Here is a 40,745-nt window from a genome sequence, read left to right on the forward strand (position 1 = left end):
GATCCCGCAGATGCGCGCGCTGCGCTCGACCATCTTCTCGGTATGGCTGGCGTATTCGGTAGTGTGGCTGGCTTACGGCCTGCGCCTGATCTCGGCTTCTCTGCTGCAGGTGGGACCGGAACTGGAAGAGGCCGCACGCGCGGTCGGTGCCCGGCGCGGGCAGGTGACGCGCGATGTGACGCTGCCGCTGGTGCGCTTCGGCATGCTCGGCGCCTGGCTGATGGTATTCCTGATCTTCGAACGCGAATACTCGACCGGCGTCTACCTGCTGTCGCCCGGCACCGAAGTGATCGGCGCCATGCTGGTTTCGATGTGGGCCTCCGGCGCGGTCGACCTGGTGTCGGCGCTGTCGTTCATCAACATCGTGCTGGTGGCGATCGGCCTGGGCATCGCCCTGCGTTTCGGCATCAAGCTCCACGACTGAATGATTGAATAATTGATGAGGCCGCGGTGCCATGATGGCTGCCGCGGCGCACGAAGGGAAATGAACATGTCCGAACTTACCGTCAACAACCTGTACCTCGACTACGGCAGTGGTGCCAGTGCCAACCCCATCCTGAAAGGCGTGTCGATGGAATTGCAGCGCGGGGAAGTGGTCGCGCTGCTCGGCCCGTCCGGCAGCGGCAAGACCACGCTGCTGCGCGCCGTCGCCGGCCTGGAAAGCCCGAAGGCCGGCACGATCCGCATTGGCGATCGTGTCGTGTATGAGGGCGAACGCGGACTGGAACTGCCGGCCGAAGAACGCAACCTCGGCCTCGTGTTCCAGTCGTATGCGCTGTGGCCGCACAAGACCGTGTTCGACAACGTGGCCTACGGCCTGAAGCTGCGCAAGATGAGTGGCAGCGAGATTTCTGAACGGGTGAAGAAGGTCCTGCTGCAACTCGGCCTTGGCCATCTTGCGGACCGCTTTCCGCACCAGCTGTCCGGCGGTCAGCAGCAGCGTGTCGCGATTGCGCGCGCCCTCGTCTACAACCCCCCGGTGATCCTGCTGGACGAACCCTTGTCCAACCTCGACGCCAAGTTGCGCGAAGAAGCGCGCGCCTTCCTGCGTGAACTGATCGTGCGCCTCGGCCTGTCGGCGCTGATGGTGACGCATGACCAGAGCGAGGCGATGGCGATCTCCGACCGCATCCTCCTGCTCAACAATGGCAAGATCGAGCAGCAGGGTGTGCCGCAGGCCATGTATGAGGCGCCGGATACCTTGTTTACCGCGGAATTCATGGGTAGCAACAACCGCCTGCCGGGCCAGGTGCTGCGGCGCGACGGACAGCGCGTGACGCTGCAGGTCAATGGCACGACGATGTATGGCACGGCACGCGGCAGCAACCTGAATACCGATATCACCACCATCATCCGCCTCGAACAGGTGCGGGTATCGGATACAGAGACTGCGAATGCGATCAGGCTGCCGCTGTCGACCTGCATGTATCTGGGCGACCGCTGGGAATGCCTGTTCCATAGCGGTGCTGGCGCCGATATCAGCCTGCGCGCCTATACGCCGTTCAGGCTGCAGCCCGGGGAATACTGGCTGCATCTGCCGGAGGAGAAATTGTGGGTGTTTTAATCCATTGACAACACAAGAGAAGGCATCCTTCCCCGCCTGATGCCTTCCATCCCTCCATCCCTTGCGTTTCCCATCGAGGCTGGTAAGCCGGTAACGGCAGCCTCGATCCCCGGCTTTCCCCCGGATGAGGAGGACGTCCGGGCGACGCTTGCCGTAGCGGCGTATCCCGAGACGCAAGCTTGCCGTAGCGGCGTATCCCGAGACGCAACAGTGTTGTCGAAAATGCTGCCGGCCTGTTCGCTGTTTTCAAAACGAGGCGATAATGCTTGCCTCCGTGTCAAATTCAGTTGCAACCCGGCTTTCATGCAATTTCTGAAACGATCCAATCTGCTTCCGGTCCTCGAAACCTTGTCCCTGGGACTGGTCGCAGCCCTAATCTGCGTCTGGCTCAATACACCCCTGCCCTGGATGATCGGTCCGCTGTTCTTCACTGCGGCGGCACGCATGGCGGGCAAGAATCTGCGCAGTCCGGTGAAGCTGCGCGAAGCCGGGCAATGGGCAATCGGCACCGCGCTCGGCCTGTATTTCACGCCTCAGGTGATTACCGTGGTGGCACACAATGTCGGCTTTATCGCGGCCGGCGTGGTATTTGCCATTCTGCTCGGCGCCCTGTGCGCATGGGTGCTGCACAAGCTGTCGGGTGTGGACAAGACCACGGCGTTTTTTGCGATGGCGATCGGCGGGGCTTCCGAGATGGCGACCCAGGGCGAACGGCATGGCGCGCGCGTGGACCGGGTTGCGGCCTCGCACAGCCTGCGCATCATGATGGTGGTGGCGATCATCCCCTTTGCCTTCAAGTTTTCCAATGTCCATGGACTGGACGCCTATGTTCCGGCTGCGCGCGTCGTTCACTATGGCGGACTGGCACTCCTGATCGTGCTGACATCGATCTGCGCGATGATCTTTAAGCGGATGGATGTGCCGAATGCCTGGGTGATCGGGCCGCTGGTGGTGACCATCGCGCTGACTGCCTCCAGCATCACGCTGTCGGCGCTGCCCGAGTGGATGGTGCATCTCGGCCAGTTGCTCATCGGCGTGTCGCTCGGCACGCGCTTCACGCCGGAGTTCCTGCACACTGCGCCGCGCTACCTGATCAGCGTTGCAATTTGCACGCTGCTGGCGATGCTGCTGGCGGCCGGCTTCGGCCTGGCATTGGCTGCGGTGAGCGGCATTCACCCGGCGACGGCCATGCTGGCGACTTCACCGGGCGGCATCGCGGAAATGAGCCTGACAGCCAAGACCCTGCAGCTTGGGGTGCCGATCGTGACCGCCTTCCACGTCTCGCGCCTAGTCATCCTGGTGCTGGTCATCGGTCAGGTGTTCAAGCTAGGCAAAGGCTGGCGCAGCCGCAGCAAGGCGGCAAACCTGTAAGGGCGAAGTTCGCCTTTACGAGTTACTAGTCCACGCAATTTACGTACGGGCAACATTGCCGGGCTCGATTGCCGACGAATTTCCGCTTTTTTTCGCCCCGGCTTGCGGCAGAACGAAAAACGCGCGACCATGCGGCCTTCGCTGGCCCGGATTGCGGCTACACTTTCTCAAAGAGTTCGTTTGCAAGTGCTTCGCTTGAAAACGCATTGCCCGGGACGAAACCCATCATTCGCGATAAAAGACGTCTGCTTCGATGCGCACCGGGTTTGATTTCGGCCGCGTCTTGCGCGAAGCCTTTTTCAGACATCGCCAACGAACGCATTTTTCATCGAACTCGCTGAAACCCCGAGCGCTGAAAACAGTCATACGGGACCTGTCTATCGATTTGCATTTGCCAATGAAACCAGTTGCCCCCGGCACCATCGTCTTCCACCGCCATCGCGGCTATGGCGTGATCACCGCCGTCAATTTGCTGACCGGTTGGGTATCCGCGCGCTTCGGCAGCGAGGTGCGCACGCTCGATCTGAATCTTTCATCCGACGAACTGCAGCATGCCGATGGCGAACCAATCCGCTTTCGGCGCACGCCGCCGGACCGCATGCCTCATGCGCGTCTGATGGCCATGGTGCGCGAGCTGCATCGTGCCGGCTATGAGCGGCTCTATCTCTACAGCTGGCCCAAGCCTTCCGGCCTGCACTGGCGCTGGCATTTATTCACCGGGCCGCGCAACTGGATCGAACGTCCCTGGCGCGAAGGCTGGTATGGCTCGGGCGCCGATTACAATTTCAATCCGGTGATGGGCTGGGGCGATGCGCCCGGTATGTCGGCGCAGGAGCTGGCGGGCATGTTGGCCCAATTCGATCCGCAGGGCCTGGCCCATGCGCTCGGGCGCGACGAGGACCATACCCGCTGGTTCGATGAAGTATGCGAAGCCTTGCTGCCGAATTATGCGTACACGATAGGCTGGGATTTCCGCGACGGGCCGACGCCCGAGTTTCTGCCGGTGATCCCGGTACGGCGCGGCGTGCCTGCGTATGCCGGCCCGCCCTTGCCCTGGCCACCAGGCTGGACCAAGCTGTGGACCGGCCGGCACACTACGCTCAGAACAAATCCCTCTGGCGTCCCATACGACGCCGTTCGTTGATCTGCACGAGCGCCACTTCGCGCGGGCCGGGTACCAGCTCGATGGCGTCGCCGGCGCGTACTGCGCCGGTCTCTACCACGCTCAGGTAAAAGCCGCTGATCCCGCCCTGCAGCATCAGTTTTGCGGCATGGGAAAATCCCATCTTTGCATTGAACTTGAAGCAGGGCTGGCGCGGCTCGGTGACTTCCAGGATGGCGCTGCCGATCAGAAGCCGGTCACCGACCCAGACATCTTTTTCCAGCAATCCCTGCAGCGTCAGGTTTTCCCCCATCGATCCGGGCGGCAGGGCTTCTTCCCGCTTGAGGGCGGCCAGGCGCTGCGCCATCCAGAACGGGTAATGCTCCGAGGGATAGGCGTACACCGCCTTGCGCAATCCGCCGTGGACAGTCAGGTCAGCCTGCTCGTCACCTGCCAGTCCCAGCTTTCCGACCGCTACGGGCCCTTCGACCGGGCGCTTATGAATGCCGGTCACGATGCGATGGGTATGGCTGGACTGGGTGATGAACAGTTCGCCGACGGAAGCGGTGTTCACGCTGAGGACTTTCATGCCACCTCCGCCACGGTCTGCCTGGCCGACCTGTGGGCCGCTGCGCGCGAGACCAGCATGGCCGCAGCCATGAAGGCTGCGCCGATGTAGGACAGCCCGGCCGGCCCCTGGGCAGACACGACCAGGCCGCCGACGAAGGCGCCCGCAGCCTGCCCGAGATAGATCGCCGACGAATTCAGGGACACCGACGCCGAAGCCAGCGAAGGCGCCATCGCGACCAGGCGCGCCTGCTGCGAACTGTTCACCGAAAAGCAGCCGAGGCCCCACAACAGGATCAGCAGCACCGTCAGCAGCAGCGAGCCGCGGGTGAACGGCCACAATGCAATGGCGGCGAACATGCAGGCCATCGCGATCATGCCGACCCGTACCGGGCCGATGCGGTCCATCATGCGCGCGCCGGCGAGATTGCCGATCACGCCGGTGCTGCCGAAGCAGAGGAAGACCAGGCTGATGGTGGTGGGCGTGGCACCGATGAACTGCTTCAGGATCAGCGCCATGTAGGAAAACACGGTGAACATGCCGATGGCCTGGATGGCGGTTACCGAAATGGCCAGCAGCAGGGACCGGTTGTCGAACAGGGTTTTCCAGGCGGCGCGGTTCATCGGCGCGATATGCAGGCCGGCTGGAATCTGGCGCCATACGGCCACGGCGAACAGCGCTGACAGCACGCCCACCAGCCCCGTGGTCGGGCGCCATCCGATATGTGCGCCGAGATAGGCGCCGAGCGGCGTGCCGGCCACGGCGGCGATCGACCAGCCGAGGAAGACCATGCCGATCGCCTTGCCCCGCGCTTCCGGCGTCACTATCAGTCCGGCAGTGGCTGCAGCCTGGGCGGTAAACAGGGCAGCGCCGATGGCGGTCACCATACGGACCACCAGCAGGCTCTGGTAACCCGGAGCGAGCGCCGCCAGCACATGCGTTACCGCATAGAGCGCTAATGCGGCAGTAAGCAGCTTGCGGCGATCGACAGCGCTGGTCCAGCTAGCGAGGAAGGGCCCGCCGATGCAGACGGTCATAGCGAAGGCGGAGATCAGCATGCCGATCTGCGCCGGCGATGCTTCCAGACTGGCGCTAAGTTCGTTCAGCATGCCGGGCACGATCATCGCGCCCGTGCCGATGGCGAAATTACCGAGTGTCAGGGACCACAGTCTGGGCTGCATGAACGCTCCTTGAAGGTATTACTGGCCATTTGGCAAGGAGCGGCTAGTGTAGTGCCTGTGCGGAATTGTTGCTGGCGGCATGCAAAACCGGCAATGCCGTCCAGCACCAAATGCTACTTCAGCGCCTCTGGGTTCAGAATGTTTTTCGGCGCGCCGTTGGCGAAGTCGACCACGTTCTGGAAGGCGGCGCGGAAGTAGAGTTCATAGCTGTCCTGTTCCACGTAGCCGAGGTGCGGTGTCGCGAGCACGTTCTCCATCTGCAGCAAGGGCGAATCGGCGGGCAGTGGTTCGGTTTCGAACACGTCGAGCGCCGCGCGGCCGGGACGCCCCTGGCGCAGGGCAGCTTCGAGCGCGCCGGCTTCCACCAATTCGGCGCGGCTGGTATTGACGAACAGGGCGGACGGCTTCATGCGTGCGAGGTCGGCTGCGGTGACGATGCCGCGTGTCGCGTCGTTCAGGCGCAGGTGCAGGGACAGCACGTCGGCCTGCGCAAAGAATTCCTCCTTTGATGCCGCCGCCTGGTAGCCATCCTGCTGCGCCTTTTCCCGGCTCGGCTCGCGCCCCCAGACCAGGACTTTCATCCCGAATGTCTTGCCGTAGCCGGCCACCATACGCCCGATCTTGCCATAGCCCCAGATGCCGAGCGTCCTGCCCTTCACCACATTGCCGAGGAGATTATGTTCCGGCAGGAGCGAGGAAGCCTGCCAGGCGCCTTGCTTGAGGTTGGCCGCATAGGGGACAATGCGCCGGCTGGCGGCCATGATCAGGGCCCAGGTGAGTTCAGCCGGGGCGGTGGGGTCGCCCACGCCTTCCGCGATCGCGATGCCGTGTTCGGTCGCGGCCGCGACATCGATATGCCCGCTGACCTTGCCGGTCTGCGACAGCAGTTTCAGATTCGGCAGTTTGGCGAGCAGGTCGCGGGAAAAGGCGGTGCGCTCCCGGATCAGCACCAGCGCTTCATAGTCGCGCAGGCGCACGGCGAGCTGGCCAACGCCACGTGCCGAACTGGTCAATACCTTGACCTCGTGGCCTTGCAATAATCGAAAGCAGTCCAGATGGCGGACGCTGTCCTGGTAGTCATCGAGAATGGCGATTTTCATGGGCGTTTGTTTGTTTATGGCAACTTCAGTAAAAAAAGGACGTGTGTGCTAATAAACGGAATTCCCTACTACAAAACTCAACTATTTTCACTACATTTTTGTTACAAATCATTGAGATAGGGTAGTGCGACGTGTACAATCGGCCCCTTCTTCTCGCATTTTTTTGCAGGATTGCGAGCCCATTGGCCCTGAGCATTATCCATTTATCGGGCCTCGCGGTCACCACATCTGACCGCCTATCGACATGACCGCCGTACCGCTGGCGACGCGCCAGACGCATTTGACGACGATCCTGCCGTGCCGGGACAAGAGCAGAATTCTTTATTGGCATTGGAGGTAGTATGAATCAGCCCCTTATGGGTGGTGTTGCAGCAGTGAACCCACCTTCCTACGTTAAACAGCAAAAACTGATCAACTGGGTAGGCGAAATCGCCGCGCTTACCAAGCCGGACCGCATCTACTGGTGTGACGGCTCCCAGGAAGAATACGATCGCCTGTGTGCCCAGATGGTCGCTGCAGGCACCATGAAAAAGCTGAACGAAGCCAAGCGCCCGAACAGCTATCTCGCCTGCTCCGACCCGTCCGACGTCGCACGCGTGGAAGACCGCACCTTCATCTGCTCGCAAAAGCAGGAAGACGCCGGCCCGACCAACAACTGGATGGCTCCGGCCGAAATGCGCGCCACCCTGAACGGCCTGTTCGACGGCTGCATGCGCGGCCGCACCATGTATGTGGTGCCGTTCTCCATGGGCCCGCTCGGCTCGCCGATCGCCCACATCGGCGTCGAGCTGTCCGACTCCCCCTACGTCGCCGTCAACATGCGCATCATGACCCGCATGGGCAAGGCTGTGTATGACGTGCTCGGCACCGACGGTGAATTCGTCCCCTGTGTGCACACGGTCGGCAAGCCGCTGGCTGCCGGCGAGAAGGATGTGGCTTGGCCGTGCAATCCGACCAAGTACATCGTCCACTATCCCGAAACCCGCGAAATCTGGTCCTTCGGTTCCGGTTACGGCGGCAATGCGCTGCTCGGCAAGAAATGCTTCGCGCTGCGCATCGCTTCCACCATGGGCCGCGATCAGGGCTGGCTGGCCGAGCACATGCTGATCCTCGGTGTCGAGTCTCCGGAAGGCAAGAAGCACTATGTCGCCGCCGCTTTCCCGTCCGCCTGCGGCAAGACCAACTTCGCGATGCTGATCCCGCCGAAAGCCTTCAACGGCTGGAAAGTCACCACCATCGGCGACGACATCGCCTGGATCAAGCCTGGCAAGGATGGCCGCCTGTATGCGATCAACCCGGAAGCCGGCTACTTCGGCGTGGCCCCCGGCACCAATACCGCGACCAACTCCAACTGCATGGCTTCGCTCGGCGCCAACACCATCTTCACCAACGTCGCGCTGACCGACGACGGCGATGTCTGGTGGGAAGGCATGACCAAGGAAGCCCCGGCACACCTGATCGACTGGCAGGGCAAGGACTGGACGCCGCAGATCGCCAAGGAAACCGGCCGCAAAGCCGCGCACCCGAACGCCCGCTTCACCGTGGCCGCAACCCAGAACCCGGTAATCGATCCGGCCTGGGACGATCCGGCCGGCGTGCCGATTTCGGCCTTCATCTTCGGTGGCCGCCGCTCCACCACCGTGCCGCTGGTGACCGAGGCGCGCAACTGGGTCGAAGGCGTCTACATGGCTGCGACCATGGGCTCCGAGACGACTGCCGCCGCAACCGGCCAGCAGGGTGTGGTACGCCGCGACCCGTTCGCGATGCTGCCCTTTACCGGCTACAACATGAGCGATTACTTCCAGCACTGGCTCAACATGGGCAAGAAGATCGCCGCCTCATCCGCTGAATTGCCGAAGATCTATTGCGTGAACTGGTTCCGCACGGATGAAAACGGCAAGTTCGTCTGGCCGGGTTTCGGCGACAACATGCGCGTGCTGAAGTGGATGCTGGACCGCATCGAAGGCAAGGCTGGCGGTGTCGAGCATGTGTTCGGCATCACCCCGCGCTTCGAAGACCTGAAGTGGGATGGCATCGACTTCACCCGCGAACAGTTCGACCGGATCACGTCCATCGACAAGGCAGCGTGGCAGGCGGAACTGAAACTGCATGCGGAACTGTTCGACAAGCTGAAACACAACCTGCCGACGGAACTGGTATCGACCAAGGCGGAACTGGAGAAGCGACTGGCAGCCTGATGCAGGAACGCGCCTCCGCGCATTGCAGCACGGGGGTGGAGGAGACAATATAAAAAAGCGCGGCAGGGCAACCTGACCGCGCTTTTCATTTTCCGGCCGGCCGAAGCAGAGTGTAGGCTACCTCTGCCACGGACAGCGCCGGCTCACCGGTACAGGACTTCAGGCAGCCACAGGCCGATTCCCGGGAACATGTAGAGCAATACCAGTGCAATGATCTGGATCGCCATGAAGGGCATCATGCCGACAAAGATCTGGTTCAGCGTCACATGCGGCGGCGCCACGCCTTTCAGGTAAAAGGCCGACATCGCCACCGGTGGCGACAGGAAAGCGGTCTGCAGGTTGAGCGCCACCAGCAGGCCGAAGAACAGCGGGTCGATGTTGAAGTGGGCCAGCAGCGGCACGAAGATCGGCATGAAGATCACGATGATCTCGGTCCACTCCAACGGCCAGCCGAGCAGGAAGATGATGACCTGGGCCAGGATCATGAACTGCACCGGCGTCAGCTCCATCGACTTTACCCATGCGTTGACGATTTCCTGGCCGCCAAGCAGGGCAAAGGCGGCGGAGAAAATGCTCGAGCCGACGAACAGCCAGCACACCATGGCGCTGGTTTTTGCCGTCAGCAGCACCGATTCCTTCAGCACTGAGTAATTCAGCCTGCGGTAGGCCGCAGCCAGCAGCAGTCCGCCGAGCGAGCCCATCGCCGCCGCTTCGCTCGGCGTGGCAAGGCCGAACACGATCGTGCCGAGCACCGCGAGTATCAGCAGGGCAAGCGGGAAGAACGAACCAAGCAGCATCTTGAATACCTCGAGCCGCGCGAAACTGAGGAAGGCATAGAGAACCAGGAGGGCGGCCAGCCCGATGCCGAAGGCGATCCAGTAGGCTTGCGGCGCAGGCTGAGCATTTGCTGCCGCCTCCGGTGCGCCGGCAGCGGCCCCGCTCGGATCCTTGCCGTCGGATGTCTGCTCCGTTGCGGCATCGGCCTTCGCTGAACCTTCAGCGGGAGGCTCGGCCAGGCCCCCGCCTTCTGCCGGAGGTTCCGCCAAGCTGCCATCGGCCGGTGGCTCGGATAGTCCGCCATCCTGCTGCGCATCCGGCTCCTGTGCCCCGACACCCATTTCCACCAGACCGCTTTCCGCATGTTCCGCAGGTGCGGTCACGATGCGGTAAGTGAACCCCATCACGAGTGCAAATGCGAGTGCCGGCAGCAGCGCGATGCCGAGCTGGGACAGCAGGGTGGGCATCGGTACCGCGGCATTGCGTCGGCCCTTGAGGGCGCCGAGCAGGCCGGCGACGGCGTTGCGGCTGCCGCCACTGCGCATGATCGTATCGGCATGGGTTGGCAGCTTCACTTCCCGTTCCGCGGCGGAAAGCGGCGGCGCGGCCTCGGGCTTGAGCTTGGTGACGATGATGACATAGGCGACATACAGCGCCGCCAGCATGATGCCCGGGAAGAATGCGCCCGCATACAGCTTCACTACCGACACGCCGGCAGTGGCGCCATAGACGATGAGCAGCACCGAGGGCGGGATGAGGATGCCGAGGCAGCCGCCGGCGGTAATCGCGCCGGCCGACAGCCGGATGCTGTAGCCGGCCTTCAGCATGGCGGGAAAGGCAAGCAGGCCCATCAGCGTGACGACGGCGCCGACGATGCCGGTGGCAGTGGCAAAGATGGCGCAGGTGACGATGGTGGCGACGGCCAGCGAGCCGGGCATCCTCGCCATCGCCAGGTGCAGGCTCTTGAACAGCCGGTCGATCAGGTTGGCGCGTTCGACCAGGTAGCCCATGAAGACGAACAGCGGCACCGAGATCAGCACATCGTTGGACATGACCGAATATGCACGCTGCACCATCAGGTCGAGCGTCTGCTGCACCGCGATGTCGGGATTGACGCTGCGGTAGGCGAACCAGGTAAACATGACGCCCATGCCCATCAGCGTGAACGCGGTCGGAAAGCCGAGCATGATGGCCACCACGATCAGCGCCAGCATCAAGAGGCCGAGGTGGCCGTTGGTCATCTCCGAAGGCGACGGCATCAGCACGAACAGCCCGATCACGATCAGGACCATGATGCTCAGCCCGAACCAGACTTCCTTTCTCATTTTTTGCCCCCTGTCTTTGTCTGCCACGAGCCGGTCGAGCCGGGCGATATCCTCATCCTTCACGTGCACCATCTCCTTGAGCTTGTCGACGTCCACTTCCTCGACGTCTTCCTCGCGCGAAGGCCAGTAGCCCTGCTTCAGGCAGATGATGCAGCGCACGATCTCGACCAATCCCTGCAGCAGCAGGATGGCGCCGGCGATCGGGATGATCGTCTTGAACGGGTAGATGGGCGGGCCGTCGGCGGTGATGTTGGAATGCTCGTTGATGGCCCAGGATTCGGCGGCGTACTGATAGCCCGCCCATACCAAGGCAACCACGCCGGGAATGAAGAACAGGATGTAGAGGGCAAGGTCGAGCCCTGCCTGCAGGCGTGCCGGGAAAAAGCCGTACAGCACGTCGCCGCGCACATGGCCATTTTTCGAGAGTGTATAGGCGCCGGCCATCATGAACAGTGTCCCGTACAGCATGATCATGGCGTCGAATGCCCACGGATGGGGATTGTTGAGCGCATAGCGCGAAAACACTTCCCATGACACGAGGAAGGTGAGCGCCACGATCAGCCAGGAAAAGACACGGCCGACCGCAGTGCTGAGTTTGTCGATGAACAGCAAGAGCTTTTGCATGATGGAAGATCCCCTGGATTGATACGAGGCGGCATGCCGGCCGCCGTATCGACATGGCTGTCTGTCGGCATTGCGGCATTCATGCTCTGCGCGGCCTGTTTCCGCCTCCAAAAAAACACCATCCAGGGTGGCTGGATGGTGTGTCTTCTTCCGCTATCCTTTTCCGCGTCAGGCTTTCTTCGGGGAAGTCTTCTTGCTGCCGAAATAGTGGTTGTAGGCCATGCGGCGGTTGACGTTCGTATCCATGTCCCAGCGGGTGGCGCGTTCGGCAAAGCGGCGCTGCGATTCCAGGATTTCCTTGAACAGCGGATTTTCCTCCGCCTTCTTCTGCACCACCTGGTCGTAAGCTTCGAGCTGCTTTTGCAGCACCGCATCCGGGGTCTTGTAGAACTTCACATTGTCCTTGGTCTGCATCTCGAGGTAATCCTTCGAGTAGCGGTCGATCGCTTTCCAGGCCATGTCGGCGGACGCGGCTTCGGCGGCGTTATCCAGAATGGCGCGCAGCTTGCCCGGCAGGGCGTCGTACTTGGCCTTGTTGTACAAGACCTCGAACTGTTCCGCGTTCTGGTGATAGCTCTGCAGCATGCATACCTTGGACACGTCAGGGAAGCCGAGCACGCGATCGGAACTGGCATTATTGAATTCCGCCGCGTCGAGCAGGCCGCGGTCCATCGCCGGCACGATTTCGCCGCCGGGCAGCGCATTCACTGCCGCGCCCAGGCCGGTGAATACGTCGATCGAGATGCCTACGGTACGGAACTTGAGGCCCTTCATGTCTTCGGGCTTGGTGATCGGCTTCTTGAACCAGCCCAGCGGCTGGGTCGGCATCGGCCCATACGGGAAGGACACGACATTGGCGCCGATCGCCTGATAGACCTTCTGCAGCAATTCCTTTCCGCCGCCATACTTGTGCCAGGCCAGCAGCATGTTGGCATCCATGCCAAAGCCCGGGCCCGATCCCCACAGGGCAAGCGCTTGGTTCTTGCCATAGTGGTACACCATCACCCCATGACCGCCGTCCAGCGTGCCTTTCGAAACCGCTTCCAGCAGCCCGAAAGCCGGCACCACGGCGCCGGCCGGCAATACCTCGATCTTGAGTTCGCCGCCGGTCATGTCATTGACCTTCTTCGCGTAGTCGAGCGCGTATTCGTGGAAGATATCCTTGCTGGGCCAAGTGCTCTGGAAGCGCAACTGGGTCGGGGTCTGCGCGGTCGCAATCATCGGGAAGCTCAGCGCCGTGGCCGTGCCGGCGGCAGCCTTGCCGATAAAGCGTCGGCGGGAAGGGGCGGGGCGCTCGCTTGCGCGGTCCGCGGCTTTTCCAGTCTTTTTCATCATTTGTCTCCTAGTATGGTTTTGATAGTTTGATTATCGTCGTCCGTTTAAATGCACCTTCTTTTGATGGATGACAAAAGGACAACGTTGCAAGAATGCGCTTCTGGTTTTTCAAGTCAAGCCGCGGCGCAGCATTTTGGTGCAGGCACCGATATTGCTCGAAGGACAGGAAGAAAGGGCAGGAAACGGGGAGCGGGCAAGCAAGGAATTCGTACGCCTGCCGCCTGTTTTTATGCAATATAAAAAAGAAGTGGATACTTACAGCAGAGTGGCTTACCTGCGTTCGCATGAAATGCGTCGGGATGACGGCTGCCGGTCAAATAACGCTCCGGCATCCCGGCCAATGTCAGCGCAGCCCCCAAAGGTGCGCTTGCCAGCCAATGCCATTTTGTCTACCGTTCTCAATTTTTACGAGGAAGCTCTTATGGCCGCAAGCAGCCTGTTGGCGCTGATCGATGACATCGCAAGCCTCCTGGACGATGTTTCCGTGCTGACCAAGGTCGCCGCCAAGAAAACCACCGGCGTCCTTGGCGACGATCTTGCCCTGAATGCGCAACAGGTGACGGGCGTGCAGGCCGACCGTGAATTGCCGGTGGTGCTGGCGGTCGCCAAAGGCTCCCTCAAGAACAAGCTGATTCTCGTGCCGGCGGCGCTTGCCATCAGCGCCTTTGCCCCGTGGGCGGTAACGCCGCTGCTGATGCTGGGCGGCGCCTTCCTCTGCTACGAAGGCTTTGAAAAGCTGGCGCACAAGTTTTTGCACAATCAGGAAGACGATGAAACGCGCCATGTCGAGCGGGTGGAAGCGCTGGCCGACCCCAAGGTCGACGTGCTCGCCTTCGAACAGGAGAAGGTGAAGGGCGCCATCCGCACCGACTTCATCCTGTCCGCCGAAATCATCGCCATCACCCTGGGCGCCGTGGCGAACGCATCCTTTGCTGTTCAGGTCGCGGTCATGGCGGGTGTCGCCCTGCTCATGACGATTGGCGTCTACGGCGTGGTAGCCGGCATCGTCAAACTGGATGACGCCGGCCTTTACCTGAGCCGCAAGGAGGGCCGCGTCCAGCGCAGCCTCGGCAGAGCCATCCTGCGCGCCGCGCCTTACATGATGAAGAGCCTGTCCGTCCTGGGCACGGCAGCGATGTTCATGGTGGGCGGCGGCATCCTGATGCATGGCATACCCGCCGCCCATGAATTCCCCGAACACCTGGCGCAGGAAGCCGCCGCCATTCCGGGCATCGGCGGCATGCTGCACGCCCTGGCGCCGGTACTGCTCAATGCCGTCGCCGGCATTGTCGCCGGCGCACTGGTGTTGGCGGGCGTAAGCATCGTCGGCCGCGTTTTCCGGGCGGTGAGAGCACAGTCATGAAAGGCGCGGACAAGCTGTTCCGTCATCCCTTGCCGGGAATTCCGAAAAAAAAAGCGCGCCAAGGCGCGTTTTTTGCCTAGGCCGGCCCCGGTCAGAACCGGTATTTCACGCCGACCGAGACATTGGTCGACCGGTAATTCTCGTCCAGCATGTCATAGCGATAACGCTCGACTTCGCCGCGCAGCATGAGATTGCGCTGAATTTCATAGTCGAAGCCCATGCCGAAGAACGCCCCGGCCGCGCGCTCGCCCCGGCCCCGGGCATCGGCATCCGCGCCGGCAAGGTTCAGCCCGAAACGCGCGAAGCCCGACCAATCCTTGGCAAAAGGCAGGAAGCCGAGCGCATGCAGCCCGACGCCGCCCCTGATGCCGGTTGAGAAAACGCCTGCCGAATACGGATCGGCCCGGCCTAGGTCGAAATACACCATTTCGGTGGCAAAACTGGGGGTGAAGCGGTATCCGGCGTGTACCTTGAACCCGGTACTGTTGCCGCTGCAGTGAGGCATGCCGGCGCAATCCGAAAAGACGTTGCGGCCCATGGAAGCGCCGGCGTAGTAAGCCTGTGCGAAGGATGCGGAAGACGCGGCGAACAGGGCAGCGCCGAAGAGGAATTTTTTCATGATGGTTCAGGAAAAAAATGCTGCGCCGGAGAACGGCCGGTTGTCGGTAATTCAATTATAGGGAGGCAAAAAGGCCGCAATCCTATTTGTCCCAACATTTCGGATAAAAATCTTTCAAGTGAGGGCTTGCTAGGACGCCGGGCGCGATAAGTTCGAGAATCGGGTGTTGTATTCCGGTGTCGGTTTCATGTCAGAGCAGGGCCGACGCCGACGCCGAAAAATGTTGAGCGGATTCGTTGCGGACTGGTACCATACACGTCCATTGAAAACATTTGCCGGCGGTTGCCAACAAATTGGCGCAACAACCGCCTGTTTTCATTCCCATAGCAAGCAAACAACATGAAGTCTGAAAATACAGCGGTATATGATCTGGGCCTGCAGAAAGAGGTCGCGGAACTGATTGTGCAGGCGCTCAATCTGGACGTGGAGCCGGACGCCATCAATCCGGATGATCCGCTATACGGCGACGGTTTGGGGCTGGACTCGATCGACGTACTTGAGGTTGCATTGATGGTATCCAAGCGTTATGGCTTGCAGCTGAAGGCCAACAACGAAGACAACCATCGCATTTTCAGCTCGCTGCGCAGCCTCACCGAATACATCAGCGCGCAGAGATCCGCCTGATGTCGCAGGTGTTTCGGTCCGGCCGGTGGATCGCCGGCATGACGCTGGCAGTCGCTTATGCGCTGCTTGCGCACTACACCAACATCGCGCAAACCGAAACCCTGGGCACCGCCGTCGCACTCGCGCCGATCGTGCTGGCCGCGCTTTCGATGGCCTGGCATGCGCGCCACCGGGGCGTCATGCTGTTCCTGTTCCTCCTCGCCTGCGTTGCCCTGCTGCTCGCATGGCATCCACTGGAACATCATTTCAACCAGATTTACTGGATGGAGCATGCGGGAACGCAGCTCTTCCTCTGCACCCTGTTCGGACGCACCTTGGGTCCGGGCCGGGAACCGTTGTGCACCAGCTTCGCGAAAACAGTGCATGGCCCGCTCACGCCGGCGCTCGAACGCTATACCCGGCAGGTGACGAAGGCATGGGTGGTGTTTTTCAGCCTCATGTCAGCGACCTCGACCGCCATCTTCTTCCTGGCGTCGCTTTCGACCTGGTCGGCCTTTGCCAATTTCTTCACCGCTCCGCTGATCGGCCTGATGTTCGTCGGCGAGTACCTGGTGAGGCGTCGCCGGCATCCGCACATGCGGCATGCGCACATCCTGGACGGAGTAAAAGCCTTCTGGAAAGCATCTGCCGGTTAAGCCCGCGTAGCCGCGAATCAAGTCCTCATCATGCCCACTTTTCCCCTGATTACCCATGAGCACGCCGACAGCGTGTTCGCCTGGCGCGACGGCCATCCGCTCAGCGCGGCGCGCTTCCTGTCCGATGTGATGCAGCTTTCCCGGCAATTGCCCGCGGGCCGGCACATGCTCAATGCCTGCCAGGACCGCTACCGGTTCACGGTGGGACTGGCGACAGCCCTGGTCGGCAACAAGGTCAGCCTGCTGCCGTCGACGCAGACGCCGGAAATGATCCGGCAACTGTCGCAGTTTGCGCCGGATGCGTTCTGCCTGACCGATAGCCGCGACTGTGCGATCGCGCTGCCGCAAGTCCATTTTCCGGACTTCAGCGAGCAGGACAATAGGAGTACGGAATTCAGCGTGCCGCACATCGACGCCGATCAGCTGGTCGCCTATGTCTTCACTTCCGGCTCCACCGGCACGCCGGTCCCGCACCGGAAAACCTGGGGCGCGCTGGTGCGCAATGTGCAGTCCGAAGCCCAGCTGTGCGGCGTGAACGATGGCCGCCCGCATGCGGTGATCGGCACCGTGCCCGCACAGCACATGTACGGCTTCGAATCGACGGTATTGATGGTGATGCAAAGCGCGAATGCGCTGGTGGCCGGGCAATTCTTCTATCCGGCCGACATCTGCAGCCTGATCGCTTCCGTGCCGCACCCGCGCGTCCTGGTGTCGACGCCGGTCCATATGCGCTCGCTGATCAGCGCCGGGCTGGATGTACCGACCGTGGATCTGATCCTGTCGGCGACCGCCCCCTTGTCCCTGCCGCTGGCGCAGGAGCTGGAAGCGAAACTCCAGGCCCCGTTGCTGGAAATCTACGGCAGCACCGAAACCGGCCAGATCGCCGTCCGCAATTCCACCCGCACTCAGGAATGGACCCTGTTTTCCGGCGTGCGCATGCGCCAGGAAGGCGAAGTGACCTGGGCTTTTGGCGGCCACGTGGAACAGCCGACGCCGATGAATGACGTGATCGAGATGGTCGGCGATGACCGCTTCCTGCTGCACGGACGCATGGCCGACCTCATCAATATCGCCGGCAAGCGCAATTCGCTGGCTTACCTGAACCTGCAACTGAATTCGATTCCCGGCGTGCTCGATGGCGCCTTCTTCATGCCGGATGAAACGGCGCCCGATGGCGTGACGCGCCTGACCGCCTTCGTGGTGGCACCGCAACTGACAGCGCCAGCACTGATGGCAGCCTTGCGCGAGCGCATCGATCCCGTCTTCCTGCCGCGGCCCCTGCACTTCGTCGATGCGCTGCCGCGCAATGCCACCGGCAAGCTCCCGCGCGAAGCCTTGCAGGCGCTGGCCTTTTCCCGGGCCGGACAAGCCACGGAAGGGAATGCGGCATGAGTCCTGCGATGACTCGCGGCCAGGCCATGCTCCCGATTGCGCCGGAGCATCCGGCCTACGCCGGCCATTTCCCGGGCATGCCCATTCTTCCGGGCGTGGTTCTGCTGGATGAAGCACTGCACGCGGTCGGTGCGCTGATCGGCGCGGACTTGTCGGCCTGCGAGCTGGGCAGCGTGAAGTTCCTCAGTGCGGTCAGGCCGGGCGAACCGCTCGCAGTGCGCCACGAGATGCAACACAGCGGCACTATCCGCTTCGACATCTTCAGCGGGGAACGCAAGGTGGCAAGCGGTGCCATTCGCACTGCCTGTGCCGGATAGACAGCAATGATTTCTTCCGACCGGAACAGCGCCGCCTGGCTGCAGCGTCCCGAACGCAGCAACATGCTGATGCTGCGCATCATGACCTGGATTTCGCTGCGCCTCGGCCGGCGCGCCGGCCGCACGGTGCTGCATCTGATCGCCGGTTATTTCCTGCTGTTCGCCCCGGCCAGCCGCGCCGCCTCGCGCCACTACCTGCGCCGCATCCTGCAGCGCCCGGTGCGCTGGCAGGATATCTACAAACATTTCTTCTGGTTCGCATCCACCATCCACGACCGGGTGTACCTGCTCAATCAGCGCTTCGATCTGTTCGACATCAGGGTGCATGGCGAAGACCTGATGCGACAGGCCGTAGCGAGCGGCCAGGGCCTGTTCCTGTTCGGGGCGCACATGGGGAGTTTCGAAGTGATCCGCGCCATAGGCCGGCGTCATGCCGGACTGCGTGTGGCGATGGCGATGTATGAAGAGAATGCGCGCAAGATCAATGACATGCTGGCGGCGATCAACCCCGACGCGAAACAGGATGTGATCGGCCTTGGCCACATCGATTCGATGCTGAAAGTCAGCGAGCAGATGGAGCGCGGCACGCTGGTCGGCATGCTGGCCGACCGCAGCCTGGGCAATGATGCGATGCTGCCGGTGTCGCTGCTCGGCAGCTCCGCGCAGCTGCCGCTGGGGCCGTTCCGCATGGCGGCGATCCTGCGCAAGCCGGTGATCTTCATGACTGGCCTGTACCTCGGCGAGAATCGCTACGAAATCCATTTCGAACAACTTGCCGATTTCTCCGCGATCCCGCCGGGACAGCGCCAGACGGAAATCCGGCGCGCCATGACGCGCTATGCGGAATTGCTCGAACAATACTGCAGGCAGGCGCCTTGCAACTGGTTCAACTTCTTCGATTTCTGGCAAACTGCGCCTACCACCGGCAAAGAGGATTGACATGATTGCTGCATCATTGCGGCCGGGCCTGCAGCGCAGGCTGGCTTCCCTGGCATTGTCGCTGGCCGTGCTCGCGCCTGGCCTGGCCCTGGCTGCCGACTGGGATATCGACCAGCTGATGCAGTCGCTGGCCAGGACCAGGTCAGGGCGCGCCGGCTTCACCGAGAAGAAATATCTTTCCATGCTCGACCGGCCGGTCGAGTCCTCCGGCGAGCTGACCTATATGGCACCCGACCACCTCGAACGCCGCACCCTCAAGCCGCGGCCGGAAAACATGATCATCGACGGCAATGTGCTGGTCATCGAGCGCGGGAAGCAAAGGCATACGGTGCAGATGCAGGACTATCCGGAGCTGGCGGGATTCATCGACAGCATTCGCGGCACCCTGGCCGGCGACCGCAAGGCCCTTGAGCGTTCGTTCAGATTGAAACTGGAAGGCCCGGCGGAACGCTGGACGCTGTCGCTGACGCCGGTTGACGCCAGGCTCGGAACCAGCATCCACCTGATCCGCATCACGGGCAACCGCGACAATGTGCGCAGCATGGAAATCATCCAGACCGACGGCGACCGCTCGGTCATGACGATCGAACGGATCGCATCCCAATGAAGCAGCCCGGTTCGCAAGGGCGCCGGCTGCCCATCGCGCTCTGGCTGGCCGGCGTCATCATCTGCTGCATCGTCATCGCGCGCACCACCTTCACCGCCGACCTGTCGGCCTTCCTGCCGCAGACGCCAAGCAAGGAACAGCAGGTCTTGCTCGACCAGTTGCGCGACGGCGTGGTATCGCGCCTGATCCTGATCGGCATCGAAGGCAGCGATGCAGCCAAACGCGCCGCGTTGTCGAAGGACATGGCAAAGCGCCTGCGCGGCAGTTCCGCCTTCGTAACCATCAACAACGGCGAGCCGGTCAATAACGAGCGCGATCAGGCTTACCTGTTCGGCAACCGCTACCTGCTCAGTCCCGTCGTGACGCCGCAGCATTTCACCGTGGACGGGTTGAATGAAGCCATCGGCAATACCATCGACCTGCTGGCCTCACCGGCCGGCATGCTGATCAAGCCGCTGCTGCCGCGCGACCCGACCGGCGAAACCATCGAGCTGTTCAACCGGATGAATGGCGGCAACCGCCCGCAGATGAACAACGGCGTCTGGGCTTCGCGCGACGGCACGCGCGCGGTGCTGCTGGCCCAGGCCCGCGCCGCCGGTGCCGATACCGACGGCCAGCAGCAGGCGATGCAGGAAATCCGGCAAGCCTTCGAGGCCGCCGTGCGCGAGCAGGGCGCAGCCGATGCACGTCTGATGATGACCGGGCCCGGCGTGTTCTCGGTCCAGTCGCGGCAGACGATAGAGAGTGAAGTGACGCGCCTGTCGATCATCAGCACACTCATCATCGTCAGCCTCCTGCTCATGGTGTACCGCTCCTTCACCGCCCTGGCGCTCGGACTGCTGCCGGTCGTCTCCGGTGCGCTGGCGGGCGTGGTCGCGGTCAGCCTCGGCTTCGGCCTGGTGCATGGCATTACGCTCGGCTTCGGCACCACACTGATCGGGGAAGCAGTCGACTATTCGATCTACCTGTTCGTCCAGTCACGGCAGAAGACAGGCGCCGCGGACGCAGCGGGCGCAACGGGGAACTGGGTCGCGCAGTTCTGGCCGACCATTCGCCTCGGCGTCCTGACTTCCATCGTCGGATTTTCCTCGCTGCTGCTGTCGAGCTTTCCCGGGCTGGCGCAGCTCGGCCTGTATTCGATCGCCGGCCTGGTGGCCGCCGCCACCGTCACCCGTTTCGTGCTGCCTTACCTGCTGCCGGACGGCTTCCGCATCCGCGACGTCTCCGCCATGGGCCGGCGCCTGTCCGGCATTGCGCGCCGCATGCCGGCATTGCGCTGGCCCCTGATCGTGGTGGCGCTGGCGGCCTGCGTGGTGCTGGCACAGCACCACGCCACGCTGTGGAATACCGAACTGTCATCACTGAGCCCGGTGTCGCAGGCCGATCAGGCCATCGACGCAAAGCTGCGTGCCGACATGGGTGCGCCGGACGTGCGCTACATGATCGCGATCTCCGGTCCGAGCCGCGAAGCCGTGCTGCAATCGGCCGAGCAGGTCACGGCGCAGTTGCAGCCGCTGGTGGAGAAGGGCATGCTGGCCGGCTTCGAGAGCCCCAGCCTTTATCTGCCAAGCATCGCTACCCAAAAGGCGCGCCAGGCCAGCCTGCCGCCGGCCGGCGAGCTGGAGCAGCACCTGCAGCAGGCGGTCTCCGGCCTGCCGGTACGCGCCGGCCTGTTCCAGCCCTTCCTCGCCGATGTCGCCGCCGCCAAGGCCCGCGCGCCGCTGCAGCGCGCCGACCTCGACCGGACCTCGCTGGCGCTGGCCGTCGATTCACTGCTGTTCCAGCGCGGCACGCGCTGGAATGCGCTGCTGCCGCTGACCGCGCCGCCCCAGTCTGCAAGCCTCGCCGTCGAGCCGGTGCGTGCCGCGCTGAGCGCAGCTGGTCAGCCGAACGCCTTGTTCGTCGACCTGAAGGCGGAATCCGACAACCTGTATTCCGGCTATCTGCGCGAAGCGATCATCTACTCGCTCGGCGGCCTGGCCGGCATCGTGGCGCTGCTCCTGCTCGCCCTGCGCTCGCCGCGCAAGGTGGCGCACGTGTTGCTGCCTCTGTTTGCCACCGTGGTCACGGTGGTGGCAATCCTGGCATTGTCCGGCCAGCGCCTGACCATCCTGCACCTGATCGGCCTGCTGCTGATCGTGGCAGTCGGCTCCAACTATGCGCTGTTCTTCAGCGGCGGGGACGATTCCTCCGCGGAGATTCTGCCGCAGACCCTGACTTCGCTGGTGTTTGCCAACCTGACCACGGTGGCCGGTTTCGGTATCCTCGGCTTTTCCCAGGTGCCGGTCCTGAATGCAATCGGCAGCACCGTCGGACCCGGCGCGGTGCTGGCGCTGGTGTTTGCGGCGAGCTTCGGCGGCAAACGATCCGCTCCCGGGGCGGGCCACTGAGCGATGCGCATCCTGCATAACTTCGCCGGCCTGGAGGGGCGCGCAGCGACGCTCGCGATCCTGCTGCCGGGCGCGCTGCAGCAGCCGGAAGATCTGGTGGAGGCCGGCTTCATCGATGCAGTGCGGCGGCGCGGGCTGGAGCTGGACCTCGCGCTGGCCGACCTCGGCATCCGCTATATCGGCGAGACCACCGATGGCACGGCCCTGCAGCGGCTGCATGAGGAAGCGGTGCTGCCGGCGCGATCGCAAGGCTATGACGCCGTCTGGCTGGCCGGCATTTCCATCGGCGGCTTCATGGCGATGGCTTATGCCGACCGCCATCCTGGCATGGTCGACGGCTTGTGCCTGCTCGCGGCCTACCCGGGCAACCGCATCCTGACGCGGGCCATCCGGGAAGCCGGCGGGATCGAACAATGGCAAGCCGGTACGGACGAGGGCGAGGATGGCGAAGTCCAGGTCTGGCGGTGGATCAAGGCGATACGGGGAGCATCGACGCCGCAGATCTTCTTCGGCTATGGCCGGGAAGACCGCTTCGCCTCGGGCCAGGAACTGATGGCCGAGTCCCTGGCATTCGCGCATGTGGATGTGGTCGCGGGCGGGCATGACTGGCCGGCCTGGCAACAACTATGGAACGATTTTCTCGACCGCATCGCAGCATCCAGAAACAAGGACACCAGGCAATGACACCCGATCAAGCGCTGCGCTGGCGCATGCCCCTGCTGCTGCGCATCAGTCTTGTCCTGCATGTATCCATGCTGATTGCCGTCCTGGTCGATCCGGGTTGGTGGCGCTGGGTACTGGCAGCTTTCCTTGCCAATCATGCAGTGATCACGCTGGTTGGCTTGTGGCCACGCAGCACCTGGCTCGGCGCCAACTGGACGAGATTGCCGCCTGCTGCGGCAGCGCGCGGTGAAATCGCACTGACGATCGACGACGGGCCGGACCCGGAAGTGACGCCGCAGGTGCTCGAGCTGCTGGATGCGCATGGCGTGAAGGCGACATTCTTTTGCATCGGCGATAAGGCTGCGCGCCATCCCGACCTGTGCGAGGCGATCGTCATGCGCGGCCATGCGGTGGAAAACCACAGCCAGCATCACTACCATCATTTTTCCCTGCTCGGCATGGACGGCCTGAAGCGCGAGGTCCAGGCCGCCCAGGACACCCTTACGGCGATCACCGGCCGCCGCCCGCAGTTCTTCCGTGCCCCGGCCGGCTTGCGCAATCCCTTCCTCGATCCGGTGCTGGCCCGCCTCGGGCTGCGCCTTGCTGCCTGGACACGGCGCGGCTATGATACGCGCACCCCGGATCCGGCCCTCGTGAGCCGCAGGCTGATGCGCGATGTGAAAGCCGGTGCCATCCTGCTGCTGCATGATGGCAATTGCGCACGTACTGCAGACGGGGCTCCCGTGATCCTTGCCGTGTTGCCAAACCTGTTTGAAGCCGCTCACAAGTCCGGCCTGCGTTTCGTCACCCTGTCTTCCGCTTTGTCTTCCGCCCATCCATGACCAAACAATTCGTCAAAAGCCTGATCGATAACGCCACCGCGCCTTACCGTTCCGCCGGCCGCTTCGCCTGGCATTTCGCCCGCGGCAAGCTCGGCGGCGACCCGGTATTTGCCGGATTGCTCGAGCATGGATTGATTCCGGACCGCGCCCGCATCCTCGACATCGGCTGCGGCCAGGGCTTGCTCGCTTCCTGGCTGCTCACGGCCAAGGCCATGCATGAGCAGGGCAACTGGCCGGCGCACTGGCCGAAGGCGCCCAACCCGACATCGATCCACGGCATCGAACTCATGCCGCGCGATGTGGAGCGGGCGCAGCGCGCGCTGGGCGATGCCGCGACCTTCACCGTCGGCGACATGTGCAAGACGGATTTCGGCAAGGCCGATGCAGTCGTGATCCTCGATGTCCTGCATTACGTGAGCTACGAAGCGCAGAATGATGTCCTGCGCCGGGTGCGCGATGCGCTCGCGCCTTCGGGCACCCTGATCCTGCGCGTGGGCGATGCAAATGGCGGCCTGCCGTTCAAGTTCAGCGTGTGGGTCGATCACCTCGTCACGTTCGTGCGCGGACACCGCAACAGCCGCCTGTACTGCCGGCCGCTGGCGGAATGGCGACTTGCCTTGTTGGGCCTCGGATTCAACGTCGAAACACTTCCGATGAACCAAGGCACGCCGTTTGCCAATATCTTGCTGATTGCAAAACTCGGCGGAAAAGCCGTCGTCCAGGCAGCCTGAGGCGCATGGCAGCAAACCTGGACAGAACGGCACGAACAGCAGGCAGGAACGTCTGCCGGCGGTTCCGCCGTGATGACAATGGCCCGTCTGGCAAGGGTATTGCGGACAACAGCAGCGTTTTGCCCGGCACCCTGAGTTTGTTAAAATCGGTCGGCTACGATAACCCTTTGTAAGTTCTGACTTGAAACCGCTCCTCCTCTCGCATTTCACCGCGGCCAGCTGCATCGGCCTCGGTCTCTCCCCAACCCTGGAGGCGCTGCGGCAACGCAAGAGCGGCTTGAAGCATTGCGATTTCGACACGGTCGACCTCGATACGTATATCGGCGAAGTCGATGGTGTCGACGAGGTCGCGGTACGACCGGACCTGCAAGCCTACGATTGCCGCAACAACCGTCTGCTGCAGCTGGCGCTGGAGCAGGATGGCTTCGCCGAAGCAGTAGAAGCCGCCGCCGCGAAGCATGGCGCCGACCGCATCGGCGTATTCCTCGGCACCAGCACTGCCGGCATCCTGCAGACCGAGCTGGCGTACCGGCAACGTGACGCATCCGGCGCACTGCCTTCCAGCTTCATCTACGGCACGACCCACAACACCTTCTCCGCCGCCGATTTCGCACACCGCTACTTCCGCCTGACCGGACCGGCCGCCGCCATTTCCTCGGCCTGTTCTTCCAGCGCCAAGGTATTTGCTTCCGCGCGGCGCATGATCGAAGCCGGCCTGATCGATGCCGCCGTGGTCGGCGGCGTGGACACGCTGTGTCTGACGACGCTGTACGGATTCAATTCCCTCGGCCTGACCTCGCCCTGGCCCTGCCGTCCCTTTGATGCGGAACGCAGCGGCATTTCGATCGGCGAAGCAGCCGCGGTGGTGCTGCTGGAACGCATGCCGGACAGCGCGGATGCCGACGCGGTGCTGTTGCTCGGCATCGGCGAATCGAGCGATGCCTACCATATGTCCTCGCCGCATCCGGAAGGGCTGGGCGCGCAGATCGCGATGCAGAATGCGCTGGCCACGGCGCAGCTTGCGCCGGAACAGATCGATTACATCAACCTGCATGGCACCGCCACCGTCAGCAATGACGCCTCCGAAGGCAAGGCAGTGGCGGCGCTGTTCGGTTCTTCCACGCCGTGCAGTTCGACCAAGGGCGCAACCGGCCATACTCTGGGCGCGGCCGGCGGCCTCGAAGCCATCATTTGCGCACTCGCCCTGCGCCACGGCCTGATGCCGGGCGGACTCAACACCACGCACCTCGATCCGGAGCTGCATGTGAATTACCTGCTCGACAACCGCACGCAGCGCATCGAACGGGCGCTCAGCAATTCCTTCGGGTTCGGCGGCACCAATTGCAGCCTCATCTTCGGCCGCGCATCATGACCACTCTTAGTGCTTATATCGAAGGCATCGGCCTGATCGGGCCCGGATTGTCGGGCTGGGAAAGCAGCCGCGGCGTGCTTGCGGGGAAAGCCGACTACGCCTATCAAAAGGCCGTGCTGCCGGCACCGGCCTCGCTGCCGCCCGCGGAACGACGCCGCTGCGGCCCGATCGTCAAGCTGTCGCTGGCGGTCGGCCAAGAAGCCGCGGCCATGGCCGGGCTCGATGTGAAAAGCCTGCAGGCGGTGTTTGCCGCTTCCGGCGGCGATGGCGCCAATTGCCATGAAATCTGCGAAATGCTCGCTTCCGACGACCGCCAGATTTCGCCAACCCGCTTTCACAATTCCGTACATAACGCCGCGGCCGGCTACTGGAGCATTGCCACCGGCGCGATGGCTTCTTCCTCGGTCCTGTGCGGCTACGACGCCAGCTTCGGTGCCGGCCTGCTGGAAGCAATGACACAGGTGGCGGTCGACCGCACGCACTCGCTGCTGATTGCCTGCGACACCACGTATCCCGAACCCCTGCATGCAGCCCGGCCCATCCCCGACGAGTTCGGTATCGGCCTCGCACTGGCGCCGCAACCCAGCGCCCGATCACTGGCAGAGATTCGCGTCGCGCTCACCAGCTCGCCCGCCGAACGGATGGCCGATGCCGGGCTGGAAAGCATGCGGACCGCCATCCCCGCGGCGCGCAGCCTGCCGCTGCTGCGCGCGCTTGCACGACATGAAACAGCGAAGCTGGTGATCGATTACCTGGACGGCACACGCCTGTCAGTGGAAGTGATGCCGTGCTAGACCGCGCCTGGATCGCCGCCCGCATCCCGCATCAGGACAGCATGTGTCTGCTGGATGCGGTGGAAGAGTGGAGCGATGAGCACGTGCGCTGCCGCGCGAGCAGCCACCGCGCAGCCGACAATCCCTTGCGTGCCCATGACAGGCTGGCCGCCGCATGCGGGATCGAATATGCGGCGCAGGCGATGGCAGTGCACGGCGCGCTGACAGCGCAGCAGGATGCTCGACCGCGCGCCGGCTTCCTGGCCAGCCTGCGCGGCGTGAAGCTGCACGTCGGCCGACTGGACAACATCGCCGCCGACCTGATGATCGAAGTGCGGCGTTTCAGCGGTGACGGCAACAATGTCCTGTACGATTTTTCGATCCTCTCCGAAGGACGCATGCTGCTGGAAGGCCGGGCAGCGGTGATCATCAATGCCGATGCGGCCAGCGTCCTGTAAGCAGCACACATCTCAAACACCATGGCAAATCCAGCGAAAATCTCCGGCGCCGGCAGCAATACATCCGTCAAGAAGCGCGCCCTCGTCACCGGCGGCAGCGGCGCCATCGGCGCTGCAATCTGCCGCAGCCTGGCAGCCGATGGCCATCATGTCCTCATTCATGCGAACCGGCGGCGCGAGGCGGCACAGGCAGTCGCCGACGAAATCGTCGCGCAGGGCGGGAGCGCGGAAGTGCTGGTGTTCGACGTGACCGATGCGCATGCGGTGACCTCGGTACTGCAGCCATTGGTCGACGATGAGCCTATCCAGATCTTGGTCAACAATGCCGGCATCCATGACGACGCGGTGTTTCCCGGTATGCAGCCGGAGCAATGGCATCGCGTGATCGACGTCTCGCTCAACGGCTTCTACAACGTTACCCACGCGCTGATGATGCCCATGATCCGCAGCCGCTGGGGCCGCATCATCAACATGTCCTCGGTGTCCGGCCTCACCGGCAACCGCGGCCAGGTGAATTACTCCGCCGCCAAGGGCGCACTGAACGCCGCCACCAAGTCGCTGGCCCTGGAAGTCGCCAGCCGCGGCATCACAGTCAATGCGATTGCCCCGGGCATCATCGAGAGCGAAATGACCGAAGGCGCGTTCGATGCGCAGACGATCAATCAAATGGTGCCGATGAAGCGCGCCGGCAAACCGGAAGAAGTCGCCGACCTCGTCAGCTTCCTCGCCTCGCCGCGCGCGGCGTACATCACCGGGCAGATCATTTCGATTAACGGCGGGTTGATTTAGGGCGCAGCAATCCTGCTTCCTTTAGCGTTTCAAGGCTTTTTGCTCTTAATCCGCTTCTGACGCTGCCGAAAAAGCAGGTGGCAAATCGGATCAAGAAGCGAACGTTGTCTGAGCGAAGCGAGCTTCGTTCGCTTCCCGATTTGTCGATTGCTTTTTCGGAAACCCGAAGGGCAGCGGCTGCGCGGTCGCCTTTCTTTGCTTACTTTCTTTGGCGAAGCAAAGAAAGTGAGTGGCCGCCGGGCCACCCCCGGCAAGTCTCCATGAAGAGGCACCTGCGCTATGCAACGAACGTCACTGGGTTCCCCCTTGCAGGGCGCGTTTGCGCTTGCAAGCGCAAACCGTTCCGCAAGCGGGCAGCATGCTGTCCGAATTCCCTGCGAAACCCTACGCGGGAACGACAGGCAAGTTTTGTTTGTATAAGGGGATTTACTCCGCCTGCACCACCTTACTTCTCCCCGCCACCGCCTCCTGAATCTCCTCCAGCCTCCTGCCTCGCGTATCAACCCCGCTACGCACCAGCATGATGGCCGACACCGCCATCGGCACCGCAATGAACAGCGCGGAGAAAGCAAGATCGCTGAACAGCCCGAGCACGCCGCAGGCCGCGCCAAGAATTCCGCCCATCTTGGAACCGGCAGCAATCACGCCCGATCCGGTCGCACGCAAATGCACCGGATAGATTTCCGCTGCGTAGGGAATCAGCATTGCAATCACGCCGCTGGCGCTGATCAGCAGCAGTACGGTTGCAGTCGCCATTGCCGCCGCGGAGTTCAGATGAAGCAGACCGAGCAGCAGGAAGGCCAGCAGCGACAGGGTGGTAAGCACGATGAACAGCACCAGGGCCTTGATGCTGCTCCAGCGGTGATAGAGCCAGATGACCAGCGCGATGCCGGGCAAGGCGAGGAAAGCGGAGCGTGCCAGCAGCGCACTGGCTGCGCTGGCATCCATGCCCATGCTGCGCAGATTGGTCGGCAGCCACAGCAGGAAACCGAAATTCACCAGGCCCCAAGCGACGCCGCACACCAGGAGACCCCAGGTGAGGTTGGCATAGGCGCCGCGCAGGAGTTGCAGGAATCCGGCCTTGTCCTTCGCCATGCCGGCTTCCGGCGCATGGGTGGCATCGCCGTCGTCGCTGTCGAGCACGCCGGCGAATTTCGCCAGCACCGCGCGCGCTTCATTCTTCAGCCCGGCATTCGCGAGGAAGCGCGGCGACTCGGGAATATAGCGGTCGAGGAAAATGATCAGCGCGCCGGTCGGCAAGCCCAGCAGCCACAGCACGCGCCAGCTGAACAGCGGCTCGATCAGGCTGGCCGCGCCAGCAGCGACGAGATAGCCGGCGGACGTGCCGACACCGCCCAGCGCCACCAGCAGCCAGCCGCGGTGAGTGGCGGGAATCATCTCTGCCATCAGGGTGAAGGTAATCGGCAGCAGGCCGCCTGCGGATGCGCCCATCAGGAAGCACATCACCAGGTTCCATTCGAAGGAAGGCATGGCACCGCAGATCGCAGTGCCGATGAACATCAGCGCCGACAGCAGGATCGCCGCACGCCGGCCGAAGGAGTCGGCCAGCCGACCCCAGAGGATGGAGCCGACGGTGGTACCGGTCAGCGCCACCAGTGCCAGGAAGCCGGCGGTCTCCTTGCTGATTTCATATTCCTTCGTCACGCCGGGCATCACGAAGCCGAGCGTGGCCGGCTTCATCACATCGACGGTCAGGGCCACGACCAGCACCAGCACCAGCTTCCAGTGCTCGCGGTTGAGCGCCGCGCCATCGGCAATATGGAAGTGCAACTGGTGGCCGCATTGCAGGTTTTGCCGCATCTGATCGATCCTCGGCATGAGGCCGTATGCAGCGAGCAGGAGTCCGACCGGGATCACCACCATGCCCGCCAGCATCGCCGGGTCCATCGGCATGCCCACCATCTGGTAATCCATGTAAGAGGCATGGATGAACATCGGTATGTGCGCCAGCACGCCGGCGACCAGCGCCGCGCAGCCAAGCCAGAAAGCGACGGGATGGTGGAAGGAGAGGCCGTTGGATTTCATGGTGTGCTCGTGTCGTTATTGCCGTTCATTCGGTCTATGCCAGCAAGATGCGCCTTGTGCATGCTGCGTTGGCAAGCGCGGCGCGCACGCGGCGGAACCTGGTTCGTCCTCCGGATTGTTTGCTCGGATGTTTGCTCAGGCCAGCTTGCGCACCAGCAGCAGCGGCAGGCGCAGGACGAAACCGAGGAAGAGGCGGGTATGCATCCAGGTGAGCAGGGTGTTGTCCCGCAGATAGCGGAAGTGCGACACGCCGCCTTCTTCCGGGCTGAAATACCGCACCGGCGCCGGCAGGTTGACTGGCCGCACGCCGCGCCAGCACAGGCGCACCACCGCTTCCGGATCGAAGTCAAAGCGGCGCATCCAGCGCTGGCGCCGCATCACTGTGCGCAGCGGCTCGATCGGATAGACGCGAAATCCGAACAGCGAATCGCCGATGCCGGCCCATAGGGTTTCCAGGTTGGCCCACCAGTTCGAGACTTGCCGGCCCTTGACGCGCAGGCTGGGCGCGCTGGCATCAAAGACCGGCAGGCCGAGCACCATGCAGCCCGGCTTGCGATTCGACTCTTTCATGAAGTCCGGGATCAGCTGGGCCGGATGCTGGCCATCCGAATCCATGGTCAGCGCATGGGTAAAGCCTTGCGCCGCGGCCTGGTCGAGGCCATGCAATACCGCCGCGCCCTTTCCCATGTTGGCCGGCAGGGCGATCACCTTCAGGCCGGGATCGTCCGCAGCCATGTGTTCCAGGCCTTCCCTGGTGCCGTCGGTGCTGCCGTCGACCACTACCCATACCGGGTTCCAGTACTGGCGTGCGGCGCGTACGGTTTCATACACTTTCGGGCCGGGGTTATAGCTGGGGATCAGCACCAGATGCGTGGGGGAAGGAGAATTCATCAAGCGTTTCGGAAAAATTGGAAGTGAGTCAGCCGACCGTTTGCGGCTCCCGCGCCCGCGCCGGCTCGGCATGGTCGCCCAGCTCGCTGACGAAGTACTGTTCCAGCTCGGTCATGAAGGCAGCGCTGTCGGCGGGCGCTTCGAAGCGGCGGCCGAGCCGAACCCGGTAGTACATCGGCAGGACGGGCTTCTTGTAGACGGGCCAGCCCTTGGTGAGGAAGCGGGAATCGGTTTCGATGAACACAGTCTGCACCTGGGCTTTCGCGCGGTTCGCGATCACGCCGATGCTGCCCTTGAGCGGACCGATCGGCTGGCGCACGGTACGGGTGCCTTCCGGGAACAGCAGCAGGTGGCTGCCGCGCTGCAGGTCCTGCACCGCCAGCATGATCATGCGCCGCAGCGATTCATTGCGGATGTAACGCGCCAGCCGGGCGCCCGCGCCAAGGAAGATATTGTTGATGACCGTGGCTTTCATGATGCATGCCACGTCAGGCAGGCGCGACACGATCAGTACCGCGTCCCAAAGCGATGGATGATTGGGCGCGATGATCAGCGATTTTTCATGACGCAGCGCGTCGAGCTCCTTGAGATCGAAGCGGAAGCGGCCCGACAGCTTGAGGCAGCCGAGGAAAAAGCGGAATCCCGCCATGATGACGAAGCGGCCCAGCGGCCGGCCCACCTCACGTGGCAGCAAGGGCTGCAGGACCACGGCAAACAGTGTCCACAGCAGGGAAAGCAGGCCGAACCAGAACAGGCCGAGGTAGAAGACCGCGTATCCGTATACCGACAGGACAATACGCAAAAAAGATTTCATGATGTCATTACCACACTTCCGTTAAACCGCCGCCGCCATGTCTGCATGCCTTCGTCGGCAATGGCAGCGGCGGGAAAGCATGATAAAGGAAGCCGTGCCGCTTGGCGCTGTCTAAATCGCAATGCAGGCGGATCGCCGCTTATTTGCCGATTGCAAACTCCAGGGGATGGCCGGCGGTCGCTTCCACTTCCACCAGCAGGTCCTGGCGGCAGATGTCGGCCTTCAGGAACATGAGGCGCGCGGATTCGCCCAATGCGCGGCGCAACTCGCCGTGAATTGCCGGCACATCTTTCGGATGCCGCACATACACCTTGTAGCACAGGTCGCCCAGCGAAAATTCCGCATCCGGCGCAACGCGGTTGGCCTCGCCCACCATGGCGGTGATGTTGGCCAGCGTCTCGCGCGTCTGTGCCAGCACATCGCCCACATGCATGCTGCGATGGCCGACGATGCTCGCGGTGCCCGACAGGAACAGGACATTGTCGTCGCCCAGGCGTGCAACGCTGGCGCGGGAAAAGGTCGGGCTGCGCGGGCCGTATTCCTGCGGATACTTGTAGGCGCTGACCTGGCGCGGATTTTCGATCGCGACCGGCGCCTCGCCACGGCCGGCGAGGAAATAGATGGTGAGCGGCCCCTGCTCGTATCCGACGGCGGACGCGGCCGGCACGCTGCCCATCACCTTGCGTCCGCTCGCGAGGAAGCCGTCCTGACGGCCCATGTTGAACTGGCGATAACGCTCCAGGCCGTGGCTTTCTCCGGTGATGTTGGCGATGTAATTCCAGAAGCGCAGGATGTGCGGAAATTGCAAGGCATCGAGCAGGCCGAAGATTTCCAGGTAAGCCGTCTCGGATGCCTGCTGCAGCGGCGTCTTGCCCGCGGCGCGCACGCTGGCATTGTCAAACTGCGCATCGTCGAGCTGGATCGCGCCGAACAGGATCTCGTCATTGTGGCCGTAGCGCACGCCCTTGCGCAGGCCGTAGGTGAAGCTGCCTTTGCCGCTCCACACTTCGCAGGCCGAGCCGACCTCGCCATTCAAGTCGAGCGCCGGCATCAGCACCTGCGCAAATGGCAGGTTTTCCATTGCCGGAGCTGGGTTCTGCCCACGGGGAGTGAAACTGATCGTTCCGAGCATGCGGTCTTTCCATTCCCGCATGCTGTATTTCTCAATCGGCAAGTAGGCGCATTGCAGACTGGATGTATCAAGCTCTATCAATTCGTCATCCCGCCCACGGCATCAACACTACGAATATTGTTCTTGCGATCGCGCCACGCCATCAGCGTGCGCTTGAAGTTCAGCAGCGATATCCCGTAATACAGGCCCTTGAAGGCCAGCAGGGAAGGGCCGATCGGCGTCTTGCCGAACACGTCGCCGGCCAGGACCGACAGCAGGGCCTCCTGCATGCGCAAGAGGTTGCGCGGGCCCATGAACAGATTGCGCATGGTCGGATTGGTAATCCTGTAGATGAACCAGGAGAACTGCTTCGGCCCGACACGCATGCTCCGGTCGAAACGCTTCAGCGCGGCCGCGGCCTCGCCGGGACGACGCAGGCAGCAGTCGACGGTATCGGCACCCACGAATGCGCTTTGCATTGCCAGCATCACGCCGGAAGAAAACACGGGATCGATGAAGGCATAGGCATCGCCGAGCAGCAGATAGTTCCGGCCATGCGTCTGCGTGCAGGTATAGGAATAATTGCCGGTGGCTTCCGGCTCGGTCACCATCTGCGCGCCTTTCAGGCGCTCCTGCAAGGCGGGGCAGAGGGCGATGGTGTCCATCAGGAATTCAGTGAGCGGCTTCTTGTTGCGGGTCTTGAGGTAATACGGCCAGGTCACTGCGCCGATGCTGGTATTCCCGTTTGCCAGCGGGATGAACCAGAACCAGCCGTGGTCGAACCAGAAGATCGTGATATTGCCTGCAGCCTTGCCCTCATTGCGCTGCACATTCGCGAAATGCGCAAAGATGGCGGTGCTGTTGTGCTTTTCGTTGCGCTGCTTGACCTTGAAGCGGTTGGCGAGGAAGGTGTCGCGGCCGGAGGCATCGAGCACGAAACGCGCGCGCCAGGACTGGTCAGCGCCGTCCTCGGTGCGCGCATGGATGAGTGCGCCTTCGTCGCCGGGCAGGAAGGCCACGTCATGGACGCGGCAGCCCTCGATCACTTCGGCACCCTTGCGCCTTGCATTGCGGATCAGGATCTCGTCGAACTCGGCGCGCTGTACCTGATAGGCGTGGGGCATGGACTTGTCCCAGGCATCGGCGAAGTGAAAGACCTGCTTGTGGTCATGCCAGGGCGAGACGAATTCCGCCGCCCACTTTTCCATGCCTATGGCCTTCACTTCGTCGGCCACACCAAGTTTTTCCAGGAGCGGAAGATTGGCCGGCAACAGGGATTCGCCGATATGGAAGCGCGGATGCCGGTCCTTCTCGATGAGGGTGACGCGATGGCCCCTCTCGGCAAGCAGAGCCGCCGCCGTGGAACCCGCCGGACCGCCTCCTATGACAAGAACATCGCACTCTCTCATGTCGGAAGGCGTGTCTACGTTGGGTTTCATTGTGACTATCTCTTACAGGATTGAACCGGAACGGAACTTTAACATCATTTTTTCGCGCCGTAGAGTGCTGGTTCGCCACATCGTTGCGCGATGAAGCCGCGCAGTTGCAAGACATTGCCGACGAAGCCACGTTTGGTTTACCGTATCGGGATTCGCACGCTGCCGGGCAAGCGATCGCCTGTCCCTTGCCCGCCGAGCCGCTGCCAGACCAACATTAAAAACAAGCCGATTTGCTGTCGCTGGCATGATGACAGCCACGCGTCCCACTGGAGCCAACATGGAAAGACAAGCGCCTTCCTGCCCCGATTGCCAACTGCTGCGGCAGCAACTGACCGAGCAGGAGAGGGAGATCGAAGACTTGCGCGCGCAAATCGCGGAGCTGACCCGCCACGACCGGCTGACCGGCGCGCTCAACCGCCGCAGCCTGGTCGAGTTGCTCGAAGCGGAACTGCAGCGCGCGCGCCGCACTGGCCATCCCTTCTGTTTCGCGGTGATCGGACTGGACCGGTTCGGGCAGATAAACGATCGCTACGGACATGCGGCCGGCGACAGGGTGTTGAAGACGGTGTCGGATAGTGCGGTTGCGCTGCTGCGCGTGCTGGATCGCTTCGGCCGCCTTGGCGGTGACGAGTTCGGTGTCCTGCTGCCGACGACCTGGCTCGATCAGGGCATGATCGCGATGACCCGGCTGCGCAAGGCGATCGACGGCTGTGACTGGCAATCGATCGCGCCCGGCCTCGTGCCGGGCTTTTCGGTCGGGATTACCACTAATTCGGTCAAGGATACGGCGGAGTCGATGCTGGAACGCGCTGCCAAAGCGCTCGCCCAGGCCAAGCAGGAAGGCGGCAATCGCACTGTGCAGATCGAGGAAGATCTGCCGGACATGCCGCCGCTCCCGGAGGACTGAGTTCTTCAGGGATGTCCGGGCAAGTTCTTGATGACGGTGTACGCCCCCAGCAGCAGGAGCCCGACCAGGAACAGCTGGCGAAATCCCTGTTCGCTCACCCGCACCCGCATCCATTCTCCTGCCAGCATGCCGAGCATCGCGGGCAGCAAGGCGAGTAGCGAAGCACCAGCCACCTGCATGCCGAATGCACCCTGAATGAAGAGAGCGAGGCTGAGGGCCAGGGTGGATATGGTGAAGGACAGGCCCAGCGATTGCACCAGCTCGTCCTTGCCAAGTCCCAGCGCGTTAAGGTAGGGCACTGCTGGAATGGCGAACACGCCGGTGGCGCCGGTCAGCAAACCGGTGACAAAGCCGATCACCGGTGACAGCCACCATTCCTTTTCCGGCGGCACGCGAAAGCGCACCTTGACGAGCCCGAGCAAGGCATACAGCACTAGCACGGCGCCGAGGATGAAGGCTGCCAGCTTCGCATTGCTGCCGGCGAGAGCACCGAAGCCGAGCCAGGTCCCGACACAGATCGCCACCATCATCGCCCACAGCCTTCGCACCAATGCCCCGAAGGCGGGCCCGGTGAACAGCTGCCACAGGTTGGTGACGGTGGATGGTACGACCAGGATGGCGGCCGCCTGCGCCGGGGGCATGACCACGGACAGCACGCCCATTGCCACTACCTGCATGCCCATGCCGGAAATACCCTTGACGAAGCCGGCCAGCAGGAGCGTGCCCATCACGGCGCTCAGTACGAGTGCAGATTCGAATCCGAACATTGGAATACCTGAAAATTGATGCGGCCCTCAGTTTGCCTGATAAAAAGCAAAAGCGTGAGGGAGAGCAACATGGGCTTGCCGCATCAATTCTTTTGCTTCCTCAAGCGGCAAGCTGCGAAAAAAGCCGAAACTGGAATAGTATTGAGGCAATTCGCGAGGCAGGCCAGCCCATGCCTCGCCGGCTTTCCACTTGATCATCCATCTCGCATGCCTGCAACTGAACTGACGATTGAAGACATTCTCAATCAGCGCTTCGACACCCTTCCCAACCTGATCCGCCTGCATGCCGCCTCCGGCCCGCGCCACCCCGCGCTGGTCCAGGACAAGCGCGTGCTCGATTATGCAGCGCTTGACGCCCTGATGGACCGGGTAGCAGCGGCGCTGCAAAGAGAAGGGCTGAAGGGCGGGGACGCCATCGCCATCTGTGCCGCGACCTCGATCGAATATGCCGCCGTCTTCCTCGGCAGCCTGCGTGCCGGCGTCGCGGTCGCGCCGCTCGCGCCTTCTTCCTCGCCCGAGAGCCTGGCGTCGATGATCCGCGATGCCGATGCACGCCTACTTTTCCTCGATCAGTCGGTTGTGCAAGCCCTGGCTCCTATCCGCGAAGCGCTCGCCATCCCGGCGATTGCAATGGATGACAGCGCCGAGGAACAAGCGCTGTCCGGCTGGCTTGCCGCGGCCGATGCAAAGCCGGCACCGGTGGCCATCCAGCCGGACTGGCCATTCAACATCATCTATTCCTCCGGCACCACCGGCACGCCCAAAGGCATCGTGCAGCCGCATTCGATGCGCTGGACCCATGTGCAGCGCGGCCGCAGCAACGGCTATGGTCCCGATGCGGTCACGCTGGTGTCGACGCCGCTGTATTCCAATACGACGCTGGTGAGCTTTTTCCCGGCCATCGGCCTGGGCGGCACGGTGGTGCTGATGGCGAAATTCGATGCCGGTGTCTGGCTGGCGCTGGCGCAGCAGCATCGCGTCACGCACGCCATGCTGGTGCCGGTGCAGTACCAGCGCATCATGGCGCGCGAGGATTTCGGGCAATACGACCTGTCGTCATTCCGGATGAAGTTTTGCACCAGCGCGCCGTTTTCCGCTGCGCTGAAGGCGGACATCCTGCGGCGCTGGCCGGGTGGGTTGATCGAGTACTACGGCATGACCGAAGGCGGCGGCACCTGCATCCTGAAGGCACATGAGCATCCGGACAAGTTGCACACCGTCGGCCAACCGGCGCCCGGGCATGACATCCGTCTGATCGACGACGAGGGAAGGGAAGCGACTCCGGGCGGCACCGGCGAAGTGGTCGGACATTCCCCGGCAATGATGGCGGGCTACCACAAGCAGCCGGCCAAGACGGCAGAAGCCGAATGGCATGATCCGACCGGCAAACGCTTCATCCGCACCGGCGACATCGGCCGCTTTGATGCGGACGGCTTTCTGACGCTGCTCGACCGCAAGAAGGACATGATCATTTCCGGCGGCTTCAACATCTATCCCAGCGACCTGGAAACAGTTCTACTACAGCATGAAGCGATTGCCGAAGCCTCGGTGGTGGGCGTGCCTTCCGAGCGCTGGGGCGAAACGCCGGCGGCCTTCGTGGTGCCTAAAGCGGGCGCGCAGCTTGAAGCCGATGAACTGCTCGCATGGGCGAACGCGCGTCTGGGCAAGACGCAGCGACTGGCTGCCGTCGACATCGTACCAGCCTTGCCGCGCAGCGCGATCGGCAAGGTGCTCAAGCGCGAATTGCGGGACCGTTTTCTTGCAAAGAATGGCAAGACTGCGCCGCGCTAAGGTTTCTTTTCATTTCCCTTCTCATTTCTTTTGATCAGGCATGACTATCATGGTGGATGACACCCTCTACAACACCGAAGAAATCCTGCAGCTGCTCAAGCTGGAACAGATCGGCCCGGACCGCTTCCGCGGCCAGAGCCATTTCATGGGCAGCCCGAATGTATTCGGCGGACAAGCCCTGGGCCAGGCGCTGTATGCCGCGACCATGACTGTGGAAGGGCGGCGCCCGCATTCCCTGCATTCCCTGTTCATCCTTCCCGGCAACCACCGCCTGCCGATCGAGTATGAAGTCGAGCGCGTGCGCGACGGCGGCTCCTTTACCACGCGCCGGGTAGTGGCGTTCCAGGAAGGCCGCAAGATTTTCGTCATGTCAGCGTCCTTCCAGGTCGCGGAAGAAGGCTTGTCGCACCAGAAACCGGCACCGGCCAGCCCCGATCCGGAATCCCTGCCTTCCAGCATCGCCTTGTGGAAACAGCACGGCGGCAGCCCGAAGCGGCCGTTCCGCCCGGTACCGGTGGATTTCCGGTCAGAGCAGGCGACCGATATTTTCGGCAGTAACGGAGGCAAGCCGAACCGGCTTGTCTGGACCCGCGCTCCGATGCAACTGCCGGACGATCCGCTGGTGCACGAAACCCTGTTCGCCTATGTATCGGATTACGGCTTGCTGTGGACATCCCTGCAACCGCATGGCGTGCGCATGGGCGATCCGCGCCTGCAGATCGCCAGCCTGGACCACACGATCTGGTTCCATCGGCCGATTCGCATGGACGAGTGGCTGCTGTTTGCCATGGAAAGCCCGAACGCTTCGGGCGGCCGCGGCTTGTGCTTTGCGCATGTCTACAACCGCAAAGGGGAACTGCTGGCGACATTGGCGCAGGAAGGCCTAATCCGTTTGCGCGAACCGAAGCCTTGAGCGAAGCGGCCGGCGCCGCTTATTGGAGCTGTTCCGGCCGGTTGAATAAATCTTTCCTATGAGCTGCCTTGGTTTTATCAATTTGATCTATTAAATGAGAATGATTACCATCTATCTCATCGATATAAGATCAAACAGACAAGCCAAGGAGCAAGATCATGGTCACCGCTGCAAGAACAATCAGTCAAATCAGCCTCCACATGGGCGTGGCTTTCGGCCTGATGTACTGGCTGACCGGGTCGCTCACCTTCGGCGGCGCGGCTGCCATCCTTGAACCGATCTGCAATGTCATCCTGATGCCCTTGCACGACAGGATGTGGGAAAGGATCCGCCAGAAGCTTGAGGCCAAAAAAGCCAGGGCCACGGAAAATCTTCCGGCCGGCTCTGTGGCTTCCGCCGGGTAACAGGGATGCGCGCCTTAGCGCGCGCTTCCTCCGCGGATGTCCCTCTCATTCGTGATTCCTCCTTCGTGATTCCTCCTCCTCCCTTCTTTTTTCCCTTCCTTCCAAAGCGCTCGCTTCCCCGAAACACATACAATCCGGTATCCGGACCAATCTTCGAGGCAAGCCATGAGCGACTTTCGCAGCGACACTGTCACCCGCCCCACCGCAGCCATGAAACAGGCCATGTTCGACGCGCCGCTGGGCGACGACGTATTCGGCGACGACCCGACAGTCAACCGGCTGCAGGACATGGCCGCAGAGATGCTCGGCTTCGAAGCGGCACTATTTGCACCGAGCGGCACGCAAACCAATCTCATCGCCCTGATGACGCATTGCCAGCGCGGCGATGAAGCGATCGTCGGCCAGCAATGGCATACCTATCGCTGGGAAGCCGGCGGCATGGCGGTGCTCGGCTCGATCCAGCCCCAGCCGCTCGCGCATCAGCCGGACGGCACGATTGCGCTGGACGACATCGAAAGCACGATCAAGCCGGACGATCAGCACTTTGCGCGGACCCGGCTGATCGTGATGGAAAACACCACCGGCGGCAAGGTGCTGCCGATCGCCTACATGCAAGCCGTGCGCGAACTCGCCCGGCGCCATGGACTGCGCACGCATATCGATGGCGCACGCCTGTTCAATGCCGCGGTGGCGCTGGCCACGGAAAGCGGCGGCGACGCGCTGGCCCAGGCGCGCAAGATCTGCGCATCCTACGATTCCCTGTCGCTCTGCCTGTCCAAAGGACTCGGTGCACCGGTCGGCTCGCTGCTGCTTGGTTCAGCTTCATTCGTTCAGCAGGCAAAGCGCCATCGCAAAATGCTGGGCGGCGCGATGCGGCAGGCCGGCATGCTGGCCGCCGCCGGCATCCATGCGCTGCAGCATCATGTCGAGCGGCTGGCGCAGGACCATGCGCATGCGGCCCTGCTCGCGGACACCTTGACCAAGGCCGTCGCCAGCCGTCCGCGGCTGGCCGGACAGATCGTCGTTCATCCCGCGCAAACCAATATGGTGTTCACGGATGTTGCGGGTGAAGTAGCAGACGAATTCCTTGCTCATCTTGCCGCCCGCAATGTCCAAGTCACGAGCGGTCCGCCGCGCAAGCATGCCGGCAAGACGATCCGCTGGGTGACGCACCTCGATGTCGGGTTGGCTGATATCGAGCATGTGCGCGGAGTCATCGCTGCTTTCTGAAACGCGGCGTGGCTGTCGAATGACAGGCCAGATGAACAATGCCGCGCCGCTTACCAAGCCGTTTAAACATCAAGCGGTGATGCGGAAGCCTGCACGCAAGACTAATCCCGTAGTTATAGGCCGTTGCTAACAAAGTGCGTGGTTTGCCGGTTTTGTTAAACCTGTGTGCTAACACAGCACGAGCGCCGCAAGGCGAGTATTCATGCGGCTTTCGAGGGAAATTGCATTCCATGTTAAACGACAACCCGCCGTGTTAAATTAGTGTTTTGCGATTTATAACAAGTTAAGTGTATAGAGGGACGGCATGCCAGCGAATGCGACAATATATCTACCTGTCGAAGACGTAGACCTTGGAAAGATATTTGAATCGGCTAAAAGCAAGAAAACCTTTTTTAAAAGGGAGCGTTACTTTGAGGTTGACGTAGCTGGAGACTTGGTTCGATTCAACGTAATGCCTACTGAACAGCTCGGATCACATTTAAATGGATTTGTGGGATATATCTCCTCTTTGCACGATGACGATCATCGCAAGCAAGAGGCAACCTCGTTTGTGCGCCAATCAAGAATCGTTCTAGGTCTAGTGACGAAGAAAGAATTTTATGAAAATGAAGCGCTTATCTCATGTCTGTTCGAAATAGCGGAAGCTTACGGCGGAATTGTATTTACGCAGAATAGCGTTATAAAGTTTGATGGAAATGTCCTTGTAGGGCCGCTATATGGAAACACTTAACTCATCGCTCGACACGGACAGCTGCGCTGCCGGTCAGCTTTAT

The 40,745-nt window shown here is 62.4% G+C and carries 37 protein-coding genes and 2 pseudogenes (1 of these 39 cut by a window edge); 25 read left to right on the forward strand and 14 right to left on the reverse strand.

The genetic code is table 11. The features are described from left to right. The 4 genes from HGHM_RS15245 to HGHM_RS15265 form a co-directional block, all read left to right on the forward strand. Window positions 1–424, forward strand: partial view of an ABC transporter permease gene (locus tag HGHM_RS15245; protein WP_026076075.1) — the 3' portion only. Its footprint begins 1,373 nt before the window's first position; the window shows 424 of its 1,797 coding nt (coding positions 1,374–1,797); its start codon lies off the left edge, out of view; it ends in the stop codon at window positions 422–424. Between the two features lie 66 nt (window positions 425–490). Continuing rightward, entirely contained in the window at window positions 491–1,564 is a 1,074-nt protein-coding gene (locus HGHM_RS15250) for an ABC transporter ATP-binding protein (protein ID WP_026076076.1), read from the forward strand. 303 nt (window positions 1,565–1,867) lie between these two features. Beyond that, window positions 1,868–2,935 (forward strand): AbrB family transcriptional regulator, encoded by a 1,068-nt coding sequence (locus tag HGHM_RS21480; protein WP_019142415.1) that lies wholly within the window; start codon window positions 1,868–1,870, stop codon window positions 2,933–2,935. 397 nt (window positions 2,936–3,332) lie between these two features. Next, the gene (locus HGHM_RS15265) at window positions 3,333–4,079 is read left to right on the forward strand and encodes a hypothetical protein (RefSeq protein WP_019142417.1); all 747 of its coding nucleotides are present in this window, start codon (window positions 3,333–3,335) and stop codon (window positions 4,077–4,079) included. On the opposite strand, the gene HGHM_RS15270 is transcribed toward HGHM_RS15265, so the two are convergent. The 3 genes from HGHM_RS15270 to HGHM_RS15280 all read right to left on the reverse strand — a co-directional run bounded on the left by HGHM_RS15270 (window position 4,036) and on the right by HGHM_RS15280 (window position 6,886). After that, window positions 4,036–4,626, reverse strand: coding sequence for an MOSC domain-containing protein (locus HGHM_RS15270; RefSeq protein WP_019142418.1), 591 nt, complete (start codon window positions 4,624–4,626; stop codon window positions 4,036–4,038). The genes HGHM_RS15265 and HGHM_RS15270 overlap by 44 nt on opposite strands. Continuing rightward, on the reverse strand, window positions 4,623–5,786 hold the full coding sequence (locus HGHM_RS15275) for an MFS transporter (RefSeq protein ID WP_019142419.1): 1,164 nt from the start codon (window positions 5,784–5,786) through the stop codon (window positions 4,623–4,625). Before HGHM_RS15275 ends, HGHM_RS15270 begins: the two co-directional genes overlap by 4 nt. 113 nt (window positions 5,787–5,899) lie before the next feature. After that, window positions 5,900–6,886 carry a D-2-hydroxyacid dehydrogenase family protein gene (locus tag HGHM_RS15280; RefSeq protein ID WP_019142420.1) on the reverse strand — a complete coding sequence of 329 codons (987 nt, stop codon included), beginning with the start codon at window positions 6,884–6,886 and terminating at the stop codon, window positions 5,900–5,902. Window positions 6,887–7,227: 341 nt separating this feature from the next. Here HGHM_RS15280 and HGHM_RS15285 point away from each other — a divergent pair, with 341 nt between their 5' ends. Further along, window positions 7,228–9,084 carry a phosphoenolpyruvate carboxykinase (GTP) gene (locus HGHM_RS15285; RefSeq protein WP_026076077.1) on the forward strand — a complete coding sequence of 619 codons (1,857 nt, stop codon included), beginning with the start codon at window positions 7,228–7,230 and terminating at the stop codon, window positions 9,082–9,084. 143 nt (window positions 9,085–9,227) lie between these two features. Here the strand turns inward: HGHM_RS15285 and HGHM_RS15290 are convergent, their stop codons facing one another. The 3 genes and pseudogenes from HGHM_RS15290 to HGHM_RS15295 form a co-directional block, all read right to left on the reverse strand. Further along, window positions 9,228–11,186, reverse strand: a complete 1,959-nt coding sequence (locus HGHM_RS15290) for a TRAP transporter large permease (RefSeq protein WP_026076078.1) — start codon at window positions 11,184–11,186, stop codon at window positions 9,228–9,230. Then, a pseudogene (locus HGHM_RS23750) lies at window positions 11,181–11,810 on the reverse strand (TRAP transporter small permease subunit); the annotation flags it as partial. The pseudogene HGHM_RS23750 and the gene HGHM_RS15290, both read right to left, overlap by 6 nt. 168 nt (window positions 11,811–11,978) lie before the next feature. Next, entirely contained in the window at window positions 11,979–13,142 is a 1,164-nt protein-coding gene (locus HGHM_RS15295; RefSeq protein WP_026076079.1) for a TRAP transporter substrate-binding protein, read from the reverse strand. Between the two features lie 424 nt (window positions 13,143–13,566). Between HGHM_RS15295 and HGHM_RS15300 the strand changes: the two genes are divergently transcribed. Further along, window positions 13,567–14,508: a DUF808 domain-containing protein gene (locus HGHM_RS15300; protein ID WP_026076080.1), complete on the forward strand. Its 942-nt coding sequence runs from the start codon at window positions 13,567–13,569 to the stop codon at window positions 14,506–14,508. A 91-nt stretch (window positions 14,509–14,599) separates the two neighbouring features. Here HGHM_RS15300 and HGHM_RS15305 read toward each other — a convergent pair whose 3' ends face one another. Beyond that, window positions 14,600–15,127, reverse strand: coding sequence for an outer membrane beta-barrel protein (locus HGHM_RS15305; RefSeq protein ID WP_019142425.1), 528 nt, complete (start codon window positions 15,125–15,127; stop codon window positions 14,600–14,602). 339 nt (window positions 15,128–15,466) lie between these two features. Between HGHM_RS15305 and HGHM_RS15310 the strand changes: the two genes are divergently transcribed. The 13 genes and pseudogenes from HGHM_RS15310 (at window position 15,467) to fabG (ending at window position 27,659) form a co-directional block, all read left to right on the forward strand. Beyond that, window positions 15,467–15,751, forward strand: coding sequence for a phosphopantetheine-binding protein (locus HGHM_RS15310; RefSeq protein WP_019142426.1), 285 nt, complete (start codon window positions 15,467–15,469; stop codon window positions 15,749–15,751). After that, a complete protein-coding gene (locus HGHM_RS15315; protein WP_019142427.1) occupies window positions 15,751–16,386 on the forward strand; it encodes a COG4648 family protein in 636 nt (211 codons plus the stop codon). Before HGHM_RS15310 ends, HGHM_RS15315 begins: the two co-directional genes overlap by 1 nt. A gap of 30 nt (window positions 16,387–16,416) precedes the next feature. After that, a pseudogene (locus HGHM_RS15320) lies at window positions 16,417–18,095 on the forward strand (AMP-binding protein). A 6-nt stretch (window positions 18,096–18,101) separates the two neighbouring features. Further along, window positions 18,102–19,034 carry an LpxL/LpxP family acyltransferase gene (locus HGHM_RS15330; protein ID WP_019142430.1) on the forward strand — a complete coding sequence of 311 codons (933 nt, stop codon included), beginning with the start codon at window positions 18,102–18,104 and terminating at the stop codon, window positions 19,032–19,034. Between the two features lies 1 nt (window position 19,035). Continuing rightward, window positions 19,036–19,641 (forward strand): LolA family protein, encoded by a 606-nt coding sequence (locus tag HGHM_RS15335; protein WP_019142431.1) that lies wholly within the window; start codon window positions 19,036–19,038, stop codon window positions 19,639–19,641. Next, window positions 19,638–22,031 carry an MMPL family transporter gene (locus HGHM_RS21485; RefSeq protein ID WP_019142432.1) on the forward strand — a complete coding sequence of 798 codons (2,394 nt, stop codon included), beginning with the start codon at window positions 19,638–19,640 and terminating at the stop codon, window positions 22,029–22,031. Before HGHM_RS15335 ends, HGHM_RS21485 begins: the two co-directional genes overlap by 4 nt. Window positions 22,032–22,034: 3 nt before the next feature. Then, window positions 22,035–22,715: an alpha/beta fold hydrolase gene (locus HGHM_RS15345; RefSeq protein WP_019142433.1), complete on the forward strand. Its 681-nt coding sequence runs from the start codon at window positions 22,035–22,037 to the stop codon at window positions 22,713–22,715. After that, a complete protein-coding gene (locus HGHM_RS15350; protein ID WP_019142434.1) occupies window positions 22,712–23,536 on the forward strand; it encodes a polysaccharide deacetylase family protein in 825 nt (274 codons plus the stop codon). Before HGHM_RS15345 ends, HGHM_RS15350 begins: the two co-directional genes overlap by 4 nt. Then, entirely contained in the window at window positions 23,533–24,267 is a 735-nt protein-coding gene (locus tag HGHM_RS15355; protein ID WP_019142435.1) for a class I SAM-dependent methyltransferase, read from the forward strand. The genes HGHM_RS15350 and HGHM_RS15355 overlap by 4 nt, the downstream gene beginning before the upstream one ends. Window positions 24,268–24,448: 181 nt before the next feature. After that, entirely contained in the window at window positions 24,449–25,639 is a 1,191-nt protein-coding gene (locus HGHM_RS15360; protein WP_019142436.1) for a beta-ketoacyl-[acyl-carrier-protein] synthase family protein, read from the forward strand. Further along, entirely contained in the window at window positions 25,636–26,433 is a 798-nt protein-coding gene (locus HGHM_RS15365) for a beta-ketoacyl synthase chain length factor (RefSeq protein WP_019142437.1), read from the forward strand. The genes HGHM_RS15360 and HGHM_RS15365 overlap by 4 nt, the downstream gene beginning before the upstream one ends. 41 nt (window positions 26,434–26,474) lie before the next feature. Beyond that, on the forward strand, window positions 26,475–26,870 hold the full coding sequence (locus HGHM_RS15370) for a 3-hydroxylacyl-ACP dehydratase (RefSeq protein WP_245549273.1): 396 nt from the start codon (window positions 26,475–26,477) through the stop codon (window positions 26,868–26,870). Between the two features lie 21 nt (window positions 26,871–26,891). Continuing rightward, window positions 26,892–27,659 (forward strand): 3-oxoacyl-ACP reductase FabG, encoded by a 768-nt coding sequence (gene fabG, locus HGHM_RS15375; RefSeq protein ID WP_019142439.1) that lies wholly within the window; start codon window positions 26,892–26,894, stop codon window positions 27,657–27,659. A 426-nt stretch (window positions 27,660–28,085) separates the two neighbouring features. Here the strand turns inward: fabG and HGHM_RS15380 are convergent, their stop codons facing one another. The 5 genes from HGHM_RS15380 to HGHM_RS15400 all read right to left on the reverse strand — a co-directional run bounded on the left by HGHM_RS15380 (window position 28,086) and on the right by HGHM_RS15400 (window position 33,960). Further along, entirely contained in the window at window positions 28,086–29,705 is a 1,620-nt protein-coding gene (locus tag HGHM_RS15380) for an MFS transporter (protein WP_019142440.1), read from the reverse strand. Between the two features lie 135 nt (window positions 29,706–29,840). Continuing rightward, window positions 29,841–30,596 carry a glycosyltransferase family 2 protein gene (locus HGHM_RS15385; protein WP_019142441.1) on the reverse strand — a complete coding sequence of 252 codons (756 nt, stop codon included), beginning with the start codon at window positions 30,594–30,596 and terminating at the stop codon, window positions 29,841–29,843. A gap of 28 nt (window positions 30,597–30,624) precedes the next feature. Beyond that, entirely contained in the window at window positions 30,625–31,410 is a 786-nt protein-coding gene (locus HGHM_RS15390) for a lysophospholipid acyltransferase family protein (RefSeq protein ID WP_034348562.1), read from the reverse strand. Window positions 31,411–31,549: 139 nt separating this feature from the next. Continuing rightward, window positions 31,550–32,542, reverse strand: a complete 993-nt coding sequence (locus HGHM_RS15395) for a chorismate transformation enzyme, FkbO/Hyg5 family (RefSeq protein WP_245549226.1) — start codon at window positions 32,540–32,542, stop codon at window positions 31,550–31,552. A gap of 77 nt (window positions 32,543–32,619) precedes the next feature. Continuing rightward, window positions 32,620–33,960: an NAD(P)/FAD-dependent oxidoreductase gene (locus HGHM_RS15400; protein WP_034348565.1), complete on the reverse strand. Its 1,341-nt coding sequence runs from the start codon at window positions 33,958–33,960 to the stop codon at window positions 32,620–32,622. Between the two features lie 277 nt (window positions 33,961–34,237). Here HGHM_RS15400 and HGHM_RS15405 point away from each other — a divergent pair, with 277 nt between their 5' ends. Further along, window positions 34,238–34,867, forward strand: coding sequence for a GGDEF domain-containing protein (locus HGHM_RS15405; protein WP_019142445.1), 630 nt, complete (start codon window positions 34,238–34,240; stop codon window positions 34,865–34,867). A gap of 5 nt (window positions 34,868–34,872) precedes the next feature. Here HGHM_RS15405 and HGHM_RS15410 read toward each other — a convergent pair whose 3' ends face one another. Together HGHM_RS15410 and HGHM_RS23210 are read right to left on the reverse strand one after the other, a co-directional pair. Then, window positions 34,873–35,634, reverse strand: a complete 762-nt coding sequence (locus HGHM_RS15410) for a sulfite exporter TauE/SafE family protein (RefSeq protein WP_019142446.1) — start codon at window positions 35,632–35,634, stop codon at window positions 34,873–34,875. 27 nt (window positions 35,635–35,661) lie between these two features. Next, window positions 35,662–35,832: a hypothetical protein gene (locus HGHM_RS23210; protein ID WP_019142447.1), complete on the reverse strand. Its 171-nt coding sequence runs from the start codon at window positions 35,830–35,832 to the stop codon at window positions 35,662–35,664. Window positions 35,833–35,841: 9 nt separating this feature from the next. Between HGHM_RS23210 and HGHM_RS15420 the strand changes: the two genes are divergently transcribed. The 5 genes from HGHM_RS15420 to HGHM_RS15440 all read left to right on the forward strand — a co-directional run bounded on the left by HGHM_RS15420 (window position 35,842) and on the right by HGHM_RS15440 (window position 40,702). Further along, the gene (locus HGHM_RS15420; protein WP_019142448.1) at window positions 35,842–37,425 is read left to right on the forward strand and encodes a class I adenylate-forming enzyme family protein; all 1,584 of its coding nucleotides are present in this window, start codon (window positions 35,842–35,844) and stop codon (window positions 37,423–37,425) included. Window positions 37,426–37,474: 49 nt separating this feature from the next. After that, a complete protein-coding gene (locus HGHM_RS15425) occupies window positions 37,475–38,338 on the forward strand; it encodes an acyl-CoA thioesterase (RefSeq protein ID WP_019142449.1) in 864 nt (287 codons plus the stop codon). A 158-nt stretch (window positions 38,339–38,496) separates the two neighbouring features. Further along, window positions 38,497–38,742 (forward strand): DUF2061 domain-containing protein, encoded by a 246-nt coding sequence (locus HGHM_RS15430; RefSeq protein ID WP_026076084.1) that lies wholly within the window; start codon window positions 38,497–38,499, stop codon window positions 38,740–38,742. Window positions 38,743–38,907: 165 nt separating this feature from the next. After that, window positions 38,908–39,972: a low-specificity L-threonine aldolase gene (gene ltaE / locus HGHM_RS15435; protein ID WP_019142451.1), complete on the forward strand. Its 1,065-nt coding sequence runs from the start codon at window positions 38,908–38,910 to the stop codon at window positions 39,970–39,972. A gap of 304 nt (window positions 39,973–40,276) precedes the next feature. Then, on the forward strand, window positions 40,277–40,702 hold the full coding sequence (locus tag HGHM_RS15440; RefSeq protein ID WP_019142452.1) for a hypothetical protein: 426 nt from the start codon (window positions 40,277–40,279) through the stop codon (window positions 40,700–40,702). Window positions 40,703–40,745 lie beyond the last annotated feature (43 nt).

This window comes from Noviherbaspirillum massiliense JC206 (assembly GCF_000312045.1).
Classification (GTDB): domain Bacteria; phylum Pseudomonadota; class Gammaproteobacteria; order Burkholderiales; family Burkholderiaceae_D; genus Noviherbaspirillum; species Noviherbaspirillum massiliense.

Bases quoted from the DNA above. Each gene is read 5' to 3' on its own strand.
- HGHM_RS15250 (WP_026076076.1), top strand. From the start codon at position 491: ATGTCCGAACTTACCGTCAACAACCTGTACCTCGACTACGGCAGTGGT.
- HGHM_RS15440 (WP_019142452.1), top strand. From the start codon at position 40,277: ATGCCAGCGAATGCGACAATATATCTACCTGTCGAAGACGTAGACCTT.
- HGHM_RS15355 (WP_019142435.1), top strand. From the start codon at position 23,533: ATGACCAAACAATTCGTCAAAAGCCTGATCGATAACGCCACCGCGCCT.
- HGHM_RS15280 (WP_019142420.1), bottom strand. From the start codon at position 6,886: ATGAAAATCGCCATTCTCGATGACTACCAGGACAGCGTCCGCCATCTG.
- HGHM_RS15410 (WP_019142446.1), bottom strand. From the start codon at position 35,634: ATGTTCGGATTCGAATCTGCACTCGTACTGAGCGCCGTGATGGGCACG.
- HGHM_RS21485 (WP_019142432.1), top strand. From the start codon at position 19,638: ATGAAGCAGCCCGGTTCGCAAGGGCGCCGGCTGCCCATCGCGCTCTGG.
- HGHM_RS15400 (WP_034348565.1), bottom strand. From the start codon at position 33,960: ATGAAACCCAACGTAGACACGCCTTCCGACATGAGAGAGTGCGATGTT.
- fabG (WP_019142439.1), top strand. From the start codon at position 26,892: ATGGCAAATCCAGCGAAAATCTCCGGCGCCGGCAGCAATACATCCGTC.
- HGHM_RS15425 (WP_019142449.1), top strand. From the start codon at position 37,475: ATGGTGGATGACACCCTCTACAACACCGAAGAAATCCTGCAGCTGCTC.
- HGHM_RS15335 (WP_019142431.1), top strand. From the start codon at position 19,036: ATGATTGCTGCATCATTGCGGCCGGGCCTGCAGCGCAGGCTGGCTTCC.
- ltaE (WP_019142451.1), top strand. From the start codon at position 38,908: ATGAGCGACTTTCGCAGCGACACTGTCACCCGCCCCACCGCAGCCATG.
- HGHM_RS15345 (WP_019142433.1), top strand. From the start codon at position 22,035: ATGCGCATCCTGCATAACTTCGCCGGCCTGGAGGGGCGCGCAGCGACG.
- HGHM_RS15285 (WP_026076077.1), top strand. From the start codon at position 7,228: ATGAATCAGCCCCTTATGGGTGGTGTTGCAGCAGTGAACCCACCTTCC.
- HGHM_RS15295 (WP_026076079.1), bottom strand. From the start codon at position 13,142: ATGAAAAAGACTGGAAAAGCCGCGGACCGCGCAAGCGAGCGCCCCGCC.
- HGHM_RS15370 (WP_245549273.1), top strand. From the start codon at position 26,475: ATGTGTCTGCTGGATGCGGTGGAAGAGTGGAGCGATGAGCACGTGCGC.
- HGHM_RS15315 (WP_019142427.1), top strand. From the start codon at position 15,751: ATGTCGCAGGTGTTTCGGTCCGGCCGGTGGATCGCCGGCATGACGCTG.
- HGHM_RS15330 (WP_019142430.1), top strand. From the start codon at position 18,102: ATGATTTCTTCCGACCGGAACAGCGCCGCCTGGCTGCAGCGTCCCGAA.
- HGHM_RS15405 (WP_019142445.1), top strand. From the start codon at position 34,238: ATGGAAAGACAAGCGCCTTCCTGCCCCGATTGCCAACTGCTGCGGCAG.
- HGHM_RS15420 (WP_019142448.1), top strand. From the start codon at position 35,842: ATGCCTGCAACTGAACTGACGATTGAAGACATTCTCAATCAGCGCTTC.
- HGHM_RS15365 (WP_019142437.1), top strand. From the start codon at position 25,636: ATGACCACTCTTAGTGCTTATATCGAAGGCATCGGCCTGATCGGGCCC.
- HGHM_RS15380 (WP_019142440.1), bottom strand. From the start codon at position 29,705: ATGAAATCCAACGGCCTCTCCTTCCACCATCCCGTCGCTTTCTGGCTT.
- HGHM_RS15300 (WP_026076080.1), top strand. From the start codon at position 13,567: ATGGCCGCAAGCAGCCTGTTGGCGCTGATCGATGACATCGCAAGCCTC.
- HGHM_RS15265 (WP_019142417.1), top strand. From the start codon at position 3,333: ATGAAACCAGTTGCCCCCGGCACCATCGTCTTCCACCGCCATCGCGGC.
- HGHM_RS15270 (WP_019142418.1), bottom strand. From the start codon at position 4,626: ATGAAAGTCCTCAGCGTGAACACCGCTTCCGTCGGCGAACTGTTCATC.
- HGHM_RS15290 (WP_026076078.1), bottom strand. From the start codon at position 11,186: ATGAGAAAGGAAGTCTGGTTCGGGCTGAGCATCATGGTCCTGATCGTG.
- HGHM_RS15310 (WP_019142426.1), top strand. From the start codon at position 15,467: ATGAAGTCTGAAAATACAGCGGTATATGATCTGGGCCTGCAGAAAGAG.
- HGHM_RS15430 (WP_026076084.1), top strand. From the start codon at position 38,497: ATGGTCACCGCTGCAAGAACAATCAGTCAAATCAGCCTCCACATGGGC.
- HGHM_RS15385 (WP_019142441.1), bottom strand. From the start codon at position 30,596: ATGAATTCTCCTTCCCCCACGCATCTGGTGCTGATCCCCAGCTATAAC.
- HGHM_RS21480 (WP_019142415.1), top strand. From the start codon at position 1,868: ATGCAATTTCTGAAACGATCCAATCTGCTTCCGGTCCTCGAAACCTTG.
- HGHM_RS15275 (WP_019142419.1), bottom strand. From the start codon at position 5,786: ATGCAGCCCAGACTGTGGTCCCTGACACTCGGTAATTTCGCCATCGGC.
- HGHM_RS15305 (WP_019142425.1), bottom strand. From the start codon at position 15,127: ATGAAAAAATTCCTCTTCGGCGCTGCCCTGTTCGCCGCGTCTTCCGCA.
- HGHM_RS15395 (WP_245549226.1), bottom strand. From the start codon at position 32,542: ATGCTCGGAACGATCAGTTTCACTCCCCGTGGGCAGAACCCAGCTCCG.
- HGHM_RS23210 (WP_019142447.1), bottom strand. From the start codon at position 35,832: ATGATCAAGTGGAAAGCCGGCGAGGCATGGGCTGGCCTGCCTCGCGAA.
- HGHM_RS15350 (WP_019142434.1), top strand. From the start codon at position 22,712: ATGACACCCGATCAAGCGCTGCGCTGGCGCATGCCCCTGCTGCTGCGC.
- HGHM_RS15390 (WP_034348562.1), bottom strand. From the start codon at position 31,410: ATGAAATCTTTTTTGCGTATTGTCCTGTCGGTATACGGATACGCGGTC.